This window comes from Streptomyces sp. NPDC029466 (assembly GCF_055574515.1).
In genome coordinates this window covers 1-56189 of the sequence record NZ_JBVHZH010000025.1, presented here as the reverse complement: position 1 = coordinate 56189, position 56189 = coordinate 1, and the positions used below count along the sequence as shown (strand labels likewise).

The following is a 56189-nucleotide window of genomic DNA, read 5'->3' as shown; positions in this document are numbered from 1 at the left end:
CCAGACCCGCCCGTTCTACGGCAAGAAGGCCTTCGACCGCGGCACCAACGTCTCGGTCGTGGTGCATGAGCTGGCCCACCAGTGGTACGGCGACAACGTCTCGCTGAAGGACTGGAAGGACATCTGGATCAACGAGGGCTTCGCCACCTACAGCCAGTGGCTGTGGTCGGAGAAGGAGGGCGAGGGCACCGCGCAGGAGCTGGCGGACTGGGTCTACTCGCAGCACCCCGCCGACGACCCGTTCTGGACGGTCAAGCCGGGCAACCCGGGCGCGGAGAACCAGTTCGACGGTGCCGTCTACGACCGCGGCGCGCTGACCCTCCAGGCGCTCCGCAACAAGGTCGGCGACAAGGCCTTCTTCGGCATTCTCAAGTCCTGGCAGACGGAGAACAAGTACGGCAACGCCTCGGTCGCCGACTTCGTGAAGTTCGCCGAGAAGAAGACCGGCAAGGAGCTGGCCGGCTTCTTCGACACCTGGCTCTTCCAGCCGTCCCGGCCCTCCGCGGGCGCGGCCAAGCGGGCTCTCGGTGCCCAACAGGCACCGGTCGCCGAGCCCAAGTCGTGGAAGCAGATCGCGGCCACGCACCACGCACACCGGCACTGAGCCGGTGGACGAGCGCTGAACGAGACGGAGCCGGGCCTCCCCCGGCTCCGTACGCGCACCGCGTCACTACCGGCGCGCCGCCTGCCTGGCCCGGCGCGCGATCGGCATGAACCGCAGCCGCTCCGGAAGCACCGGCACCACGGCGCGCACGACCCGGCCGAACCGGCGCAGTGTGCGCTCCTGGGCGTCCGTCCACTCCAGCCCGATGGCCTGCCGGGCGTCCGGCGGCATCAGCCCGATCGTGAGAAAGCGCCGGCAGCGGGCGAACCGCGGGCGCAGCCATGGCCAGGACAGCCGCAGGAGCAGCCGCAGCCAGCGCGGGCCGCGGTCGGGTACCGGCAGCCGCGGATCTGTCGCCAGCAACTCCTTGACCACGACGGTCTCTTCGAGTTCATTGTCGAGGACCTTCTGGTAATACGGCCAGAACTCCTCGATCGTCTGCGGCATATCGCGGTCATGGATCCCCAGGATCCGGCCGACCTGAAGCCACTCCGCGTACAGCGCCCGCTCCTGCGCCTCGGTGAAGGGGCGGCCCAGATACTGCTGCGCGTGCCGGAAGACGGGGTAGCCGGTGGCGTGCACCCAGGCGTAGTAGGCGGGGGTGAGCGCGTGGTAGACGCGGCCGTGTGCGTCGGTCCCCTGGATGGTCTTGTGCAGCGCCCGCAGCCGCCGCCCCTCCGCGGCCGCCGCCTCCCCTCCGTACACCCACAGCTGTACCGAGGTCAGGGACCGCTCGCCGCGCCCCCAGGGGTCCGTACGGAACACGGAGTGGTCGTCCACACCGGCGCCGACCGCCGGGTGGGCGACCTGCATGGCCAGCGCGGCCGGCAGCGTCAGCAGCATGCGGATGTCCCCGGCCAGCGACCAGAGCACACCTCCGACCGGCGGGGGATTCGGGTCATTTTTTACCGCAATCATGGTATTAATCATCATACGGTGACTCTCCGCGATCGGCGGACGCGGGGCCCCTCCACGCCACCACAGGCGCGACCCCTCCGGACGCGCCCTCACGGCGATCCGACACACCACGGCGCCCGGACGAGCGGCTCGTCAACACCGACACCATGACCCCACTCGGCCCGGAGGATACCGAACGCGGGCGTGCGGAAACGCGAGTTGAACGCGAGCGGGTACAGGGCGGAATCCGGCCGCACGAGCGGCCAGCGAAGCCGGCCCCTCTACCACCCCACGCGCCCCTTGAGGCGGCTCCCCGAACCCCGCCCCGCCGAGAGGGCGGCGGAGTGTACGCCGCCACTCGACACCCGGCCGTACGCCATCGCCCCACCCAAACCACCGGGACCCCGTGGTCGAAATTCACCTCCACGAGTGGTTTTTTCGCCACGTAAACCTCTGAGCTGGGACGGCCAAAATCACCACTTACCCCAATAGACACAGATAGTGACATCGAGGATACGGAACGCGACACTCGCACTGTTCATCCGAACCACCCGAAAGGAGCAACTCATGTCCTGTCCCCCGCCCTGTCCGCCACCGGTCGATGCCCGTAAGGCACTCGACTTTCTGCGGACCAGCGGACTCGTCGACCTCACCGTTCCGCTACAGCGAGTCGTCGACCAGGTCAGCCAGCTCGACGATGTGGCCGGCTACGTACTCGCCTGGGAGCGGTACGTGCTCGTAGTCGCCAACCAGGTCGCGGAAGACGACTCCGCCGCGGGCAGCTGAGCCATTGATCACGCCGATCGCCGGGAGGCATTGAGTGAACACGACGCAGCCCGGTGACGGTTCGTCACAAAGGCGCGCGGTGGAGACCCAGGCGGTCGCCTGGCTCGCTGCGCGCCGCACTCTGATCGATCCGGCCGAAGCCGCCACGGACCGGGTGCTGTTCGCCCGCAAGGCCCTCATCGAGACGGCGTTCCTGGTGGGGCTGCGGGCCCGCCTCGACCCCGAACCCCTCGACGGCGACTACGCGGCCCTCCTCGACCAGGTCGAGGAGATCGCGGCCCGCCCCTCCTACCGGGAACTGATCGCCCGGGACGAGGCCGCCCTCCTGCTGTACGCGGGAACCTATGCGGCCCTCCGGCTCTGCGGACGTGAGGACCCGGAGTTCCGGCGGCTGATCACCCAGGCCGCGGAAGGCGGCTATGCGGCGGTCTTCGAGCGGATTCCCTACCGGCAGCTCGATCTGCTGCACACCCTGGAGCTGTGCGGTGTGGCGCATGCCCTGCCCGCCATCGACGAGGTCCTGCCGTTCACCCTGCTCTGCAACCGTCCGAACGTCCTCAAGCTCACCGATCGCGACATCTACGCGATCACCCACACGCTCTTCTACGCCACGGACTTCGGCCTCCGCGAGCCCCGCTGGCCGCGGGACTTCGATCCGGCCGCGGCAGTGGAACTGCTCGAAGCGCTCCTCGTCCTCACCCTCGGCCAGGAGAACGCCGACCTGGTCGGGGAGCTGCTGTGCTGCCTTCTCTGCCTGGGCATCCGGGACTCCGAGGAAGCCCGCCGGGCCTGGGAGTTCCTCATGGCGGTACAAGAGGCCGACGGGCGGGTCAACGGGCCGCCGGGGGTGGTCCACCCCGGACTCGCCGACGGCGACGACGCGTACCGGCACTGGGCCACCGGCTACCACACCACCATCGTCGCGGCCCTGGCCGCGCTCCTGGACCGCAGTCCCCGGGTGGTGCGGCGGCCTCGGCCGTCCGTGCCGACGCCCCGCCCGGCCGTGGAGCAGCCGCTCCGGCGGGCCGTGGGGTGGCTGGCGGACACGGTCCGGCGCCACGATCCGGCCGGCTGTCTGCCCGCCGCGGCGGCCGTCGCGCATGCCGCCGAGGCCCTGGGCGAACCCGAGCTCGGCCGCCCCCTGCTGCTCGACTTCTCCGCGCGTCTCGCGGACGCGGACGCGGAGGTCTGGCAGCGGCACGGTATGGAGGTCGTCGGTGCCTTCGCGTCCGGCCTGCGGGCACACGGGATCCCCTGCGCCTCGCTCGACCTGTTCCTCAAGTCCACCGTCGCCGCCGTCGAACTCCTGGACCGGGTGCCGCCGCAGGCGGTGCGCAACATCCAACGCCTGGTAAGTCTCGGGCTGTTGGCCCCGCAGCGCGCGGCCGCACTGACCGGTGGGGCCGACGCGCCGCACCCGGCCCCGGAGACGACCGTCACCGACTTGCCCCGCGCTTGGAAGGACTATCACCTGGGGCAGATCGCCGGCTTCATCCGGGACTCGGCCCGCACCGGACAGGCACAGCACCGCATCACCCGCGACGCCGTCTCCTTCCTCCTCGCCCAGCAGAGCCCGTGCGGCGCGTTCGGCAGCCCGGCCTGCGACGAACCGGCAAGCCGGGAACGGGCGTTGCTGTCCTGGACCCGGAGCGCCGTCACCGCGCTGGCCGCCGTACACACGGCCTGCGGCGCGGCGCCCACGAGTCCGCGGCCCTGCCCCTGACCCGGAACACCGGCCTCATCGGCAAGAGCTTCGGTCTGTCCATCTCGTGCCCACCAGACGGTGAACTCCGTCGCGAAGTACCGCTACCCGGACGACCCCCGCGAGGACCTGGACCACCTCCTGTTCCGCAACGGCCACGCCCGTCCCGCCGGATGGCGGAACACCGTGGTCAAGGAGGAGTCGGCGCCCTGGACCGTCTCCAGCTGGGGCAAGGACTACACGTACACCAATCTCTCGGATCACTACCCGGTCGTGGGTACCGTCGGCTAGTTAGCTTGCGGTGGCGCGGGCGGGTCAGCGCTTGAGATAGGCCAGGACGGCCAGCACCCTGCGGTTGTCGTCCGCCGACGGGCTGATCCGGAGCTTGGTGAAAATGCTCGCGGTGTGCTTGGCGACGGCGCTCTCGCTGATGTGCAGGCCGGCGGCGATGGCGGCGTTGGACCTGCCTTCGGCCATCAGCTCCAGGACGTCCCGCTCGCGCTGCGTCAGGCTGCCGATCGTGCCACGGGCATCACTGCGCAACAGCAGTCTGGAGATCACCTGAGGGTCCATCACGGTGCCTCCGGCGGCCACGCGGCGGACCGCGTCGATGAACTGCTCGGTGTGGGTCACCCGGTCCTTGAGCAGATATCCGACGGCGCCCTCGCCCCCGGCCAGCAGCTCGTTCGCGTACAGCTGCTCGACGTACTGGGAGAGGATGAGGACGGGAAGTCCGGGCCGCCGGCGACGCGCTTCGAGTGCTGCTTGCAGGCCCTCGTCGGTGAAGGTCGGCGGCAGCCGCACATCGACCACGGCGACATCCGGTGCCGCGTCCCCGTCATCGAGCAGCGCGCGCAGCAGGGACGGGCCGTTGTCCACCGCGATGACCTCGCAACCGTGTTCCTGAAGGGTGCGTACCAGCCCGTCTCTCAGGAGGAAGAGGTCTTCGGCGAGGACAACGCGCACGGAATCTCCATCGTCACGGTGGTCGGCCCGCCCTGCGGACTGTGCAGGTCGAGAGTGCCATCGAAGGTATCCAATCGCTGTCGCACGCCGGCCAGCCCGGTGCCCCGTGCGGGGTCGGCGCCGCCGTGACCGTCGTCGGTGACGGTGGCGCGCAGCAGGCCGTCCTCGTAGGTCAGGGCGATGCCGACCTCACGTGCCCCGGAGTGCTTCGCCGCGTTCGCCAGCGCCTCGCTCACCGCGAAGTAGGTGGCGGACTCGACCGGCGCCGGGGGCCGGCCCGGCAGCCGGGTCTCGACGTGGACATCGAGGAAGCTGTCGAGCGCCAGCGACCGGACGGCGTCGCCCAGGCCCCGGTCGGCGAGGACCGGTGGGTGGATGCCGTGCACCAGGTCGCGCAGGTCCTGCAAGGCCCCCTCGGACGTCCGGCGGACGTCCAGCAGGAGCTCGCGTGCCGCCGCCGGGTCCGTCTCCAGCAGGCGCGTGGCCCGGTCCAGCGTCATACCCAGGGCGACCAGCCGGGCCTGCGCCCCGTCGTGCAAGTCCCGCTCTATGCGCCGCAGTTCGGCGGCCTGAGTGTCCAGGGCCCTGGTACGGGTGTCGGTGAGCCGCTCGACCCGCCGGGCGAGCCGGCTGCTGCGCGGTGCGGACAGCAGCGGCCGGCGCATCCGGGTGTGCAGCCGGAGCGTGGCGGGCGCGGCCAGCAGTCCGACGGCCAGGAAAACGAGGCCCAGCACCAGCGCGGCACACATGGTCGCGGTGCTGTGCACGGGGACGAACGCGTACCAGTTGCCGTCGTCGAGGAGCCGCCAGATGAACGGCTGCACCAGCGCACCGAACACCCCGTACTCGACCAGGGCGAGGGGCACGGCGACGAGGAGCCCGCCGGCCACCGGCTCCAGCCAGGCCCACGCCAGGTCGCGCCAGAAGCCCTCGTCAGCGATGATCGCGCCCGACCGCTTGCGGGCGTTGAGGGCACGGTCCAAGGGCAGCGGTTCCGGTGGACCGATAGGGACGCCCGTCCACCGGTCGGCGCGGGCACGGGAACGATCGGACAGTGCACGCAGGGCCCGCGCGGTGGGCGGCAGCAGCAGGAAGCCCACGCCCACGGGCACCAGCAGCAGGGCGAGGACCACCAGTGCGCCCACCGCCGACACCGCGAGGGCGTGCAGGCTCGCCAGCTGGCACCGGCCGAGGGCGACACCGGCGCGGGCGGCGACCGCACGTGGCTTATCGAACATCGTCCATGATCGGAGGGATCCTAGCCGGTGCCGCCCCCGCCCTCCGCGGCCTGCCGACGCTCGTCCACGTCCACGTCCAGAGGCCGGCCGCTGCCAGGCACGAGGCGCCGAACATCACCATGGGAAGCACCGCGCCGGACTCCTCATCCATGAACAGCAGCATGCCGAGGTTGATCAGGGCGTGAAAGCCCGCCGCGAGCGGCAGCCTGGCAGCCCGCACCCCGTCCAGGGCCCACCCCATCACGACCGACATGGACACCGCCGCCATCATGAACGCCCCCGCGTACACGGGGTGTTGGGCGAAGACCTGGACGTGCCAGACGCCCCACGTCACGCCCACCGCCACCGATGCCGCAAGCGGGCCGAAGCGGGTGCGCAGCAGCGGCTGGAGGAAGCAGCGCCATCCGATCTCCTCGCCGCACGCGCCGATCAACTGCGCCACGGCGATCAACAGAATCGGCGCACCCGGCCGCGTGGCACCCACGTCCCCGGTGAACACCGCGTACGCCCCGACGCTCACCGCGATGATCAGCGGCGCCGTGACGAGCAGCAGCACGCCCTGACCGCTGCGGCCCGGCACGGGGCCGGCGAGCACTTCCCGCACCCGCCCCGGCCACAGCACCGCGGCAAGCCCCACCCCGAGCGCGGGCCCGAACTGTGTCAGCTGAATGACCTCACCGGGTATCCCGGTCACGGGCTGAAGCGCGCCCAGCGCCCCGGCCGCCAGAAACGCAACGGCGAGGAACAGGGCCATCGCCCTGACGTCGACAGGCTTGCTCGGCACGGCGTCTTTGCTCGGCATGGCGTCTTTGCTCGGCACGGCGTCTTTGCTCGGCACGGCATCTTTGCTTGGCATGACAACGACGATGCCGTCCGACGGGCCCGCCGCCATTGCGTCTGGGTGCCGGGCGGGGGTGTACCCAGGTACACCTGTGGCCCTTCCGGCGGGGCCGTCCGCTCACTATTCGCTGACCGGCGGCTGAGTGGCGGGCCGGGCACCCGGCCACCGCCTCATGCCCCGGAAGCGCCAAGGCGAAAGGGCGGTCGCGGAGGCATTCCGGCCTCCGCGACCGCCCTTGATGACGCAGGCGTCCGCTGGTGCGTGACTACTTCGAGAGCTCGCGCTCCGCGGCGATCCGGGCGACCCGGCCGCGTACCGCGAACCAGCCGCCGACCAGCGCGATGGCGAGGACCGGGATCAGCATCACGGTCTGCCGGCCGACGCCGTCGTCGAACCACATCAGGACGATGACGCCGAGCAGGAAGGCGATGGTGGCGATATCGGTGACCGGCGTGCCGGGGAGCCGGAAGCGCGGCCGCTCGACCAGGCCCTCCTTCGACCGGCGCACGAACACCATGTGGCAGACCATGATCGTGCACCAGGTGCTGATGATGCCCAGCGCCGCGATGTTCAGCACGATCTCGAACGCCTCGCCCGGCATGACGTAGTTGAGGCCGACACCCAGCACACACACCGCGGAGGTGAGCATGATGCCGCCGTACGGCACCTGGTTGCGGTTCATCAGGCCGGCGAACTTGGGCGCCGAGCCCGCCATCGACATGGAGCGCAGGATGCGGCCGGTCGAGTAGAGCCCGGAGTTCAGGCTGGACATGGCCGCGGTCAGCACCACGAGGTTCATCACATCGCCGGCCGCCGGCACACCGACGTTGGACAGCACCGTCACAAAGGGGCTCTCGCCGCCGACGTACTTGTTCCACGGCAGCAGCATCGCGAGCAGGATCACCGAGCCGACGTAGAAGACGCCCACCCGCCACATGATGGAGTTGACGGCCTTCGGCACGACCTTCTCCGGCTCACCGGTCTCACCGGCGGTCACACCGACCAGCTCCACCGCGGAGTAGGCGAAGACCACGCCCTGGAGCACGATCACCACGGGCAGCAGACCGGTCGGGAAGATCCCACCGTGGTCGGTGAGCAGGTCCAGCCCTGGTGTGTGCCCGCCGACCGGGTGCTGGGTGGCCAGCAGGAAGATGCCGATGAACATGAAGACGACCAGCGCCGCGACCTTGATGATCGCGAACCAGAACTCCAGCTCACCGAAGATCTTCACCGAGATCAGGTTCACGGTCAGCACGACCGCGAGCGCGATGAGCGCCATGACCCACTGCGGGATGTCGGTGAACAGGCTCCAGTAGTGGGTATAGAGCGCGATCGCGGTGATGTCGGCGATACCGGTCGTCGACCAGTTCACCACGTACATCCAGCCGGCGACGTAGGCGCCCTTCTCGCCGAGGAACTCACGGGCGTACGAGACGAAGGAACCGGACGACGGGCGGTGCAGCACCAGCTCGCCCAGGGCCCGTACGACGAAGAAGGCGAAGAGGCCGCAGACCGCGTAGGCGATGGCCAGCGCCGGGCCGGCGGAATGCAGTCGACCACCGGCACCCAGGAAGAGGCCGGTACCGATCGCCCCACCGATGGCGATCATGTTGACATGCCGGCCCTTGAGGCCCTTGCTGTAGCCCGCGTCGCCCGCATCCTGCTGCGCGCCGCTCCCCCCGTCAGGTGACCTGTGGGCTGTCTCGGTGACGGTTTCTGTGCTCACTGCTGGTGTATCTCGCTTTCGGGCAGGCGCTGAAGCCATGGCCTAGAAGTCCCGCAGATCGCGTGGACGGCCGACGGCACACCTTCCCTGAAGAGCCCCTCTCCGTCTGTGGGCAAGATCACAGCGTGTATAGGCCATGCAAGATTTGTCCGTATTTGAAGTGAATTTCCCGGCGCATCAATTTCAAGAGGGGCATCAGTTCACCCGATTCCGGACTCCACTTCCCGCCCGGCAAGGAGGATTTCTTGACCTGTTCGGATTGATGGAGACGTGCATTTTGCTTTCGTGACAAGTCACGCCGCCTCGGCCCGTCCGATGACCGCCGGCCGTACCGGTCCACTCCGGCCCGGTCCGCGCGGAAGGTTTCATCACAGCGGGCGGAAGGTTTCACAGGAGTGGTGAGACAGCAATACTGTTCAACATGATGGAGCCCGCCACCGACCTGACGGTCGACGAACTGGCCGCCCGCGCCGGCGTCACGGTCCGTACGATCCGCTTCTACAGCACGCGCGGTCTGCTGCCACCGCCGGAGATCGGCCCCCGCCGGGTCGGCCGCTACGGTCCGGACCACCTCTCCCGGCTCGCCCTGATCGAGGAGCTCCAGCACCAGGGCCTGACGCTGTCCGCGATCGAACGCTATCTGGAGCAGCTGCCGCCCGATCTGAGCGCCCAGGATCTGGCCATCCACCGGGCGCTGGTGGCGAGTTGGATTCCGGACAAGGCCGAGGACGCCACCCGGGAGCAGCTGGAGCGGCGGGTCGGCCGGGCGCTGACCGAGGAGGATCTGGACCGGCTGGCGGCCATGAGTGTGCTCGTACGGACCGACGATCCCCGGGTCTTCCGCGTCGACCCGGGGCTGCTGCACCTGGGCACCCGGCTGCTGGACGTCCCGATCTCCCTGGAGACCATCCTCACGGCGCGCAGCGTGGTCATCGAGCACACCCGCACGGCGGCCCGGGAGCTCAGCCGGCTCTTCAAGGACGAGGTGTGGGAGCCGAACCGGGGCGGCGGGCCGGACGAGGACGAGATGGCGCGGATGAAGTCGCTCTCGGCCCATATGCAGCCGATGGTGGTGCAGGCACTGGTGACCGCCTTCCAGCGGTCGATGAAGCAGGAGCTGCGGGAGTCGTTCGGCATGGAGGGCGACCGGAACCAGGGCGGCCACACTCCCGAGGGGTGACGGGGGCGGGCCGCCGGGGCCCGCCCCCATGACCGGTCAGTCGCTGAACTTCTCGCCCTTCCCGGCCTTCTCCACCAGCAGCGCGGACGGCGCGAACCGGTCTCCGTAGGCTTCCTGGAGCTCGCGGGCGCGGGCCACGAATCCCGGCAGGCCGACCTGTTCCTCCCGCCCCGGACCGCCCTGGTAGCCGTTGATGTACTGGATCACACCGCCGGTCCAGCCCGGGAAGCCGATGCCGAGGATGGAGCCGATGTTGGCGTCCGCGACGGAGGTGAGCACGCCCTCCTCGAAGCAGCGGACGGTGTCCAGAGCCTCGGAGAAGAGCATCCGCTCCTGCATGTCGATGAACGGAATGCCGGCGTCCTTCTTGGTGAAGTGCTCGCGCAGCCCCGGCCACAGTCCGGTGCGCTTGCCGTCCTCGCCGTATTCGTAGAAGCCCCCGCCACCACTGCGGCCGGGCCGGCCGAACTCGTCGACCATCCGGTCGATGACCGCGTCGGCCGGATGCGGCTGCCAGCTGCCGCCGGACTCCACGACCGCCCGCTTGGTCTCCTCGCGGATCTTGCGCGGCAGGGTGAGGGTCAGCTCGTCCATCAGGGACAGCACCTTGGCCGGGTAGCCGGCCTGGGCGGCGGCCTGCTCGACGGAGACCGGGTCGAGGCCCTCGCCGATCATCGCCACGCCTTCGTTGATGAAGTGGCCGATGACACGGGAGGTGAAGAAGCCGCGCGAGTCATTGACGACGATCGGGGTCTTCTTGATCTGGCGGACCAGGTCGAATGCGCGGGCCAGTGCCTCGTCGCCGGTCCGCTCGCCCTTGATGATCTCCACCAGCGGCATCTTGTCGACCGGCGAGAAGAAGTGCAGCCCGATGAAGTCCTGGTCGCGCTCGACGCCCTCGGACAGCAGCGTGATGGGCAGCGTGGAGGTGTTGGAGCACAGCAGCGCGTCGGGGGCGACGATGTGCTGGATCTCCTTGAAGACCTTGTGCTTGAGGCCCACGTCCTCGAAGACCGCCTCGATGACGGCGTCGCAGCCCGCGAGGTCCGCCGGCTCGGCCGTGGGCGTGATGCGGGCCAGCAGCTCGTCGCGCTTCGCCTCGGTCGTACGGCCCCGGGAGAGCGCCTTGGCGAGCAGCCCCTCCGAATACGCCTTGCCCTTCTGCGCCGCCTCCAGGGAGACGTCCTTCAGGACGACCTGCATCCCGGCCCTGGCGCAGGAGTAGGCGATGCCCGCGCCCATCATGCCGGCGCCGAGGACCGCGACCTTCTCGACCTTGCGGGGCGCGATGTCCTTGGGCCGGTTGGCGCCCGAGTTGACGGCCTGGAGGTCGAAGAAGAAGGCCTGGATCATGTTCTTGGAGATCTGGCCGGTCACCAGCTCGACGAAGTAGCGCGCCTCGATGGTCTGCGCGGTCTCGAAGTCGACCTGCGAGCCCTCGACGGCCGCGGCGAGGATGTTGCGGGGGGCCGGGTAGGGCGCGCCGTTGAGCTGCTTCTTGAGGTTGGCGGGGAACGCCGGGAGGTTGGCCGCGAACTTCGGCTGGGCCGGGGTGCCGCCGGGGATGCGGTAGCCCTTGACGTCCCAGGGCTGCTGGGACTCGGGGTGCTCCTCGATGAAGGCGCGGGCCTTGTCGAGCAGCTCCTCGGGAGTGGCCGCGACCTCGTGGATCAGCCCGGCCTCCTGGGCGCGGGTGGCGTTGTACTGGGTGCCCTGGAGCAGCACCTTCAGCAGCGCGTCGGCGATGCCGAGCAGCCGTACCGTACGGGTCACTCCGCCGCCGGCGGGCAGCAGGCCGAGGGTGACCTCGGGCAGGCCGATCTTCGTGCCGGGGGTGTCGAGGGCGATGCGGTGGTGGCAGGCCAGCGCGATCTCGTAACCGCCGCCCAGCGCCGCGCCGTTGATCGCGGCGACGACGGGCTTGCCGAGGGTCTCGATGCGGCGCAGATCGCGCTTGATGCCGTTGCCCGCCTCGAAGGCCTGCTCGGCCTTCTCGGGGGTGACGGCGATCAGGTCGCGCAGGTCGCCGCCGGCGAAGAAGGTCTTCTTGGCGGAGGTGAAGATGATGCCGCGGATGCTGTCCTTCTCGGCCTCCAGGCGGTCGGCGACCGCGGTCAGGGATGCCTTGAAGGCGTTGTTCATGGTGTTGGCGGACTGGTCGGGGTCGTCCAGGACCAGGGTGACGATGCCGGTCTCGTCCTGTTCCCAGCGGATGGTCGACGACGCAGGGGACTCACTCACTGTGGCTTCTCCGTAAGGGGGATGGGACGGGCGGTCAGAGGCGCTCGATGACGGTGGCGATGCCCATACCGCCGCCGACGCAGAGGGTGGCCAGGCCGTAGCGCTTGTCCTGCCGCTCCAGCTCGTCGATCAGGGTGCCGAGGATCATCGCGCCGGTGGCGCCGAGGGGGTGGCCCAGCGCGATGGCGCCGCCGTTGACATTGACCTTGTCCAGGCTCAGGCCCATGTCCTTGACGAAGCGCAGCACGACGGCGGCGAAGGCTTCGTTGATCTCGACGAGGTCGATGTCGTCGATGGTCAGTCCGGCCTTGGCCAGGGCCTTGCGGCTGGCGGGCGCGGGGCCGGTGAGCATGATCGTGGGCTCGGAGCCGGAGACCGCGGCGGAGAGGATGCGGGCCCGCGGGGTCAGGCCGTAGCGCTCACCGACCTCCTGGGAGCCGATGGCGACGAGGGCCGCGCCGTCCACGATGCCGGAGGAGTTGCCGGCGTGGTGGACGTGGTCGATCTTCTCGACCCAGTGGTACTTCTGCAGGGCGACCGCGTCAAAGCCGCCCGCGTCGCCGATGGTGGCGAAGGACGGCTTGAGGCCGGCTAGGGAGTCGGCGGTGGTGCCCGGGCGCATGTGCTCGTCGTGGTCGAGGACCACGAGGCCGTTGCGGTCCCGTACCGGGACGACGGAGCGGTCGAAGCGGCCGTCCTTCCACGCCTCGGCGGCGCGCTCCTGGGAGAGCGCGGCGAACTCGTCGACATCGCGCCGGGTGTAGCCCCCGAGGGTGGCGATCAGGTCGGCGCCGATGCCCTGCGGGACGAAATTGGTGTCGAAGTTGGTCATCGGGTCGGCGAACCAGGCGCCGCCGTCCGAGGCCATCGGAACCCGCGACATGGATTCCACGCCGCCCGCCAGGACCAGGTCCTCCCAGCCCGAACGCACCTTGGCGGCGGCCATGTTGACGGCCTCCAGGCCCGAGGCACAGAAGCGGTTCTCCTGTACGCCGGCGACGGTGTCGGGCAGCCCGGCGGCGATCGCCGCGATCCGGGCGATGTCGGAGCCCTGGTCGCCGACCGGGCCGACGACGCCGAGCACGATGTCGTCGACGGCCGCCGGGTCGAGGCCGGGGAAGCGGCGGCGTACTTCGTGGATCAGGCCGACGACCAGGTCGATCGGCTTGGTGCCGTGCAGTGCGCCATTGGCCTTGCCGCGGCCGCGCGGGGTGCGGATCGCGTCATATACGTACGCTTCGGTACTCAAGTCAACAAGCCTTTCGCATGAGGGTGGAGGCAGGAGCGGCGGGTGGGACCGGGGGCGGTCCGGCTTCAGTCGAGCAGGGAGCGTCCGATGATCTCCTTCATGATCTCGGTGGTCCCTCCGTAGATCGTCTGGATACGGCCATCGGTAAAGGCCCTGGCCACGCGGTACTCCGCCATATAGCCGTAGCCGCCGTGGAGTTGCAGACAGCGGTCGGCGACCCGCTTGTGCAGCTCGGTGGCCCACCACTTGGCCATCGAGGCGTGCACCGCGTCCAGTACGCCGGCGGAGTGGTCGGCGATACAGCGGTCGAGGAAGGCGCGGGTGACGGCGCATTCGGTGGCCATCTCGGCTATCTCGAAGCGGATGTGCTGGAGCTTGGCCAGCGGCCGTCCGAACGCCTCGCGCTCCTTGACGTACTGGCTGGTGATCTCCAGCAGGTGTTCGGCGCCGGCGATACCGGCGACCGCGATGCCCATCCGCTCCTGGGCGAGGTGGGTCATCAGATGGCCGAAGGCGCCGTTCAGCTCGCCGAGCAGGTTCTCCTTGGGGACCCGGACGTCGTGGAAGAACAGCTCGGCGGTGTCCTGGGACTTCTGGCCGATCTTGTCGAGGTTGCGGCCCCGCTCGAAGCCCGCCATACCCCGCTCGACGACCAGCAGGCTCAGCCCGTGCGCCCCGCCCTCCGGCGTCGTCCTGGCCACGACGATGACCAGGTCGGCGAGGATGCCGTTGGAGATGAAGGTCTTGGAACCGTTGAGGACCCAGTGGTCGCCGGCGTCCTCGGCGTGGGTGCGGATGCCCTGGAGGTCGGAGCCGGCACCGGGCTCGGTCATGGCGATGGCGGTGATGATCTCGCCGCTGCAGAAGCCGGGCAGCCAGCGGCGCTTCTGCTCCTCGGTGCCGAGGGTGGTCAGATAGGGGCCGATGATGTCGTTGTGCAGGCCCACGGCGAGACCGGCGGCCCCGGCCCGGGTGAACTCCTCGGCCAGCACCGCGCTGTAACGGAAGTCGTGCTGCCCGCCGCCGCCGTACCCCTCCGGCACCGCCAGCCCCAGCAGCCCCTGTTTGCCGGCCGCCCGCCAGGCGTCCCGGCTGACGATGCCGTCCTTCTCCCACTGCTCGTAATACGGCGTCACTTCCTTGGCGAGGAAGGTCCGCACCATCTCGCGGAAGGCCTCGTGGTCCTCGGTGAAGATCTGGCGCTTCATCTGCGCGGTCATCTCTGCGGGCCCTCCCATGAGCCAGTTCTTGACGGTCTCGGTCAACTCTGCGGGCCGCGGCTCTACGGGACGGGCACGGAACCTTGTCCCGCCCACGGCCCGGGATCCCCTGGTCCGGTCGCGGACGCAGCTTCGGCCCCCGGCTCGGCCTCGACCCCGCGGGGCGGCTTCCGCTCGCGGAACGCGTCCGGGCCGGTCACTACGGGCCCGCACGGCGTCGAGGCCGGCCGCTTCCCTGGCGGCGGCCTCGTCGGCGACCCGGCGCGGGCCGGCCGCGTACCGGAGCGTGCGGGCGGGTGCCATCAGCCGGCGGCGTCCTTCTGGGCGGTGCGGCCCGGGCCCGCGGGGGTGGCAGGCGACGGGGCGAGGAGGCCGGGGGCCTGCCAGTCGCGGGCGATCTCCTCGGTGTCCGCACCGGGCCGCGCGGGTGGTCTGCGTACCGCGCCGGGGGTGTGCGAGAAGCGCGGCGCGGGCGCGGGCTGGGTCATCCCACCGTGCTCGACGAAGGTGCCGCGGGCGGCGAGATGCGGATGCCGCGGGGCCTCGCGCAGGGAGAGCACAGGCGCCACACAGGCGTCGGACTTCTCAAAGACGGCCGTCCACTCCTCGCGGGTACGGGTCCTGAAGCGGGCGGCGATGGCGGTACGCAGCTCGCCCCATGCGGCGAGGTCGTCGCGGCCGGGGGCCTGCTCCTCGATGCCCAGCAGGCGGACGAATTCGCCGTAGAACCGCTTCTCCAGTGCGCCGACCGCCATATAGCCGCCGTCGGCGGTCTCGTACGTCCCGTAGAACGGCGTCCCGCCGTCGAGCAGGTTGGCGCCGCGCCGGTCCTGCCAGCCGCCGGCTGCCAGCATGCCGTGGATCATCGCCGTCAGATGTGCCGTGCCGTCGACGATGGCGGCATCCACGACCTGGCCCTTTCCGCCGTCGGCGCGGGCGTGCTGGAGGGCGGCGAGGACGCCGATGACGAGGTAGAGGGAGCCGCCGGCGTAGTCACCGAGGAGGTTGGCGGGAATGGCGGGCGGGCCGTCGGGCGGGCCGATCATGCCGAGCGCGCCCGTGATGGCGATATAGCCGATGTCGTGTCCGGCGGTGTCGGCGAGCGGGCCCTGCTGCCCCCAGCCGGTCATCCGCCCATAGACCAGCCGGGGGTTGCGTGCGAGGCACTCCTCGGGGCCCACCCCCAGCCGCTCGGCCACACCGGGGCGGTACCCCTCCACCAGCACATCGGCGCGCTCGACCAGTTCGAGCACCTGCGCCACGCCGTCGGGGCTTTTGAGATCCACCAGTACGGAGCGCTTGTTGCGGTTGGTGACGTCGCAGGCCGGATCGATGCCCAGTCCCGCGCCACCGGGCCGGTCCACCCGGACGACATCGGCGCCGAGGTCGGCCAGGAGCATGGCCGCGAACGGGCCGGGACCGATGCCCGCGAGTTCGACCACCCGCACCCCGCTCAGTGGGCCGTTGCCTGGCTCTGCCATCGCGCCCCATGCCTTTCCGCACTGTGACACTTCTGATGTAACACTCGCGATGTTAAGAACGTGTTCCACTTTCCACAAGACCCCCTGCCAACTGGCGACCACGGAAAAGGCCCGCGCCGACGAGGCTGCATCGCCATCGCCGTCACGGGCCGTTGCGCCAGCCGCCGCTGCGCCTCTACACCCCGTCGAGCTCGGCGATGAGCTTCTTGGGGGCTATGACGCGATAGGACTCCTCCGCCCAGTCGCAGAGCAACTCGGCGGGCGGAGCGTCCGGCTCCTCCAGGGGGACCTGCACCCATCCGGACTTGCCCAGGCCGTAGCCCGCGGGCCTGGCGCCGGGCGAGGTCAGCGCATGGGCATGGGCCTCCGGATCCGTGAGTTTCAGCGTGACCCCGAGCGGATGGCTGCCGTCGTCGACGCCGAGGAAGACGAAGACCTTCTTGTTGACCTTGATGACGCTCTCGCCCCAGGGGAACTCCTCCACCGCCCCGGGAAGCGCGAGCGCGAACGCACGCACCCGCTCCCGCACCACCGCCGGCCCGGCCGCCTTCGCCATGCACTCCTCCATGTCCGTTCCCCCCCGCGGCACCGCCTGCGATACCGCTGAGCCGCACGCGCGTCCCGCGCGGGCCGACCCACGCATTCCACGCTAACGGCGACCACTGACAACGGCCCGCGGAGCGCCGGACGGCGGGCCGGCCGGGGGACATCTGACGCCGCGTCCGCCGCTACGCCGAGTCGGGCGAGACCTCCCCGGGGCCGGAAGCGGAGGTGGAGATGGAGGTGGAGTCGGAGGTCGCGGGCAGGGCTCCCACTCCCCCGGCCGCCGGGACCAGATGATCGTCGGGCGCCTGACGGTCCACCAGTCGTGCCAGCCGCTGGGGGACGTTGCCGCCCACCAGAAGGATGACGACGAGCGTCAGCCCGAAGGTGAGCACGGCCAGGGCCCGCCCCAGGGGCATTCCTTCGGCCAGATGGGCGCCCAGGACGGGCGCCGCTGCCCCGCCCAGGGCCCCGACGTTGTAGACGAAGCCCACCGAGGCGGCCCGGGTGGCGACCGGGAAGTGGCCGGCGAGGTACTTCGGCAGAATGCCGGAGATGCCCTGGCTGAGCGCGAGCAGCACGAAGACCAGCACGCCGAGCGCCGGCAAGCTGTCCCGCGCCGCGAAGACCGGGAAGACGAAGACGAGCGAGGCGAGCAGCGTGTACGCGTAGGCCCGCCGGGTGCCGAGCCGGTCGCCCACGAAGCCCGCCAGCCAACAGCCCGCCATGGTGCCGAAGCCCGCGTAGAACATCACGTCGGTGACCTGCTCAGGGGAGTATCCGAGGCCGGTCTTCAGGTAGGTGGGCAACAGGGCCTGGATCGGCCAGCTGTAGAGGAACGCGCAGAACACCGTCGCCATCAGGGACACGTACAACAGCCATCCGCGGCGGCCACCGAGCTGGACCGCGAAGGCGGTCAGGCACAGCGCCGCGGCGGCGGACAGCCAGGGGACGTGGCCCGCGCCGAGGGGCGTGAAGACGCAGAACAGCGCCACCGAGGCGGCCACCGCCAGGACCGTGTTGCCCCCGGAGCGAAGCCGTCCCGTGAACAACGGCCGGAAAGGGTTCGGGCGCCCCTCTGCCGAACGGGTTGCGGCGACGCCGATCTCCTTCTGCCAGTCCCCGGCCTCCGGAAGCGCCCTGCGCACCCAGAGAGCTACCAGGACGGGCAGCACGCCGATCCAGAACATCCAGCGCCAGCCCCAGTGGGGTACCACCCACTTGTAGAGCTCGGCCGCGAGGACCGTACCGCCCGCGTAACCGGAGATCAGGAATCCGGAAGCCCGGTTGCGCCATCGGGTGGGCCAGCTCTCCAGCACATACGTCACGCTTGCGCTGTACTCCCCGGCCATGCCGAGGCCGATCACCAGCCGGGCGGCGAACAGGCTGGTGTAGTCCCAGGCGAATCCGCAGGCGAAGGTGCCGAGCGAGTAGAGCAGGATGCTGCTGATCATGGCGGCCTTGCGGCCGTAGCGGTCGCCCATCGCGCCCAGGACGGCGCCGCCCAACCATCGGGTGATGAAGGCGCCGGAGATCAGCGAGGCGGCGGTGGCGGTGCTCAGCCGGAAGTCCGCCGCGATTTCGGTCAGCACCAGCGTGATCAGGACGAAGTCGAAACCGTCGAGGAGGTAGCCGATCCAAGCGGCGAACATCGCCTTCCACTGGGACGGGGCGACCTCCTGCCACCCTCGCCGCCCCCGGTCAGGGGTGTCCGTGGGGAACGTTGTCACAGCAGCCGGGCCTCCTCCAGCAGTCGGCGCACCGGACATTGGACGTCCTACGTCATCCGTGAATCTGGCCCCGCCGCGACACCCTGTCAAGGCGTCATGCCAGACTCCGTACCACCCACAGGGCGGTCAAGAGGGCCGCCAGGAGCGGACCTTGACGGGGCGACGCCGACTGCCAGGGCCCGGACTCCACGGCCGGTGGGCGGTCGAGAGGATGCGCGATGCCACGGCAGGACACCTCCGGACGGACCTATGACCTCGTCCTCTACGGCGCGACCGGTTTCACCGGCGCCCTCACTGCCGCCTACCTGTCCGCACACGTCCCCAAGGGCTGCCGCTGGGCACTGGCCGGGCGCAGCACCGCCAAACTGGAGCAGCTGCGCGACCGGTTGGCGAAGTCCGACCCGGCCTGCGCCGACCTGCCGCTGCTGCGGGCCGACAGCAGCGATCCCGGCTCACTGCGCGACCTCGCGGCCGGCACCCGGGTGCTGGTGACGACCGTCGGTCCGTATCTGATCCATGGCGAGCCGCTGGTGGCGGCCTGCGCCGCGGCCGGCACCGACTATGTCGATCTGTGCGGGGAGTCGGAATTCATCGACCGGATGTACGTGCGGCACGACGCGACGGCCCGCGCGTCCGGCGCGCGCCTCGTACACGCCAGCGGGTTCGACTCCGTCCCGTACGACCTGGGGGTCCACTACACCGTGGGGCTCCTCCCCGAAGGTGTCCCCGTACGCATCGACGGCTTCGTACGGACCAACGGAACATTCTCCGGAGGCACGCTGAACTCGGCGCTGACCGCCGCCTCACGTCCGGTCGCCATGGCGCGGGCCGCCCGCGAACGTCAGCGGGTCGAAGCGCAGCCGGCCGGACGGACGGTACGCGCGCCCTTCGGCCCGCCTGTACGGAGCAGCGAAACGCGCACCTGGGGTGTGCCGTTGCCGACCCTCGATCCGCAGATCGTCGCCCGCTCGGCCGCCGCGCTGAACCGCTACGGGCCGGACTTCCGCTATCGCCACTACGCCGGGGTGCGGCGGCTGCCGATCGCCGTCGGCGGCGCCTTGGGAGCGGGAGCGCTGTGTGCCCTCGCCCAGGTGCCGCCCGCACGGCGCTGGCTGTCGGGGCGTCTGGAGCCGGGCGACGGCCCGAGCCCCGAGCGGCGGGCGCGCAGCTGGTTCAAGGTGCGCTTCGTCGCCGCCGCCGGCGGCACCCGTCTGATCACCGAGGTCTCGGGCGGCGACCCCGGCTACGAGGAGACCGCGAAGATGCTCGCCGAGTCGGCGCTCAGCCTGGCCTTCGACGACCTGCCGGAGACCGCGGGCCAAGTGACGGCGGCGGTGGCCATGGGAGACGCTTTGACGGCTCGGCTCCAGGAAGCGGGCATCAAGTTCGGCGTCGTCCAGGAGTAACCCGAGCCGTGACCCGGGCCCGCCGTTACGCGTCGGCGAGGGCCCTCCGGCACAGTGCGTCGGCGGCCCGGGTCGTCTCCGGAAGGCGGTAATCGGCCGCCAGGTGGAGGGTGTGCGCACAGGCCCGGTCGAGGTCGGTGCGGTGCCCCACGGAGACAAAGACCGGCTTGACGCCGTTTTGGGTACGCAGCGCACGTCCCACCTCCTCGGTTCCGTCCAGCAGCGGCGAGGTGGCGCCGCGCTCCGGGCCAGGAGGGGCGTACCGGAAGGTGAAGGGGTTCTTGGCGACGCCGATGGTGGGCAGTCCGGTCAGTACGCCCAGGTGGCTGGCGAGCCCGAAGCGGCGCGGGTGCGCCAGCCCGTAGCCGTCGCAGACCACCAGGTCGGGAGTGCGGGCGAGGCGGCCGAGTGCCTCGAGCACGGTGGGGATCTCACGGAAGGCGAGCAGGCCGGGGACGTACGGGAAGGAGACCTGCCCGACGGCGGTGGCCCGGTCGACGACGGCGCGGGTGCGGGCGTCCAGGGCGACGGCGGCGGCCGCGACTACGTCCCGTTCATCGTCGTAGGCGACATCCACCCCCACCACAGTGCCCTCGAACCCCGGTTCCGGTCCCGCTTCATCGAGGCGTACATGGGGCCGCAACCGGTCCTGGACCGCACGCGCCTGGGCTTCGTCGGCCGGCCAGTGCCGCAGTTCGTCGTCGCAGGAGATCATTCCGGGAGTGTCCATGATGACCGCAACGCTACCGAACCGGTGATCGGGCCCAGGGCCGGGCGGATCGGCTCACGGCTCAGAGCTGGGGCTTTCAGGACTCAGAGCTCAGGCCGCGGAGTTCCGGCCCTGGATTTCAGAGATCGGTGTCAGTGGTGCTCGGTACCGTGATGAGCATGCACCCGCCCGTGTCCGACGCGCTTCACGAGCTCGACGCCACCGACCTCGCCGGCCGGCTGCGCCGCCGCGAGCTCTCCGCCCGCGAGGTCGTCCAGGCCCATCTGGACCGCATCGAACGGGTCAATCCGGCCGTCAATGCGATCGTCACCCTCGACCCGGAGGGCGCCCTCGCCGCAGCCGCACGCGCCGATGAGCAACTCGTCCGGGACGCCGCCGTCCCGCCCCTGCACGGGCTGCCGATCGCCTTCAAGGACACCCGTCTCACCCGCGGTATGCGCACCACACACGGCTCACCGCTCTTCGCCGATCATGTCCCGGACGAGGACGATCTGCTGGTCGACCGGCTCCAGCAGGCGGGCGCCATCCGTCTCGGCAAGACCAACGTCCCCGAATTCGCCGCCGGTTCGCACACCTTCAACGCCGTCTTCGGCACCACCCGCAATCCGTACGACCTCACACGCTCGGCGGGCGGCAGCAGTGGGGGCGCCGCCGCGGCCCTGGCAGCCGGGCTTCAGCCCCTCGCCGACGGCAGTGACATGGGCGGCTCACTCCGCAACCCCGCCTCCTTCTGCAATGTGGTCGGTCTGCGGCCGACGCCGGGCCGCGTCCCTTCGCCTCCGGGCAGCGACCTCTGGGACACCCTGTCGGTCCCGGGCCCCATGGGGCGGACGGTCGCCGACACCGCGCTGCTGCTGTCAGCGATGGCCGGCCCGGATCCACGCTGCCCCCTCAGCCTGGAGGCCCCGGGGGCAGCGTTCCGTGTGCCGCTCGACCGCGACCTGCGCGGGCTGCGTCTCGCCTGGGCCCCCGACCTGGGCGGATACGCACCGGCCGACCCGGAGGTACTCGCCGTTCTGGAGCCCCAGTTGAGGGTCCTGGAGGAGCTGGGCTGCCGCGTCGACACCGCCTGCCCGGACCTCTCCGGCGCCGATGAGACCTTCCGTACGCTGCGGGCGCACAGCTTCGACCTCGCCCTCGGTGGACTGCTCGACTCCGCCCCGCAGGCCCTCAAACCCAGCATCGTCTGGAACATCGAACAGGGCCGCCGGCTGACCGTGGCCGACCTCCACACGGCCACCACGACCCACAGCCGCCTCTACCTCGGCACGCTGGAATTCTTCTCCCGGTACGACCTGCTCCTCGCCCCGGTCAGTCAAGTCACGCCGTTCGACGCGGAGCTGGAGTATCCGCGCGAGGTAGCGGGCCGTCCCACGCACAGCTACCTGGACTGGATGCGGTCCGCCTACCTCATCTCGGTCCTGGGCGTACCCGCCCTTTCGGTTCCCGCGGGCTTCACCCCGGCCGGTCTGCCCGTGGGGCTCCAGTTCATCGGTCCACCGCGCGCCGATCTCGCCGTCCTCCAGGCCGGTCATGCCTACGAGAGCGCGACGCAGCACGGGCGCCGCCGCCCGGACCTGCCGACGACCTGACCCTGACGCCTTCCCCATACCCGCCCTGGCCTGCACCTTCCCTGCACGGAGAGAGCGCGGAGCCGTGCCCGACACCTCCTCTATATTGCAGTCATGTTCGTATTGGAACTGACCTATACCGCGCCCCTCGAACGCGTCGACGCCGTCCTCGATCAGCATGTGGAGTGGCTTCGGAAGGAGTACGCCGCCGGGCGCTTCCTCGCCGCCGGCCGCAAGGTCCCACGGGACGGGGGCGTGATTCTCGCCGCCGGGATGGACCGTGCCACCGTCGAGCGGATCGTTTCCGAGGACCCGTTCACTCTCGCCGAGGTGTGTGAGTACCGGATCACGGAGTTCGTGGCGACGACGACCGCGCCGGCACTGGAGCACTACCGGGAGCAGCTGCCCTCCTGAAGCACGTCCCCGGAGGCTCGGACCGCCGGTGATCCGCCGGTCCGAGCACCGCGCTCAGCCCTGGTCGCGCCCTACCGCTCCCGACAGCCCGTAACTAAGAAGTCGTGGTCGGAGGCACCGCCGAATCACCGAGCGAGCGGGGGCTTGCGGTGGTGGACGCAGCCGGCTCGGGCCAACGCCCCCCATTACGCCAGTAGCCCTGGATCTCCTCCAACTGACGCCCCTTGGTCTCGGGTGCGGTGACGGAGGCGAAGACCAGGGCGGCAAGGGCAAGGACGCCGAGGCCCGCGAAGGTCCGGGCCGCGCCCGCCCAGGCCATCAGCGAGGGGAAGAACTGGGCGATCAGAAGATTGGCGACCAGGTCCGCGGTGAGCATCACCGAGGCTCCGGTCGAGCGCAGCTGGGCGGGGAATGCCTCGCTCGCATAGACCCAGATCAGCGAGCCGAAGCCAAAGTTGAAGGCCGCGGTGAACAGCAGGATGGCGGCGAACCCCACCCAGGTCGTCGCCCCCTGGAGCTCGCCGGTGCCGAAGACCACCGTCAGGACGGCGAGCATGACGGCCATCGTGCCGATGCCGGAGAGCAGCACCACCCGGCGGCCGAGCCGGTCGATGATGAGGATGGCGAGCACCGTCGCGGCCAGCGAGGCGAGTTGGACGAATGACGGCAGCAGAAAGTTCTGGCCGTTGCCGGTGAACCCCATCTCCTCGAAGATCTGCGGGCTGTAGTACGTCACGGCGTTGATGCCGGTGATCTGGCAGAAGAAGCCGAGGCCGACGACGAAGACCGCGGCGCGGGCGTAGGGCTTGCGCAGCAGCGAGCGCGCCGACCCACCGCTCTCCTCGGCGAGCGCGGCTTCCACGGCCGCGACCTCCGCATACGGATCGGCATCGGGGTCGGTCATGGCCATGACCTCGACGGCTCGTTCCGTCCGCCCCTTGAGGACGTACCAGCGCGGGGTGTCCGGCAGCCGGAGCAGAGGAATCAGGACAAGCGCGGCGGGGAGGGCGGAGAGGCCGAGCATCCAGCGCCAGTGGCCGCCACCGGACAGGCCCCAGTTGATGAAGTACGTGAGCACGATGCCCGCGACCGTGGCCACTTGGTAGGCGGCGACGGAGGCTCCGCGGATGCGTGCCGGGGTCGATTCGGCGACATAGAGCGGGGCGGCGACGATCGAGATTCCGATGGCGACACCGAGCAGGAAGCGGACGATGTCCAGCACGACCACATTGGGCGCGACCGCGGAGAGGGCGACGAAGACGGCGTAGGAGCCGGCCACGATCAGCATCGCGGCCTTGCGGCCCAGGGCGTCGGCGAGCTTGCCGCCGATCAGCGCGCCGACGATGGAGCCGAACACCAAAATGCTGTTGACCAGGCCCTTTTCGGTCTCGGTGAGATGAAAGTCCTTACTCAGGAACACCAGGGCGCCGGAGATGCTGCCGGTGTCGTAGCCATAGATGACGCCGACGACCGCGCCGGTGAGCGCGAACAGTCTGCCGGTGCGGTGGGTGGTCTTGGAGGACGGCGGCGGGGGCGTCGCCGAGAGCGTGGCAATGGACATGGGAAGTCCTCTGTGCGGCGGAGCGGGCCTTGCTGCATGCCGAATCGCGCATGACTGATCATGCGAGTATTCGGCGCCTTTCACGCAGCTGTCAACACTTCCTTGCACCCCTCCCTGTCATCCGCCCACCCCACACCGACCCCGCCGCCGCCTCTCCCGAGCAGCCCATCCATGCCCTCACTCCCGCGCTCCCCTCTGGTGCATGCACTCGTACGAGGGATGGATCGCGGTCGGATTTCTGCGTACAGTCGATTGCAACGAAGCCAAAGATTGCAGTTTCACGCAGACATTCTTCAGTCCATTGCCACATCACGGGAGGGTGGGCCATGAGCGAGACCTCGTACATGGAGCAGGAGCTGAGCAGCCAGCCGGAGACCTGGCGGCAGGCCGCGCGGATCGGAGCAGCGGCGGGCCCCCTGCCGAAAGCCGGCCGGCGGGTGGCCGTCGTCGGCTGCGGTACCTCGTGGTTCATGGCCCAGTCGTATGCGGCGCTCCGCGAGGCGGCCGGGCAGGGCGTTACGGATCCGTTCGCCGCCTCCGAGGCTTTCCTCGGCAGCGACCGCGGCTATGACGCGGTGGTGGCGATCACCCGCTCCGGCACCACGACCGAGGTGCTGCGGGTGCTCGACGCCGTCAAGGGGCGCATCCCGACGGTGACGATCATCGGTGATCCTGAGACGCCGGCGGTGGCGCTCTCCGACGCGACGGTCGCGCTGCCGTTCGCCGACGAGAAGTCGGTGGTGCAGACGCGTTTCGCGACGACGGCGCTGGCACTGCTGCGCGCGCACCTCGGCGAGGACATCTCCCGTGCGGTGACCGATGCGGAAGAGGCGCTGGCCGCGCCGGTGGACAAGGAGTGGGTGGACGCCGAGCAGTTCTCCTTCCTCGGCTCCGGTTGGACGTTCGGTCTGGCCAATGAGGCGGCGCTCAAGATGCGGGAGGCATCGCAGAGTTGGACGGAGTCGTACCCCGCGATGGAGTACCGCCACGGTCCGATCGCGATAGCCGCACCCGGCCGGGTGACCTGGCTGTTCGGGCAGGCACCGGAGGGGCTGGAGGCCGATGTGGCGCGGACGGGTGCGTGCTTCGTGCACCATGCGCGCGATCCGCTGGCGGATCTGGTGCTGGTCCAGCGGGTGGCGCTGGAGCGAGCCCGCGCCCGCGGCCTGGACCCCGACAACCCGCGCAGCCTGACCCGTTCGGTGATGCTCGAGACGCCGGCCGCCTCGTAACCGCCCACCTCACCCTCTCCACCAGCCCTGCCCGCAAGGGAGAAGGGAGCCGGCATCCCATGCCACTCGTCCCGACCTCATCGATCGTCGACGCCGCGCGTAAGGCGCAGGTCGGTGCCGCGGCCTTCAATGTCATCCATCTGGAGACCGCCGAGGCGCTCGTCACCGCCGCCGAGCGCACCGGTACCCCACTGATCCTTCAGATCAGCGAGAACTGCATCCGCTACCACGGCAGCCTGCTGCCCATCACCCGCGCCACGCTCGCCCTCGCCGAGGGCTCCACCGCCCGGATCGCGGTCCACCTCGACCACATCACCGATGCGGACCTCGTCCGTCAGGGCATCACCGCCGGGGTGGGGTCCGTCATGGTGGACGCCTCCGCTCTTCCGTACGAGGAGAACGTCGCCACCACCGCCGACCTCGCCGCCTGGTGCCATGAACGCGACGCCTACGTCGAGGCCGAACTCGGCGAGGTCGGCGGCAAGGACGGGGTCCATGCGCCCGGGGTGCGCACGGACCCGGACGAGGCCTTGGCCTTTGTGCGCGCGACGGGCGTGGATGCCCTCGCCGTGGCCGTCGGCTCCTCCCATGCGATGCACGAGCGCACGGCCGTACTGGACAAGGACCTCATCACGGCGCTGCACACCACTCTGCCGGTGCCGCTGGTCCTGCACGGCTCTTCGGGTGTGCCGGACGATGAGCTGCGCCGCGCCATCGCCGCCGGAATGACGAAGATCAATATCTCCACGCATCTCGTCTCGGTGTTCACCCAGTCGATACGGCGGACGCTGGGCGCCGATTCCTCGCTCGTCGACTCCCGCAAGTACGTCAAGCCGGCCCGGGAGGCGGTGGCAGAGGAAGCTGCGAGGCTGCTGGATGTGCTGGGCACTCCGGCGACGGTCCCGGGCCGGTACGCGACCCAGGCATCTGCTCGGGGTTGAACGGGTGGACTCGATGATCGCCCTGGTCGCATCGCGCGGCAAGCCCATAACGGGACCATGGCGACAGAACCCCCGCGGCGGACCCCGGCATGGTGTCCCGCCCGGCCCGCTGCCGCGGCATCTGCGGTGTCCGGCGGGGCCTCTGCGGTGTTCGACGGGAGCTCCACCGCGCGTCACCAGGGTGTGCCGAAACGAATTAGGCTCGCGCCATGAAGCGCCATGAACGGATGAACGCACTGCTTGAGCTGCTCGGAGACCGAGGCCGGGTGGACGTCGAGGAGGCGGCGACCGCGCTGGAGGTTTCGGCCGCCACGATGCGGCGCGACATGGACGCACTCGCCGAACAGCAACTGCTGACCCGCACCCGGGGCGGGGCGGTGCTCAGTTCGGTGGCGTACGACCTGCCGATCCGCTACAAGCACGCTCACCGGTCGGAGGAGAAGGAGGCGGTGGCGAAAGCCGCGGCGAAGCTGGTCGAGCGGGGTGACGTGGTCGGGCTGAGCGGCGGCACCACGACCACGGCGATCGCCCGGGTACTCGCCACCCGTCCGGACTTTGCGGAGGCCGGACCGCAACCGCACCTGACGATTGTCACCAACTCCCTCAACATCGCCAATGAGCTGGCCGTCCGACCGCAGATCAAGATCGTGCTCACCGGTGGGGTCGCGCACTCGCGGTCGTTCGAACTGGTCGGTCCGTTCAGTGAGTTGCTGCTTCAGCAGATCTCCATCGATATCGCGTTCATCGGGGCCAATGGCATGGACCCGATGATGGGGGCGACGGTGCACGACGAGGCGGAGGCCCGGGTCAACCGCCTCATGGCCGAGCGTGCCCGGCGCGCCGTGGTCGTCGCGGACTCATCGAAAATCGGCGAGCGCTGCTTCGCCCGGGTCGGCGACGCGGATGTCTTTGACACGTTCATCACGGACAACGGAGCGAAGGAGGTAACCCGTCGCGAATTCGCGGACCGGGGCCTGAAGGTGGTGACGGCCCGCCCGTCGGCCGGTGAGTGACACATCGGCCGGCCCCGGGGCGTCTTCCCCGGTTCGCTGCACGATGGGAGTCCCCAGCCCGCCGCGTGGCCGGGCTTCCCCGGGCTCGCCGCACCACGAAGCCCCTGGGTGCGTCGTGAGGACGGACTTCTCCGTCCGCCGCGTGGCCGGGCTTCGCCGGGTGCGCCGCTCGACGAAGCCATCCCGGGTGTGCCATGCGACGGGACTTCCTCCGTCTGCCGTGACCGGGCTTGTCCGGGTGCGCTGCGTAACCCGGGGGCATAGCCAGGGTTCCTGCGTTGCTCGTTACCAGATGTTGTCTCCCCGGAGGACGGCGTCGGCGCCGCCGTCGAGGAAGATGACCTGGCCGGTGACGTGGGTGTTCTCGGGGGAGGTCAGCCAGGCGAGCAGTGGGGCGACCTGTTCGGGGCGGGCGTGGCCGTGCAGGGGCATGGGGATGCCGGCGTCGATGGCCGCACGTGTTTCGGCGTCGGCGAGCATGGGCTCGGTCATGGGGGTCACGGTCGTGCCGGGGGCGACGGCGTTGAGGGGGATGCCGGCGGCGGCCCAGTCGTCGGAGATGGCCGTACGGCGGAGCCAGCGGGCGATCGCCTGCTTGGAAGCGCCGTAGATCGCATATCCCTCGCCCCGGTCGACGACGGCCTGGGCGGCGGCCACGGCTGCCTCCTCGTCGCCCGCGAGCGCCGCGTCGACGATGGTCTGGTCGGCCGGGTGGATCGAGGCGACGGACGAGAGGAGTACGGCGCGCGGGTCGGTACCGGCGGCGAGCAGCGGGCGCAGCCCTTCGAGGGTGGCGACGACGCCGAAGTAGTTGACCTGGATGGTGCGCGGGACGAAGTGGGCGAGGCCGGCGCAGGCGATCACGGCGTCGAGTCGGCCGTCGGTCAACTCGTGGGCGCGGTGCACCAGTTGGCTACGGCCGTCGGGGGTGGCGAGGTCCGCTGAGATGTCGGCGTCCTTGAGGTCGGCGCCGATCACGGTGTGGCCCTGTTCGCGGAGGTGGGCCACGGTGGCCTTGCCTATGCCGGAGGCGGATCCGGTGACGAGGTAGGTACGGGTACGGGGCATGGGCACCGGCGTGGGCATGGTCGGCTCCTTCGCTGACACGTTCTGGTTTGGCTCGGGTTTTGGCTCTGGGTGTGGCTCGGGTTTTGGCTCTGGATTCGGTTCGGGATCGGGATCCGGGTGCGGGATCCGGGTGCGGGATCGGTTCCGGTTCTGACCCGAGACGCAGGTCGAGCCGGGTCGAACCACCGTTGCGGGTCGGGTGGTTGGGCGTACTCGGCGGCCGTCATGGTTGGTGCGGAATGCCTCGTCGATGCAGAACGCATGGTGGGCGCGAACGCGTGTTCGGTGCGGACGCATGACCGGTGCGGACGCGATCGGTGCGGACGCATGGCCGGTTTGGACACGTTGCTGGCGTGGACGCGTGGTCGGTGTGTGGACGTATGGCCAGGGCGGACGCATGGCCGGTGCCGAGTGCAGGGGCATTCGTTGGGCGGATCGATGTGCCGGGCCGCGCGGCGGGCCGGTTCATGGGCTCCTGCCGGGCCGCGCGGCGGGCCGTTCTCGTCGGGCGTTCTCTTCAGGCCGTTCTCGTCGGGGCGTTGACGTTCGCCCGTCCATCGGGGGCGGTGAGTGCTGTGGGTACGCGGCGTTCGGGGGCGGCGTGGGCGGGGCGAAGCGGGGTCGGGGTCGGGGTGGGATCGGACATCGGTCGAGCACCGGACAGGGGTCGGTGGGCCGGTGGGCCGGGCGGTGACAACATACCGGGTTTTTGGCATGACGTGCCAGGAAGCTGGTCTGTGACAGAAAATGGTCCCTGATAGACATGACGGCCAGACGATCAGGAGAGGTGGATGACGGCAGCGCGAGGCAGACCATCGTTGACCGAGCGGCGACGGCAGGAGACCCGGCTGGAGATTGCCGAGACCGCGGCGGCGCTGTTTTCGGACCAGGGGTACGAGGCGACGACGGTCGAGGACATCGCATCGGCAGCCGGTATCTCGCTGCGCACCTTCTACCGCTACTGCGCGGCGAAGGAGGACGCACTGACCCCCGTCATGACGTCCAGCGTCGGTGTGCTCGTCGAGGAGCTGGCGAGGCGCCCCGTCGATGAACCACTGAGCAGCGCCGTGCAGGCGTCGTTCACCTCGTCGGCCGCGACCCGACAGCTCGCGGACCGCGAGCAGGCCCGCCGACTGGTGCGGGTCATGGGCACCGTCCCGGCCATTCGGATGCGGTGGCTCGCGGCGGGGCGGGAGATGCAGGACCAGCTGGTGCCGGTACTCGCGGCGCGCAAGGGCGCACCGGAGGACAGCATGGAGGTACGACTCCTGGCCTGCGCCTTGCTCGATGGCATCAGCGTCGCCATGGAGCACTGGGCCTGGCAGGACGAACCGGAGGACGTGGCGGAGCTGACCCGCCGCGCGCTGCACTATCTGCGCATCGACGAGTTGTAGCCCGGCAGCCCGCCCCCGTTCCGAAAGCGTTGCTGCTATGTAGCGCTTGTGTCCCTGTGTGGCCCCCGGGGCTGATTTCCATTGGGCGGGTATGGACAATGGGGAATGAACGTGCGAACACGGTAGGAGTTCGCGAGGGGTTCCAGGCTTTCAGCGGGGGAGATCACGTGCGGAAGATCATCGCCATAGCAGTGGCAACCGTGGTGTGCAGCGCCTCGCTGACCCTGGCCACCACCTCGGAAGCGTCCGCCGCGAGCCGGGCGCCGCAGTGCGTCAAGGTGCGGAAGTACTTCAACAAGGGCCACCAGCGCTATGTCCGCCTGTCGAATCTGTGCACCAAGCGGACCTCGTGCTTCACCATCGTCGTCCCGCATCACCGTGATCCCCACGGCCGGCTCCCCAAGGGCACGACCAAGGACATCCACTACGGCACGACCGGGACGCCGCGAGCCCTGTTCGTGAAGAACACCCCCTGCTGAGCGGCCACGACCGAGCGGCCGGGGTGCATCCGAAGGACCGGGTACAGCCGAGGGGCCGGGCGCAACAGAGGGGCCGCGCGCGGCGGCAGCCGGGACCGGGCAGGCAGCCAGGACCGCGGAGGCCGCCGGGCCCATGCTCGCCGCCAGGAGCGCATCCGGCCCCGTGACTTCGCCCGCCAGTAGAGCGCGTCAGGCGCGTACGGCGATGCCGTCCAGCACCATCGAGAGGTATTGGCGGGCGATCTCCTCGGGGCTGTGCTGCCCGCCCGGCCGGTACCAGCTCGCCGCCACCCAGACGGTGTCGCGGACGAAGCGGTAGGTGAGCCGGATGTCGAGGTCCGCGCGGAACGTCCCGGCGGCCACGCCGCGCTCCAGGGTGCCCAGCCAGGCCTTCTTGAATTTCTGCTGGGAGTCGGCGAGGTAGCCGAAGCGGGGCTGGGCGGCGAGGTGCTTGGACTCCTTCTGGTAGATGGCGACGGCCGCGCGATGCCGGTCGATCTCCCGGAAGGACTCGGTGACCAGGGCTTCGATGGTCTCCCTGGGGCCGAGCCCGGCGGCGAGTACGGCGTCGTAGCCGTCCCACAGTTCGGTCAGGAAGCTGGACAGGATCTCGTCCAGCATCGATTCCTTCGAGTCGAAGTGGTAGTAGAGGCTGCCCGCGAGCATGCCGGCTTCGTCCGCGATCCGGCGGACGGTGGTGGCGTTGTAGCCGTGTGCGGCGAAGACCTCCGCCGCGATGGTGAGCAGTTCGCGGCGACGCTCGGGCGAGGCGCTCGCGGTCGTCGACTTCTTCTTGGCGGCTGGCACCCGGCCATTGTCACCCTCCGCACCACCCCGCTTGTCGCCCACTCGTCGATCGCATTTCTCCCGCCCGCCGCTCGGGGCTCCCCCCGGCTGCTCGGGGCTCCCGCCGGCCGCTCGGGGCTCCCGGCGTACGCGCCTACCGGTCATCCACCGCTCGTCCACCGCTCGTCTACCGCTCATCGGATGCCCGCGCCTCCTGGCGGGTACCCGCCGCCCGCGGGCGCCGCCCGCCCCAGCTCCCACCCCCTCACCCCGACCTCGACCCCGGCCCAGCCCCGGCCCCGGCCACATGTATTTCACTAGTAAAACACCTGTTAACATCTCTCCCATGAGGAAGCACGCCAAGCCGTCCGGTAAGAGTGCGCACCACACCCCGGGGAGCCTGGTGCGTGCCCGTCCGCTGCCGGTCAGGAGCACGGTGCGGCTGCGCCGGCCCGTCGACATCTGGCACAAGCCGGCGCTCAGCGCGGTGGTGGCGCTGGCGATCCCCGACCTCACGCTGTACGCGCTGGGGCGGCTGGACCTGATCCTGTACACCTCGGCGGGGGCGATGTGCGCCCTGTACGCGCACGGTCTGCCGTATGCGGCGCGCGCCCGCACGCTGCCGTGGGTGGTGCTCGGCATGGTCGCCAGCCTCGGCGTCGCGCTGACCGCCGCATCGCTGATCACCTCGACCGCGCTGCTGGTCGTCTGCGCCTCGCTGGTCTGCGCGGTCCACAAGATGGTCTGTGACGCGACGCGGATCGGCCCGCCCGGCAACGTCATCCTGAGCTTTGTCACCGCCTCGGCGTTCTTCGTGCCGCAGCAGCTCGGGCAGGTACCCCTGCACCTGGCGGCGGCGCTCGCCACCGGGGTACTCGCCTGGCTGGTCTGTATGGCTCCGGCGCTGATACGGCCGCAGGGGCCCGAGCGGATCGTGGTCGCCCGCGCGCTGGAGGCCGCCGCGGGGCTGCTGCGTACGGAGGCGGGCACCGGCGGCGGGGAACCGGCCGGGGTGGCGCACGCCCGTCATGCCGCCGCTGCCGCGGTGAACGCCGCCTGGCACACGCTGTTCCTGGTCCCGGCACGCACCCCGGACACGGCCGCGGCGCGGGCCGGGCTCGAACGGCTGCTGGTGCGCGCCGAGTCGGCGTTGGGGGGTACGGGGCACGCCGGCGAGGTGGCCGCCGAGGCCGCGCCGTACGCAGCGGGGTGCGCGGGGGCCGAGGCCGACCGGCTCGGTGGCTGGGCGGATGAACTGCGCGGCGGGGGGCCGTTGCCCGAGGTGGCGCTCTCCGCGGCACAGGCCGAGGAGTTGGCGGGTGTCGCCGCGGAGGTGTGGGGGCCGCGGCGGCCCGGGCCCGGTCATCCGCGCGGGGTGCGGGCGGTGCTCGCCCGGTTGGCGCCCGGTTCACCGCTGCTGCCCATCGGCGCGCGGGTCGCCGTGGGGTGTGTACTGGCGGGCTGGGCGTCGATGGCCCTCGGGGTCGGGCATCCGTATTGGGCCGTGGTCACGGCGGCCTCCATCTACCAGGCCAACACCACGCTCTCCTGGCAGCGCGCACTTCAGCGCACCCTCGGCAATCTGCTCGGGCTGCTCCTCTACACCGCGCTGCTGCCGCTGCTGCACCTCGGACCGCTCGCGATGATCGCGCTCGCGCTGACCTGTCAGCTCGGCGCGGAGGCCACGATCACCCGCAACTACTGGCTCGGTTCGGTGTGCGTGACCCCGATGGCGCTGCTGCTGACCGAATTCGGCAGTCAGGTGCCGGCGACGACGCTGATCGCCGACCGCTGGCTCGACACCGTGGTGGGCGCGGCGGTGGGTCTGGCCTGCTGCGTCCTGGTCACCAATCGGCGGGCCGCGGGCCGTATCGAGGTCGCGCTGGGGCGGGTCGCGGCCGCGGAGGCCGTCGCGTCCCGGCTGCTCGCGGAGGGGCCCGCGACCGGCGTGGACACGGCCCGGGAAATCAGCTGGGCCCGCGACCGGCTGGCGGGATGTCTGATCGAGCTCCGGGAGGCGGCGGAGGTCGCGGCCGGTGAGTGGTGGCAGCGGGCCGTACCGGAGGAGCGGATCGCCCTCGCCGAACAGCGAGGTCACCGGGCGCTGGCCGGTCTCGTCCGGCGGCTCACGGCACCGGCACTTGCCGCCTGACCCGTGCGGCCGACCGGCACCGTACGGCAGGCACAATTGGGTGTTTACTGCACAGCCGAGAGGAGAGTACGGGTGACCGAGGACATCGTCGCGGGGGTGCTGCGCCAGTGGCAGCAGGTGCACCCGGGGCTGGACACCGGCCCGATGGCGGTGATCGGGCGGCTCAACCGCTGCTCCGCGCTGCTTCAGCAGGCGGCCGACGCGCCGCTGCGGAGGGCCGGGCTCACCCGGCCCGAGTTCGACATCCTCGGCACGTTGCGCCGGATGGACCGCGAGCTGACCCCCGGCCGGGTGGCCCGCGAGACCTTCGCCTCGGGTGCCGCGGTCACCAAACGGGTCCGGCAGTTGGAGGAGCGGGGGCTGATCGTCCGGCGCCCCGACGACCGGGACCGCCGCGTCAGCCATCTCTCGCTCTCCGAGGAGGGACGCGACACCATCGACCGGCTGCTGCCCGAACAGCTGCGGTACGAGGCAGCACTGCTCGACGGCATCGGCAACGAGCGGCAGGAGGAACTCTCCACGGCGCTGGGCGAGTTGCTGGTGGTGCTGGAGGGACGGCTCGGCAGCCTGCTGGACTGACGCCGACGGGTGGCAGCGGCGGCGGGCCGGGGCTGCCACCCGGGTGGGAGGGCAGCCCCGGCCGAAAACGGGCCGGAGTGCGCACGGCCGGAAGGGCGAACGCCGGAGCGACCAGTCTGCCAAGGGCAGCACGCCCTGGCAGAGCGCGCCTGTCACCCCACCCTCACCCTTCCAGTCGGGCGATCCTCCCCTTTTCGCCCGCGGCCCAGCAGCCCAGATCCGGGGCGCAGTCGACGGTGTCGTACGAGCCGGTGTCGAAGGTGTGCCAGGTGTGGCCGCCGTCGAGGGTCAGATCGCTGCCGGTCGGGCCGACCGCCAGGGCGAGGTGGCGGGAGTGCGGCAGCCAGGCGGCGCCGGAGCGGTACGCCTTCGGGGGTGCGGCGGCCGGTGTCCAGGTGGCGCCGGCGTCGTCGCTGACCGCGGCGGCGTGCGGTGAGGGCTGGTCGGGGCGGTAGTCGCCGCCGACCGCGAGGGCGTGGCCGCGGTCGCGGACGGCGAGGGCGAAGATGCCGCGCGCCGGGTCGCCCGCGGGCAGCGGGGTGTCGGTGACCGTCCAGGTACGGCCGCGGTCGGCGGTGTGCAGGACGCGGGCGGTGGCCGCGCCACCGGTCGCGATCCAGGCGTCACGGCTGCCGGAGGAGACCAGGCACTGGCCACTGGCGGCGAACGCGGCCTCGCCCTGCTGGGCCGGCGGCATGCCCTTCGACGGCAGTACCCGCCAACTGCGGCCGCCGTCCCCGGTGGACAGGATGCGGTACCTGCCGTCCACGGGGTCGCTGAGCGCGATGCCGTGCCGCCGGTCGAAGAAGGTCAGGCAGTCGTAGAAGGCGCGGGGGTCGGGGTTGCGGAAGCTTTCGGTCCAGGTGGCGCCGGCGTCATCGGTACGGAAGACACGCGAGGCCGCACCCTCGCCGATCGCGAGGACGACCGCGCGGCGCGCATCGAACGCCTCGATGTCGCGGAACTCCAGTCCCCCGGCACCGGGTGGGGAGATATTGCGCCAGTGTTTGCCGCCGTCCCGGGTGCGCAGCACGGTACCGCCCGTGCCGGCGGCCCAGGCGGTCGTACGGCTGACGGCGGCCAGGCCGCGGAAGCGGGCGGTGCTGCCGCTGTCCTTGAGCCGCCAGCCGGCGTGCCGGCCGGTGAGCGAGGCCGCCGTCAGCGGATCACGGGCCGGGGTGTGTGTCGCCGCGTAGGGGGCCGGGGAAGAGGTCGCGTCCATGGGGGCGTTCGCCGGTCGGGCCATGGCCATGGGGCCGGCCGCGAGGGTGGCGAGGGCCGCCGCACCGGCGGTGAGGGCCGCGCGGAGGCCGGCACCGCGTGGGCGCACCTCCCGCCCCTTTCTCTGGTCTGAGCCCAGACACAACAAACGTCCCGTGCGCCGCATTTCGCCCCACCCCGCTCTGGTTTTGGGCTGGAAGCTAGCCCAGCCCGACCGCCCCGTCCAGACCGCCGCCCGGCACCACCGGCGAGCTCCCCCGTCACTGCCCGCACCCGCAGGTGAGCCCTCGGTTGCCGTGGGGTCCTTGCCGAGGCACGCCCGTACGCCTGACGGCCCGTCACGTTGCGCCCCGGGAGGCCGGTCGCGGGCGTCGAGCCACCAACAAAGAGGGCAAATGCGTACATTCAAAGGCCCGTGACGCAGGTCACGTAGGAATCCAATGCACCTGGCGAGACGGCCCGTGCGTCTTAGTGGTCGAAGACTCAATTGAACCGCACCGAACACAAGGGAGCCGGCGATGTCCAGCGTCATCGACCAAGCCGTTCAGGCCCGTCTCATCGCGACTGCTCCCCGGTCGCAGGTGATCCCGGCGAGCCTGCGTTACGACCGCGCCGACCCCTTCGCGGTGCGGCTGGTCTTTCCGCCGGCCGCTTCGCTGGACGGGGCGGAGGTGACCTGGACGTTCGGGCGCGAACTGCTGGAGGAGGGCCTGTGCGGACCCGCCGGAGCGGGCGACGTACAGATCTGGCCGTACGACGCCGAAGCCGTGGTGATGGAGTTCCACGCCGCCGGCGGTATGGCGGTGGTGCAGTTCGAGGCGGAGGAGCTGAGAGCGTTTCTGACGCGGTCGTACGCGCTCGTCGCACAGGGCGACGAGGCGCGGCACCTGGACGTGGAGGCCGATCTCGCCGCCCTGTTGCGCGAGGCGTAAACCACCAAACTGTCGGCGCCGGAGCCCGACGGAGTTCCGGCACCCACTACATCGCCCCCTGCCCTCACCGCGCGCTCCCCCCGGCCTTCACCGGCTGTCCCGCCCCGGTTTCCGCCGTCCGCTCCGTGCCGAAGAGATTCGCCAGATGCAGGTCCAGCAGCCGTAGCGCGGTCTCGGGAGTGTGCACCTCCAGCAGGACGTAGGTGGCGAGCCCGTCGGCCGCGCTGATCAGCAGCATCGCCTCGTCCTCATTGGCGCGCTCCGGCGGCAGTTCACCGCGGTCCGCGGCCAGCCGCAGCTGGTCGGCGAAGAAGGCGCGGAGCCGGGGGATGCCCTCCTCGGCCTCGGCGCGCAGGACCTCGTCATGGACGGCGCGGGCGTAGTACGCGGCGCCGACCAGCAGCCCGATGCGGCTCCTGTCATCCAGCGGCAGCATGCCCGACAGACAGGCCCGCAGCACCTCACGGGGCGTCGGCTCCTCGGCCAGCGCCTCGATGCGCTCCCTGATCCGGTCCCCGGCAAGCCGGTTGATGTACCGGAGGGCGAAGAGCAGCATCTCGTCCCTGGTACGGAAGTAGTGCTGGAGCCGGCCCAGCGAAATGCCGGCCTCCGCGGCGACATCACGCAGACTCGCCCCGTCCAGGCCACGGGTGCCGGCGATCCGGCACAGCGCCTCGGAGATCTCCTGGCGTCTGGCTTCGTGGTCCACCTTCTTGGGCACGGATGACCTCCCTCGTACGGTGCGCGGTTCCTCGCGCGCGGGGTCGCTTCCGGGTACCGGGCCCGCTTTTACAAGTCGCTTGTACCGTTATAACGTACCGCTACTCAATACGCTTGACTTGGAAACCGGTGACCCTGATGCCCGAGCACGCCGCCCCGCTGCTTCGACCACCCCGCCACCGCGTCGATCCCCGGGCCCGCCGCTGGTGGACGCTCCAGGCACTGCTGACGCTCAGCGGCCCGATGCTGCTCACCGCGCTCACCATGGCAGTCCTCTCCCTGCTCTTCTTCCCGGGCGCGCTGCCCTGGCTCGGCCCGTTGTTGCTGGTCGTGCTGGTGCTGCCGGCCCTCGGCTATCTCCTGGTGATGCCGCGGTGGCGGTATGCGGTGCACGCCTGGGAGCTGGGCGGCCGGGCGGTCTACGCGGCGGGCGGCTGGTTCTGGCAGAAGCGGCGGATCGCGCCGCTGAGCCGGGTGCAGACGGTGGACACCGTGCGCGGGCCGCTCCAGCGGCGGTACGGGCTGGCGACGGTGACCGTCACGACCGCCTCGACCGCGGGCGACATCAAGATCGCCGGACTGTCCGACGCGGACGCCGAGGAGCTCTCCCAGCGGATCAGCGAGGCCGCGCAGGACGTGCCGGGTGATGCCGCATGAGCACGCCACGGGAGCCCGGCGCGCCCGGAGCAGGCCCCGGCGCGTCCGCCGGGTCCGGGCCCGCCGCCCCACCCGACGCCCCCTTCGAGGAGACGCCGTGGCGGCGGCTGGATCCGCGCACCCTTCTGGTGCACTGCGGCTGGATGGCGGCACCGTTCGGTTCGCTGGCGCTGACGGCGCTGGCCACCGGGGGCCGGATCAGCATCGAAGCCTGGATCACGCTCGCCGCCCTGACCGCCTCGTTCGCCGTCCTCACCACGCTCGGCCTGATCCGGTGGGCGCGTACGGACTTCCGTATCACCGTTCCCCGGGACGGCGAGGGGGCGGGCGGCGGCGCCTCCCCCACCTTCGATGTGCGCAGCGGGCTGCTGACCCGGCGGCTGCGCAGTGTGCCGCTGCACCGGATACGTACCGTCGATCTGACCGCGACACCGATCCACCGGGTGCTGGGCGTCACCGTGCTGCGGGCCGGTACGGCCGGCTCGGGGGACGGCAGCAACGAGCTGTCCCTGGAGGCGCTCGCGGTCCCCGAAGCGGAGCGGCTGCGCACGGAGCTGCTCGCCTACGCCGATGCCGAGGCGGTCGCGAACGACCCGGTGGTGGCCCGTATCAACTGGCGCTGGCTGCGCTATGCGCCGCTCACCTTCTGGGTCATCGGCGGCGTCTTCGTGGTGGCCGGAGGGGCCTACCGCGCCCTGGACGGCATCGGCATCGAGCCCTGGAAACTCGGTTTCGTCCAGCGGGCGTTCACCGAATTCGGTGCCAGTGCGCTCTGGCTGACGATCCCGGCGGCGCTGCTCGTCATCCTCGCCCTCGGTTCGGTCGGCGCGCTCGTCCTGTACGTCGAGAACTGGTGGAGCTACTGCCTGGAGTGGACCGACTCGCGCACGCTCCGGGTGCGCCGCGGGCTGCTCACCACCCGTGCGGTCACCATCGAACGCGCCCGGCTGCGCGGCGTGGTGCTGCGCGAACCGCTGCTGCTGCGGGCCGGCGGCGGCGCGCTGGTGCGCGCCGTGGCGGGCGGTCTGGGCAACCGCGAGGAGAACCGCAAGCGCAGCGGGCTGCTGCCGCCGGCGCCCCGCGCGGAGGCACTGCGGGTGGCGGGTGGCACCCTGCGCTCCCCCTTCCCGGGAAGCGCGGCGCCCGCGGCGCTGACACCGCACCCCCGGGTCGCGCTGCGCCGGCGGCGGGTGCGCGGTCTGCTGTTCGTGGCCCTGCCGGGCACCGCCGTGCTCGCCGGTCTCGGCGCGGCGTTCACTCCCGTCCTGCTGCACTGCGCCTGGATCTACGCACTGGTCACCACGGCGCTGTCGCTGTGGCTGGCCCGGGACGCGTACCGCAATCTGGGGCACGGTCTGGACGGCCGGTATCTGGTCGCCCGCTCGGGCACCTTCAGCCGCGACACCGTCGCCCTCCAGCGCGACGCCATCGCCGCCTGGACGTTCTCGACCTCGCCGTTCACCCGCCGGGCCGGGCTCGTCACGCTCACCGCGGCGGTCGCGGCGGGCGAGGACGGCTACCGCATCCCGGACCTCCCGGCCGCCGACGCCCCCGGCTTCGCCACGACGGCGGCCCCGGGAATCCTGGACGAGTTCCTGGTGCACCCCGGCCCGGCCCCCGTTCCGGGACAGCGAGGGCGGTAGCAAACCACCATCACCGCAACATGAGATACCTCACACCCATGTCGCGTGCACGGCGAGGCCGGGCACACCGTCCTACTGGACGAGCCTTTGCCCAGGATCCGACAGCCGTGAGGGAGCAGCGCGATGGACCCCGTCATCGACCAAGCCGTCCAGGTCCGCCTCATCGCCACCACCCCCGGCCCGCACGCGGTACCCGCGGTGCTGCACTATCAGCCCGCCGACCCGCTGGCCGTACGGATGTCCTTCCCGCCGGAGATCTCGCTGGACGGCTCGGCGGTGGACTGGGCGTTCGCCCGCGAACTGCTCGACGAGGGGCTGCGGGTGCCGGCCGGGCGGGGCGATGTGCGGGTGCGGCCGTCCGGTCCGGACCGCACGGTGATGGAGTTCCACGCGGACGAAGGCATCGCCATGGTCCAGCTGGAGACCACGGACGTTCGGCAGTTCCTCGCCCGCTCCTACGCGGCCGTGCCTGCCGGCACCGAGCCGGCCCACCTCGGTCTGGAGCGCGGCCTCGCGGAGTTGTTCGGCGCGGCATAGACCGACGCAAAAAGGGGGCGGCGGCACCGTCGCCCCCTTGGCGGGCGGCGGCGCCACTGCCCCAGACGTCAAACAGGGCGGCCCGAAGGCCGCCCTGATCCACCCGCCAGGCATCAGCGCTTGGGGAACCCGAACCCATAGCCCTGCTGCTTCATCCACGGCAGCAGCCGCTCCAGCGAGGCGACGGTCCGGGAGCGGTCGCCGCCGCCGTCGTGGAAGAGCACCGTCGGGCCGTTGGGGAGTTCGGCGCGCACCGTGGCGTCGATCATCTCGACGGTGCCGCCCTCGAAGTCCTTGCTGTCGACGTTCCAGCCCAGCGGTCGCATGCCGTGGTCCGCGGCCAGCTTGCGGCTGTAGGGCGTGAAGGCGCCGCCGGGGGCGCGGTAGTACTCGACCTGTGCGCCGCCCGCCGCGTTCTCGATCATCTGCTGGGCGTCGAGTATCTGCCGCGACTGGAAGCTCTCGGACTTGTGATTCATCCCGGTGTCGTGGTCGAGGGTGTGGTCGCAGAGCTTGTGGCCCGCGGCCACCACCTGCTTGACCAGGTCCGGGTGTGCCTTGGCCTGCGGGCCGATCATGCAGAAGACCGCTTTGACGTTCTGCCGCTTGAGGACCTCCAGCACCTTCGGGGTCCAGGTCGGGTCCGGGCCGTCGTCGATGGTGATGTTCAGGCTGCGGCCGGGACGGTCCGAGGCGTGCACGATCGAGGGGTCGACCGGTGCGGCACGGGACGTCTTCTTGGGTTGTTTGGCGGCGTCCGCCGCGCTGGAGTCCGTACCGGCTCCGGAGAAGACGAGCGTCCCCGCGGCCGCGAGTCCCACGACAGCCGCCGCGGCCACCCCGATGATGCCGCCCTCTTTACCGAAGCCCCGTGCCATCCCGATCCCGTCCCTCTTACCTGCGCGTGTGCGGTCCGACGGCGGTGGGTGCTGCATCCGCACCGCCCTGCACCACGGAAGATGCGGCAGAGATCGAGGAGGCTGCTCCTGTTACGGATCCATCATGAAACTTATTGATACTGGTCCCATGCCACGTGTACTTCTGATCGAGGACGACGCCGCCGTACGGGACGGGGTGACCCTCGCGCTACGGCGGCGCGGCCATGAAGTGGCCGCCGCGGCCAGCGGCGAGGAGGGCCTGGACGTCCTGCCGGGCTTCCGCCCGGACATCGTGCTGCTGGATCTGATGCTCCCCGGCAAGGACGGCTTCGAGGTCTGCCGGCTGATCCGCGCCGAGCGACAGCTGCCGATCATCATGCTCACCGCCCGTGGCGACGATCTCGATGTGGTGCTCGGACTGGAGGCCGGGGCCGACGACTACATCGTCAAGCCGGCCCGCGGTGAGGTCCTCGAAGCCCGCATCCGTGCGGTGCTGCGCCGTACCGCGCTGCCGGCCGAGGGCACCCCGGCCGCCGCCGAGCCGGGCCCGGCCCCGGTGGAGACCTACGGCGAACTGGCCATAGACCGCGCCGGCCTGGTGGTCGGCAAGGGCGGCCAGGACCTGGCGCTGGCCCCCTCGGAGATGAAGCTGCTGCTGTTCCTGTCCGCCACCCCGGGGCAGGTCTTCAGCCGCCAGCAGCTGCTGGAGCAGGTGTGGGAGCACAGCTACCACGGCGATGCGCGGCTGGTCGACGCCTGTGTCATGCGGCTGCGGACGAAGATAGAGGACACCCCGCGCAGCCCCCGTTACGTCCAGACCGTGCGCGGGTTCGGCTACCGCTTCGGACCCCTGTGAAGCGCCCCCGCCGCTGGGCGGACCTCCCCCGCCTCGGGCGCGGGAACCCCCAGCTGCTGCGTGGGCTGCGGGCCCGGCTCGTGGTGGGATTCCTGGTGGTGGCCGCCGTCAGTGCGCTGACCACCGCGCTGCTGACCTACCAGGAGGCGCGTAACGCGATCCTCCAGCGCTCCCAGGACATCGCCGTCAACGATCTGCGGGCGCAGGTCAATTCGCTGGCTCCCGAGCTCCCGGTGCCGCCGTCGCAGGCCGACCTGGACTCCTTCCGGGTCCAGCTGGAGCGTTCCGGAAAGTCCCGGGACTGGGACATTTCGGTGCACTACCGCGGTGTGCGGGACAGTGGCGACGGGAGTCTGCGCGGCGATGTCGTGATACCGGGCGGCCTCAACGAGTCGGTGGAGGAGCGCCATGTGCCGGCCTTCCAGCGGGTGGACCGCGGCGGGGACCCGTGGCTGCTGATCGGGATGCCGGTGCGGCAGACCGACGGCAAGGCCTCCGCGCTGTCCGTCTATGCCCAGCTTCCGCTGAGCGCCGAGGAGTCCAATGTCGAGGCGCTGGTGAGTGCCGCCCAGCGGGGTGCGCTGCCGGTGCTGGTGCTGACCGTGATCCCGGCGCTGCTCGCCGCGCGCGGGGTGCTCCGGCCCGTACGGGGGCTGCGGCAGGCCGCCGGGCGGATCGCCGAGGGCAAGCTGGACACCCGGCTGGAGGTCAAGGGCGCCGATGAACTCGCCGACCTGTCCCGGACGTTCAACGACATGGCGGCCCGGCTGGAGGAGAGCATGGCCGAGCTGCGCCGGCTGGAGTCCAACGCCCGGCGGTTCGCGGCCGATGTCTCGCACGAGCTGCGGACCCCGCTCGCGGCGATGACCGCGGTCACCGACGTGCTCGACGAGGACGCCGACTCCCTCGACCCCGACACCGCCTCCGCGGTCCGGCTGATCAGCCAGGAGACCGGGAAGCTGGCGCGGATGGTGGAGGATCTGATGGAGGTCTCGCGGTTCGACGCGGGGGCCGCGGCGCTCCATCTCGACGAGGTGGACGTCGCCGAGACCATCCGTAAGACCCTTCAGGCCAGGGCCTGGCAGAAGCGGGTGACGGCGGAGCTGCCGGCCGGCGTCCGGGCCCGGCTCGATCCGCGGCGGCTCGATGTGGTGGTCGCCAACCTGGTCGGCAATGCCCTGCACCACGGCGGCGAACCGGTCCGGGTGCGGCTGCACAGCCCGGAGCCGGGCGCGGACCGGCTGCTGATCGAGATCTCCGACAGCGGGCCCGGTATCGACCCCGAGGTCCTGCCGCATGTCTTCGAGCGCTTCTACAAGGCGGACTCCGCCCGCGCCCGTTCGGAGGGCAGCGGCCTGGGTCTGGCCATCGCGATGGAGAACGTACGGCTGCACGGCGGCGTCATGCGCGCGGCCAACTCCCCGGAGAGCGGCGCGGTGTTCACGGTGGATCTGCCGCTGCGCCATGCCGGGACGCACGACGCGGCGACCGAAGGGACGCAGGACGCGCCGGACGACCCATGGGAGGCCGGCGAGACACCGGACGGCGACCGGGGCGGCGCACACCCCGAGGCCGGGAAGCCCGGCAAGGAGAGCCACGTATGAGCGTCAGCAACGTCCGGAACACCCTGCGTGCGGTGCGGGCCCGGCGGCTCGTCCTGGGGGGTGCCGTCGCCGGGGCACTGGCCTGCGCTCTGTCCGGCGCGCTGACCGGCTGCGGGATCGCGCCCACCGATGTCATCGACGCCGGTGAACCCGCCAACGGCGTGCGGTCGCCGGGCCAGCCCGAGGCCGATGTCCAGCTGTTCTTCTACGGGCCGTCCGGGCTGCGCTCCGCGACCCGGCCGGCGAAGACCCCGGTCGACCCGGAAGAGGCCCTACAACTGCTCATGAAGGGCCCGAACCACGCGGAGCGGATGCGCGGCCTGACCAGTGTCCTGCCGAAGGCCCTCGGCGTGCCGCGCGCCGACACCCGCGAGGGCGCGGTGGTGATCACCCTGCCCGTGGTCGCCACCCGGCTGGACTCCGGGTCGCTGAACCAGCTGGTGTGCACGGCGGCCAATGCCCGGGTGCCGGGGAACAAGCCGTCCGGGGAGGTCGCCGTGACGCTGGTGAGCAAGGCCGACCGGATCGGCCCCATGGTGTGCGGCGGCAACAACGCCTTCCCCGTCGTCGAGCCGAGCCCGACCCCCACCTCGCCGTCCGGTACGGATCGGCCGGACACGGGTGAGCCCGGCACGGACGGGTCCGGCGAGTCCGGTCCGGAGCCGGGCCCGACCGGCTGAACCGCCGCGGCCGCCCGTATCGCCCCGGCTCCGCGTTACCGTGAAGGGAGGTACGGGCCCGCCCGGCACACCGTCCGGAGAAGCGGCCGACCGGGCCCCTGATCCCTCGGGAGACGCACGCGATGACCGAGCGCAAACCCCCCGGTGTCACCTTCGAGAGCTGGATCGACCGGCAGATCCGCGAGGCGACGGAGCGCGGCGAGTTCGCCGGCCTCCCGGGCGCCGGCAAGCCCCTCCCCCATCTCGATCAGCCGTATGACGAGATGTGGTGGATCAAGGACAAGATGAGCCGGGAGCACCTCTCCTACCTGCCGCCGAGCCTCGCCCTGCGCAAGGAGGCGGAGGACGCCCTGGCGGCCGCGACCACCGCTCCCACCGAGGCGGCCCTGCGCCGCATCCTGACACCGGTCAATGAGCGCATCCGCGCGGCGCTGCGCACCCCGCTCGAAGGCCCTCCGCTGAACCTCGTACCGTTCGACCTCGACGAGGTGGCCCGTAAGTGGCGTGAGCAGCACGGGAGTTGAAGGGACAGGCCCCCGGATCACGGCCCGACCGGGCCCAGCCGCACCCGCAGGAATCGCGGACGGTAGAGGTCCACATCGCCGTTGAGCCGGGAGTCGGCCGGGACACCGGGCGGGCCGAGCCAGTTGATGTCGTAGCTGAGCAGCAGTGCGCCGTCGGCGGTGAATTCCGGGTGCGCCTGCGGGTTGTAGACCGCGAGGTGCTGGGGGTCGGCAGCGGGTGGGCGGGGCGGGGTGAGCCGGCCGTTCGGCCCGCGCCAGGGGCCGTGGGGTGAGCAGGACCAGTAGCTGGTGAGGGACCGCATCCCGGCCGCGCCGCCGCCCCCGGTGTCCATGGTGATCAGCACCCAGGCGGGCCCGTCGCGGACGACGGTGAAGGCGGTGCCGACGCCGCGCGGGCCGCCGTCCCGCAGCACCGGCCGGGCCCGCCCGGCCCGCCGCTGCCAGTGGGCGCCGTCCCAGAACCGCCAGCTTCCGCGGTCCCCGAGCCGCCCGGCCGGGACCCGTGCGAGATAGGCGCTGGAGGCGGGTGCCGACGGCGGGTCGTCGCTGCCGAAGACATAGGTCCAGCCGCCGTCGCGGACCGCCGCCGCGCCGTAGAGGACACGCCGGCCCGGGTCCGCGGAGGTCGGGCCGGCGGCCCGGGTGATGCCTTCCAGGCGCAGGCCGGGGAGGGAGAGCGTGGCGACCTCGGTGCTGTGCGGCATGCCGAAGATCCACGGTCCGGTGCCGGGGGCGCGGTTCCACAGCAGGACACGGACCACTTTCCGGTCCGATCCCGGCCCGCGGGGCTCCACGCGCGCGCGGACCGGCCAGCGCCAGCCACCGCCGGGCGGGTCGGGGAAGAACGGTCCGGGGGCGGCCGCGGTGCCGCCGGTCAGGGTGCGCTCCAGCCGGCCCGAACGGGACATCACCACGGCGGAGTTGTGCCGCAGGAACGGGGAGCCGCCGGTGTCGGCGGTGCGCCAACGGCGGTGTTCCCCTTGCGGATTGGGTGGTTCCTGGATCCGGTCGAGGAAGGTGTCGGAGAAGAGCCAGAGCGTCCGGCCGTCGGGGAGGCGCACCGAGTGGGTGCCGTCGCCGCCGGTCCAGTCGTCGACCCGGGTGTTGTCATTGCCGTAACGGGCGAATTCCCCGGTATGCCGGGAATCAGGGGCCCAGGAGGCGATCCGGCGTCCGGCGCAGTCCGCGGCGTGGCCGGGGCCGGCGGTCCGCGGCAGCGCCCACAGAAGCGCGGCGACGGCCAGCAGCAACGTGGCGACGGTCACGGTGCGGGTCAACGGCGCCTTGGGCATCGCGCTCCTCTGGGGGTCCCCCCTGCTCCTCAAGAATTTGGGGGAGGGTGCCGCGCCCACCGTACTGAACCTGCGCCGACGCCCCGGGGCGGACACGTCCCGTAGGTCACCGGAGGACTTCGCGCGAGAGGGGCGACCCGTCCCACCTGCCCCATCCGGCCCATGGATATCAACATTTCTGCACGGTCAACGAGTGCAACGTCACAGCTGGAGCCCCTGCTCCAGCTAACGGTCGTTCGCCTAGCCTGCTGCCATGACCGCCGAGTCCCCCGAACTCCCCCTGGCCGCAGCCTTCCCGGATGCCGACCGCGCACAGTGGCAGCGCCTCGTCGAAGGTGTGCTGCGCAAATCGGGCGTCGCAGAAGCAACGGGCCCCGCCGCCGAGGACGCGCTCGCCACCGATCTCCAGGACGGCATCCGCGTCCGCCCGCTCTATACCGCCGAGGACGGTACGGCCGCCCTGGGCCACCCGGGCTTTCCGCCCTTCGTACGGGCCGGCCGGCCCGAGGGCACGACCGTCGCCGGGTGGGACGTACGCCAGCGCCATGTCCACACCGATCCCCAGCAGGCCAATGAGTCGGTGCTGGCCGATCTGGAGAACGGCGTCACCTCGGTCTGGCTGACCGTCGGTGACGGCGGGGTGCCGGTGTCCGGTCTGGAGCAGGCGCTGCGGGGGGTCTATCTGGACCTGGCCGCGGTGGTGCTGGACGCGGGGGCCGATTTCGCGGCGGCCGCCGAGGAGTTGCTGCGGCTGTACACCGCTTCCGGTGCGCCGCTGCGTGAGGCGGCCGGCTGCCTGGGCGCCGACCCGCTCGGCCTGCTGGCCCGTACGGGCGATGACGCCAAGCTGCGCCTCCAGTTGGAGTCGGCCGCCCGGATGGCCGCGCGCTGCGCCGCCGAGGCGCCCGGTGTGCGCGCGCTGGCGGTCGACGCGCTGCCGTACCACGAGGCGGGCGGCTCGGCCGCCGAGGAACTGGGCACCTCGCTGGCCACCGGTGTCGCCTATCTGCGGCAGCTGACGGGCTCCGGCCTCGATATCGACGACGCCTGCCGCCAGCTGGAGTTCCGCTATGCCGCCACCGCGGACCAGTTCCTGACGATCGCCAAGCTGCGGGCGGCCCGCCGGCTGTGGGCGCGGGTCGCCGAGGTGTGCGGGGCCTCCCCCGCCGCGTCCGCGCAGCGCCAGCACGCCGTCACCTCCACGGTGATGATGACCCGTCGGGACCCGTGGGTGAACATGCTGCGCACCACGGTCGCCGGACTGTCCGCGGGAGTGGGGGGCGCCGACGCGGTGACGGTGCTGCCGTTCGACGCCGCGCTGGGCCTGCCCGACGCGTTCGCGCGGCGGATCGCCCGCAACACCCAGTCCGTGCTGCTGGAGGAGTCGCATCTGTCGAAGGTGATCGACCCGGCGGGCGGCTCCTGGTACGTGGAGAACCTCACCGATGAGCTGGCCCGTGCGGCCTGGGCGTGGTTCCAGGAGATCGAGGGGGCCGGCGGCCAGGCCGCGGCCCTGCGCTCCGGGATGATCGCCGGCCGACTGGCCGACACCTGGGAGCGCCGTACCGAGGACCTCGCCCACCGGCGCGAACCGGTCACCGGTGTCAGCGAGTTCCCGCATCTGGCCGAGCCGCCGGTGCACCGCGAGCCGGCGCCCGCGCCGATCGGCGGAGGGCTGCCGCGAGTGCGCAGGGACGATGCGTTCGAGCGGCTGCGGGCGCGGTCCGATGCGCAGCTGGCCGCGAGCGGCGCCCGTCCCAAGGTCTTTCTGGCCGCGCTGGGCCCGGTCGCGACACACACCGCGCGGGTGGCCTTCGCCGCCAATCTTTTCCAGGCGGGCGGCATCGAGACGGTGGCCGAGCCCGCGCCGGTGGATGCCGAGTCGGTGGCCGAGGCGTTCGCCCGCAGTGGCGCGCGGATCGCCTGTCTGTGCGCGAGCGACACGGTGTACGGCGAGCAGGCGGCGGCCGTGGCGGCCGCGCTGAAGTCGGCGGGTGCGCTGCGGGTGCATCTGGCGGGCAAGCCGGGCGAGCGGCGGGACGAATTCGCAGCGGCCGGTGTGGACTCCTTCGTCTTCACGGGCTGCGACGCGGTCGAGGTGCTGTCCTCGGCCCTGGATGTCATGGAGGTGGCGTGATGGAGGAGACGACGCAGCAGACAGGCGCAGTCGGCGAAGCGCCGCACGGTTCCCCGGTGCCCGCGGGCGCCATCCCGGACTTCAGCACGGTCGAGCTCGGCGGCCCGGTCAGCGCGGACGCCGGCGAGGCCGGGGAGTGGGCCGCGGCCGTCCAGCAGGCCACCGGCAAGGGCGTGGCGGATCTGACGTGGGAGACGCCGGAGGGCATCGACGTCAAGCCGCTGTACACCGAGGCGGACCTCGACGGGCTGGACTTCCTGGGGACCTACCCGGGCATCACGCCGTATCTGCGCGGCCCGTACCCGACGATGTACGTCAACCAGCCCTGGACGATCCGGCAGTACGCCGGTTTCTCCACCGCCGAGGAGTCCAACGCCTTCTACCGCCGCAACCTCGCGGCCGGCCAAAAGGGTTTGTCGGTCGCCTTCGACCTGCCCACGCACCGCGGCTACGACAGCGACCACCCCCGGGTGACCGGCGATGTCGGGATGGCGGGCGTCGCGATCGACTCGATCTATGACATGCGGCAGCTCTTCGAGGGCATCCCGCTGGACAAGATGACCGTGTCGATGACGATGAACGGCGCGGTGCTGCCCGTTCTCGCCCTCTACATCGTGGCCGCCGAGGAACAGGGCGTACCGCCCGAGAAGCTGGCCGGGACCATTCAGAACGACATCCTCAAGGAGTTCATGGTCCGCAACACCTACATCTATCCGCCGCAGCCCTCGATGCGGATCATCTCCGACATCTTCGCGTACACCTCGCAGAAGATGCCGCGCTACAACTCCATCTCGATCTCCGGCTATCACATCCAGGAGGCCGGTGCGACGGCCGACCTGGAGCTGGCGTACACCCTGGCCGACGGGGTGGAGTACCTGCGCGCGGGCATCGAGGCGGGCATGGATGTGGACTCCTTCGCCCCGCGCCTCTCCTTCTTCTGGGCGATCGGCATGAACTTCTTCATGGAGATCGCCAAGCTGCGCGCGGCCCGGCTGCTGTGGGCGCGTCTGGTCCAGCGCTTCGACCCCAAGAACCCCAAGTCCCTTTCGCTGCGCACCCATTCGCAGACCTCGGGCTGGTCGCTGACCGCGCAGGACGTGTTCAACAACGTCACGCGTACGTGTGTGGAGGCGATGGCCGCCACCCAGGGGCACACCCAGTCCCTGCACACCAACGCCCTCGACGAGGCCCTGGCGCTGCCCACCGACTTCTCCGCCCGTATCGCCCGCAACACCCAGCTGTTCCTCCAGCAGGAGTCGGGCACCTGCCGGGTCATCGACCCGTGGGGCGGCAGTGCGTACGTCGAGAAGCTCACCCACGATCTGGCGCACCGGGCCTGGCAGCACATAGAGGAGGTCGAGGCGGCCGGCGGGATGGCCAAGGCCATCGACGCGGGCATCCCCAAGCTGCGCGTCGAGGAGGCCGCGGCCCGGACGCAGGCCCGGATCGACTCGGGGCGGCAGGCGCTGATCGGCGTCAACAAGTACCGGGTGGAGACCGACGAGGAGATCGAGGTCCTCAAGGTCGACAACTCCTCGGTGCGCGCCCAGCAGATCGAGAAGCTCAAGCGGCTGCGTGCCGAGCGCGACGAGGAGTCCTGCCAGAAGGCGCTGCGCGCGCTGACCGCGGCGGCCGAGTCCGGTCCCGGCGAGGGGCTGGAGGGCAATCTGCTGGCGCTGGCGGTGGACGCGGCCCGTGCGATGGCCACGGTCGGTGAGATCTCGGACGCACTGGAGTCGGTCTACGGACGCCACTCCGGCCAGATCCGTACGATCTCCGGTGTGTACCGAGACGAAGCAGGCCCCTCCTCCGGGGTGGAGCGCACCCGGTCGCTGGTGGCCGAGTTCGAGCGCGCCGAGGGCCGCCGGCCGCGCATCCTGGTGGCCAAGATGGGCCAGGACGGCCATGACCGCGGCCAGAAGGTGATCGCCACGGCCTTTGCCGACCTGGGCTTCGACGTCGATGTCGGCCCGCTGTTCCAGACGCCGGCCGAGGTGGCCCGCCAGGCGGTGGAGGCGGACGTCCATATCGTCGGGGTGTCGTCGCTGGCGGCCGGCCATCTGACGCTGGTGCCCGCGCTCAAGGAGGCGCTGGCGGCGGAGGAGCGCGAGGACATCACGATCGTGGTGGGCGGGGTGATCCCGCCGGCGGACGTACAGCCGCTGCGGGACATGGGCGCCGCCGCGGTGTTCCTGCCCGGCACGGTGATCCCCGAGGCCGCGCACGACCTGGTGCGGGACCTGGCGTCGGCCCTCGGCCACGAGCTCTGAGCGGGGGGTCATGCCTGCGACGATCGATGTCGAACGGTACGCCGAGGGTGTCCGGGCGGGTTCCCGGGCCTGGATCGCCCGCGCCGTCACCCTGGTCGAGTCGACCCGCCCGGACCACCGGGCGGTGGCCCAGCGGCTGCTGATCGAGCTGCTGCCGTACTCCGGTTCGGCCCGCAGAGTGGGCATCAGCGGGGTGCCCGGTGTCGGCAAGTCGACCTTCATCGACGCGCTCGGCACCCTGCTGACCGGGATGGGGCACCGGGTGGCGGTGCTCGCCGTCGACCCGTCCTCCAGCCGTACCGGCGGCTCCATCCTGGGCGACAAGACCAGGATGGAGCGGCTGGCGACCGACCCGGCGGCGTTCGTCCGGCCCTCCCCGACGTCCGGCACCCTGGGCGGGGTGGCCCGGGCCACCCGGGAATCCATCGTGGTGATGGAGGCGGCGGGCTATGACGTGATCCTGGTGGAGACGGTCGGCGTCGGCCAGTCCGAGACCACCGTCGCCAACATGGTCGACACCTTTCTGCTGCTGACCCTGGCGCGGACCGGTGACCAGCTCCAGGGCATCAAGAAGGGTGTGCTGGAGCTGGCGGACCTGGTCTCCGTCAACAAGGCCGATGGTCCGCACGAGCGCGACGCCCGGTCCGCGGCCCGTGAACTGTCCGGTGCGCTGCGGCTGTTGCAGCCGCCGGACGCGGCCTGGACGCCGCCCGTGCTGACCTGTAGCGCCCGCGAGGGCACCGGTCTGAAGGGCGTCTGGGAGCGGGTCGAGCAGCATCGCACCCTGCTGGAGTCCACCGGGGCGCTGGCCGAGCGGCGCCGGGTCCAGCAGGTCGACTGGACCTGGTCGATGGTGCGCGAGCGGCTGATCGACCGCCTCCAGGAACACCCCGAGGTACGCCGCTTGGGCCCGGAGGTCGAACGCGCGGTGCGCGACGGCGAACTCACCGCGACACTGGCCGCCGAACGCCTGCTGGCCGCCTTCGGCCTGGGGGACGGCGCGCCGGGCGAAGCCTAAAGGGCGGGGCATGTGCGCGAAGTCGGACACGCGGCGCATGCACGAGGCATCCGTCAGCGGGTCACACGGAGGCGTACGCACCACGGCACATCCCGGCTGCGGCTCGTGCCACACACCGGGATGTGCCGTGACCGGACCGGTCAGTCGCCTCGGGACCGGACCGGTCAGTCGACGAGGGCGAGCTCCCGCTCGTCCGAGGGCTTCTCCGGCTTCACGGCCGACTTCTCCGCCGGCTCTTCCACCGACGCGGCCGCCGGCTGCTCGGCCTTGCGCCGTCCGAACACTCCCGACACTCCGATGAGCAGGCCGATCGCCGAGAGGACGGTGATCGTGAGCAGCGCCGGGGTGAAGCCGGCGAGCAGGGCGTCGGGGCCGGTCCTGCCTTCGCCTCCGGCGGTGAGGACCGCGGTGACGATGGCGAGTCCGATCGCGCCGCCGACCTGCGTCGAGGTGTTCAACAGGCCGCCGGCCAGGCCCTGTTCGTGGTCCGGGATACCGGCGGTGGCCTGGATGTTGAAGGACGCGAAGGCCAGGGTGAACCCGATACCCAGCAGGATCATGCTGGGCAGCACACCGACGGCGTACGGGGCGTCCCGGTCGATGACGAGGAAGAGCACGTAGCCGACGAGGTGGGCGATGACGCCGCCGGCGATGGTGCGCGCGGTGCCGACCCGTTCGATCAGGGGGTCCATCCGCGGCGAGCCGAAGGCGACGATCACCGCGGCCGGAAGGAAGCCCAGCGCGGTCTGGAGCGCCGACCACTGCAGCACCGACTGGAAGTAGAGCATGACCACGAACTGGAAGCCGATGTAGCCGCCGAAGAACACGGAGATGCCCAGGTTGGCCCGCGCCAGCGAGCCCGAGCGGAGGATGCCGAGCCGGACCAGCGGATGCGCACTGCGGCGCTCGATCACGAGGAAGGCGGCCAGCAGCACCGCGGCGATCGCGAACTGGATCAGCGTCTTCGGCGCGGCCCAGCCGGCCTCCGGCGCCTCCACGACGGTGTAGACGAGCAGCAGCATCGCGCCGACCGAGGTGATCGCCCCGGGGATGTCATAGCCGCCGGAGGCGCGGGGACCGTCCTTGGGGAGCAGGCGGTTGGCCGCTATCCACGCGATCACCGCGACCGGGACCGGCAGGAAGAACGTCCACCGCCAGCCCACCTGGGTCAGCAGGCCGGAGAGCACCAGGCCGGCCGAGTAGCCGCTGGCCCCGAAGACGGAGAAGACGCCCAGCGCCTTGTTGCGCGCCGGCCCTTCGGCGAACGTGGTCGTAATGATCGACAGCGCGGCGGGCGCGGTGAACGCCGCCGCCATGCCCTTGAGTATGCGGGTGGCGATGAGCAGGGCTCCGTCGTCGACCAGACCACCGAGCACGGAGGCCGCGGCGAACACGGCCACCGCGGTCAGGAACACCCGGCGGCGGCCGAGCAGGTCGGCGGCGCGGCCACCGAGCAGCAGCAGCCCGCCGTAGCTGAGGACATAGCCGCTGACGATCCACTGAAGCGCGCTGGTCGACAGACCCAGGTCCGCCTGGATGGAGGGGAGCGCGACGCCCACCATCGAGACGTCGAGCGCGTCGAGGCCGATGACCAGGGAGACCGTGAGCAGAACTCCCCAGAGTTTGGCGTCCCACGTGGGGGTGGAGACGGACAGGGGTGCGGAGGAAGTCATGCGATGAGCCTTGCATGCACGCACATCGAATGCAAGCGCATTTAATCTTCGTGCATCAAATGTCGGCGCATGTTAACCTGGCCCCATGAAGGGTCGCTCGGAGCAGGAACTGGTCAAGGAGTGGCACGGGCTTCTCGCCCGCCATGCCACCGTGCACAGCGCCCTGGAGCAGGAGTTGCAGGCGCAGCACGGCCTCAGCGTCAGCGAGTTCGAGGCGCTCGAACTCCTCGCCTCCTCCGACCACGGCAAGTGCCGCGGCCAGGACCTCACCAATGTGGTGCACCTGAGCCAGAGCGCCGCCTCCCGGCTGGTCGCCAGGCTGGAGCGAGGTGGCCTCGTCGAGCGTGTCATGTGCGATCTCGACCGCCGCGGCATCTTCGTCGTCATCACCGACGAAGGCCACAAGCGCTACGGCGACGCCAAACCGACCCACCGCTCAGTTCTGGCGCGCACCCTCCACGGAGAAGACTGACCCGCTCCCGCCGACAGTCGCTGACGAGTCACGGTCGATGACGAGTCACGGTCAGAGGTCTTCCTGCGCGACGCCCACCGGCCCCTCGGACTGCCGCGGCTCCTGTGCCGGTGCGCCATATTGCGGCCGGCCGGTGAAATGGGCGACGGCCAGGTCCCGGAAGCGTGCCGCGGCCAGGGTGAGATAACTGTCCTCGCGCCGGACCAGGCTCAGGGTCCGTACGCAGTCGGGGGTGTCGAGATGCAGCCAGGCGAGCGGCACGGACGCGAGGTCGGCGCGGGCCAGCGAGGGCATCAGGCCGATACCGAGACCGGCCGCGACCAGGAAGTGGGTGGCGCCCGGTTCGTCGCCCTCGCAGGAGATCACCGGGCGGCGGCCGATCGCGGCGAACAGCCGCTCCAGCAGCGCCCGTTGCCAGTGGCCCGGCCGGGTGGTGATGAAGGGTTCCTCGGCGAGCGCGGCGACCGTGACCCGTTCGCGGCCGGCCAGCGGATGCGCGGCCGGGACCACGAGCAGCACCTCTTCGTGCAACAGCCGCACCGCCCCCAGACCGGGCCCGGACAGCGGCTGCGAGGCGATGCAGAAGTCCACCTCCCGGGCCCGCAGCTGCTCCCGCATCACGTGGGGGGTGGACTGGAAGCAGCGGACGGTGACCCCGGGGTAGGCGGCGCGGTATCCCGCCAGCAGCTCGGTGAGCGGCAGCAGCGTCTCGGCGGCGACGGCCACCCCGCCGTCATCGAGTCCGGCCGCATCGGCCATCTCCCGGCGGGCGTCGTCGAGTTCGTCCAGCGCCCGCTCGACCCGGGTCAGGAACGCGGCGCCGTAGCGGTTGAGCCGGATGGCGCGGCCGTGCCGGTCGAAGAGCGGCACGCCCAGTTCGGCCTCCAGCCGGGCGATCGTCCGGCTCACGGAGGGCTGCGCCACCCGTAGTTCCTCGGCGGCCCGGCTGATGTGCTCCCGGCGCGCGACCGCACGGAAGTAGCGCAGGGACAGCAGATCCATCGGCTTCTGGGGCCTTCCGCTCGGGTGACGGCGACCCGGGAATCGTCACACACGGCAGACCATGGCCCGCTTCGCGCGCGGGCCGCCGCGAGGTCCCGTACGAGCGGTCTCAGCCGCGTACCGACATCGCCGCCCAGACCGTCTTCCCCGACCGGTCGGGGGGCGTCCAGCCCCAGGACTCGCTCAGCCGGTCGACGATATGGAGACCGCGCCCGGATTCCGCCAGGGCGTCCTGCTGCCTGATGACGGGAGCGCCGGGGCCGGCGTCCGATACCGCGCACAGCACGGTGGTCTCCTGCCGGGTCAGTGCCAGCCAGGCATTGCAGAAGGGGGTGGGAGCCGCCGCGTCCCCGCCCTCCGGCCCGGGGTCTCGGAAACCGTGCCGCAGGGCGTTGCTGACGAGTTCGGAGACGACCAGGACCGCGTCATCGGCGAGGCCCGCGCACACCTGCCAGCCTTCGAGCGTCGCCCGGGTGAAGCGGCGGGCTTCCGGCACGGTGCGTGCGGTGCCGCTGAGGGCGCAGGCGGCGAAGCCGTCGGGGGTGGGCATCCACCAGGCGTCCTCACACGGTTCCTCCCGAGGGGCGTGGTGCACGGTCTCTGCCGGATGTGTGGTCATCAACATCTCCGCGAAGGGGATTTCGGGGCTGGGCCGGACTGCCTCGGAGGGTTAATATCCTCGGCAGCCGTCACCCGGTGCAAGTGCATCTGCAATTACATCGGCAAGGACGGCGCCCCAGGGGCTCGTTCACGCCAAGGTGATCGAAGGCTCGGCATCGGTCGGAGGAATGACCTCCAGTAAGGGAGCAGCTGTGATGGAGCCGGTGAGCAACGGCATACAGGCGACCAGCATCGAAGGCGCCGTCTGGCGCAAGAGCCGCCGCAGCAACCCCAGTGGCAACTGTGTTGAACTGGCGGTTCTTTCGGACGGCGGGGTGGCGGTGCGTAACTCCCGGTTCACCTCGGGGCCGGCCCTCATCTACACCCGCGAGGAGATGGTGGCCTTCGTCCAGGGTGCCAAGGACGGCGACTTCGACGATCTCATCGCCTAGGACCGACGCGGACGCCGCCACGATTGGCGCATATGTCGACTGGATAGTCACCCCGGCTGTACGCATGCTGGGGGCGATGGGACACTGGGCATTCGCCCGACCACTCAGGGGAGTCAGCATGAGCGAGCGCCGGATGGGGGTTCACCCGGCCGGAGGTCGGCGGACCGTTGAAGGGTGCGCGCCGCGCGCAGGCGAGGCCGCGCGAAGTGAGGTTTCGGCATGAACGCCGCGCAGCCGAGCAGCAGTCCGTCCCTGCGCCGCTATCTCGACCACCCGCGGGGCGGTCCGACCGTTCTGCGCATCGTGCTGGGCACCCAGCTGCGCCGGCTGCGGGAAGCGGCGGGCATCACCCGGGAGGCCGCCGGGGACGCCATCCGCGGCTCACACGCCAAGATCAGCCGGCTGGAACTCGGCCGGGTGAGCTGCAAGGAGCGGGATGTCGCCGATCTGCTGACGCTCTACAACGTCACGGACGAGGCGGTCCGCGCCGACTTCCTCAATCTGGCCCGCCGGACCAGCAGCCCCGGTTGGTGGCACCAGTACGGCGATGTGCTGCCCGGCTGGTTCGAGACGCATATCGGCCTCGAAGAAGCCGCCTCGGTGATCCGAACCTACGAAGTCCAGTTCGTACCGGGCCTGTTGCAGACCGCCGACTATGCCCGTGCGGTGGCGCAGCTCGGTCATCCGCGGTCCTCACCCGAGGAGATCGAGCGCCGGGTGCAGCTGCGGGTCCAGCGTCAGGAACTGCTGACCGTCCCGGACGCGCCGCGGGTGTGGGCGGTGATCGACGAGGCGTCCCTGCGCCGCCCGCTCGGCGGGCCGGAGGTGATGGCCGACCAGCTCAGACATCTGCTGAAGATGACCGAGCTGCCGAATGTGACGCTACAGATCGCGCCGTTCAGCCTCGGTGGACTGGCGGCGGCCGGTGGTCCGATCACGATCCTGCGGTTCCTGGAGCCGGATCTGCCGGACATCGTCTATCTGGAACAGCTGACCAGCGCGCTCTATCTGGACAAGCGCGATGATGTGGACCACTACCTCGCGGTGATGGACCGGCTCAGCGCCCAGTCCGAGTCGCCGCGCGAATCCGTGGCGATCCTGGAGCGGCTGCTCAAGCAGGAGAGCTGATCCGCACGTCTCGGGTGAGCGGGGGGGGGGGGCCCCCCGGGGGGTCCCCCCCCCCTCCCCCTTTTTTGGGGCCCCCCCCCCCAGGTTTTGGGGGCGACCTCCTCCCCCACCCCCCCCCCCGTTTGGTGCTTTTGGGCGCCGCCCTCTGCTCGCTTCCCCCGTG

General features: G+C 71.1%; 50 protein-coding genes and 1 pseudogene (1 of these 51 running past the window's edge). 29 read left to right on the top strand and 22 right to left on the bottom strand.

Annotation, left to right across the window (positions count from 1 at the left end; genetic code table 11):
* On the top strand, nt 1-604 hold the 3' portion of the coding sequence (locus tag ACZ4XD_RS20105; RefSeq protein WP_468043829.1) for a M1 family metallopeptidase. 884 nt of this gene lie to the left of the window's left edge; only the last 604 of its 1488 coding nucleotides appear in the window; its start codon lies off the left edge, out of view; the stop codon is at nt 602-604.
* Nucleotides 605-670: 66 nt separating this feature from the next.
* Here the strand turns inward: ACZ4XD_RS20105 and ACZ4XD_RS20100 are convergent, their stop codons facing one another.
* Nucleotides 671-1522, bottom strand: a complete 852-nt coding sequence (locus ACZ4XD_RS20100) for an oxygenase MpaB family protein (protein WP_468043827.1) — start codon at nt 1520-1522, stop codon at nt 671-673.
* Nucleotides 1523-2068: 546 nt separating this feature from the next.
* Here ACZ4XD_RS20100 and ACZ4XD_RS20095 point away from each other — a divergent pair.
* The 3 genes and pseudogenes from ACZ4XD_RS20095 to ACZ4XD_RS20085 form a co-directional block, all read left to right on the top strand.
* Complete coding sequence (locus ACZ4XD_RS20095; RefSeq protein WP_085922571.1) at nt 2069-2287, top strand: hypothetical protein; 219 nt, start codon at nt 2069-2071, stop codon at nt 2285-2287.
* 34 nt (nt 2288-2321) lie between these two features.
* Nucleotides 2322-4010 (top strand): DUF6895 family protein, encoded by a 1689-nt coding sequence (locus ACZ4XD_RS20090; protein ID WP_468043825.1) that lies wholly within the window; start codon nt 2322-2324, stop codon nt 4008-4010.
* A gap of 63 nt (nt 4011-4073) precedes the next feature.
* Nucleotides 4074-4280, top strand: a pseudogene (locus tag ACZ4XD_RS20085) (sphingomyelin phosphodiesterase); the annotation flags it as partial.
* A 24-nt stretch (nt 4281-4304) separates the two neighbouring features.
* Here the strand turns inward: ACZ4XD_RS20085 and ACZ4XD_RS20080 are convergent.
* The 4 genes from ACZ4XD_RS20080 to ACZ4XD_RS20065 all read right to left on the bottom strand — a co-directional run bounded on the left by ACZ4XD_RS20080 (nt 4305) and on the right by ACZ4XD_RS20065 (nt 8760).
* Entirely contained in the window at nt 4305-4955 is a 651-nt protein-coding gene (locus ACZ4XD_RS20080; protein WP_042161059.1) for a response regulator transcription factor, read from the bottom strand.
* The gene (locus tag ACZ4XD_RS20075; RefSeq protein ID WP_468043823.1) at nt 4919-6193 is read right to left on the bottom strand and encodes a sensor histidine kinase; all 1275 of its coding nucleotides are present in this window, start codon (nt 6191-6193) and stop codon (nt 4919-4921) included. Before ACZ4XD_RS20075 ends, ACZ4XD_RS20080 begins: the two co-directional genes overlap by 37 nt.
* The gene (locus tag ACZ4XD_RS20070; protein ID WP_468043821.1) at nt 6183-7085 is read right to left on the bottom strand and encodes a lysostaphin resistance A-like protein; all 903 of its coding nucleotides are present in this window, start codon (nt 7083-7085) and stop codon (nt 6183-6185) included. The genes ACZ4XD_RS20075 and ACZ4XD_RS20070 overlap by 11 nt, the downstream gene beginning before the upstream one ends.
* Nucleotides 7086-7299: 214 nt before the next feature.
* The gene (locus ACZ4XD_RS20065; protein WP_468043819.1) at nt 7300-8760 is read right to left on the bottom strand and encodes an amino acid permease; all 1461 of its coding nucleotides are present in this window, start codon (nt 8758-8760) and stop codon (nt 7300-7302) included.
* 421 nt (nt 8761-9181) lie between these two features.
* On the opposite strand from ACZ4XD_RS20065, the gene ACZ4XD_RS20060 reads away from it, so the two are divergent.
* Complete coding sequence (locus ACZ4XD_RS20060) at nt 9182-9940, top strand: MerR family transcriptional regulator (RefSeq protein WP_468043817.1); 759 nt, start codon at nt 9182-9184, stop codon at nt 9938-9940.
* Between the two features lie 36 nt (nt 9941-9976).
* Here ACZ4XD_RS20060 and ACZ4XD_RS20055 read toward each other — a convergent pair whose 3' ends face one another.
* The 6 genes from ACZ4XD_RS20055 to ACZ4XD_RS20030 all read right to left on the bottom strand — a co-directional run bounded on the left by ACZ4XD_RS20055 (nt 9977) and on the right by ACZ4XD_RS20030 (nt 18326).
* Nucleotides 9977-12181 carry a 3-hydroxyacyl-CoA dehydrogenase NAD-binding domain-containing protein gene (locus ACZ4XD_RS20055; protein ID WP_468043815.1) on the bottom strand — a complete coding sequence of 735 codons (2205 nt, stop codon included), beginning with the start codon at nt 12179-12181 and terminating at the stop codon, nt 9977-9979.
* A 34-nt stretch (nt 12182-12215) separates the two neighbouring features.
* Entirely contained in the window at nt 12216-13430 is a 1215-nt protein-coding gene (locus tag ACZ4XD_RS20050; protein ID WP_398823883.1) for an acetyl-CoA C-acetyltransferase, read from the bottom strand.
* 65 nt (nt 13431-13495) lie between these two features.
* Nucleotides 13496-14638 carry an acyl-CoA dehydrogenase family protein gene (locus tag ACZ4XD_RS20045; RefSeq protein WP_468043919.1) on the bottom strand — a complete coding sequence of 381 codons (1143 nt, stop codon included), beginning with the start codon at nt 14636-14638 and terminating at the stop codon, nt 13496-13498.
* A 314-nt stretch (nt 14639-14952) separates the two neighbouring features.
* Nucleotides 14953-16131 carry a CaiB/BaiF CoA transferase family protein gene (locus ACZ4XD_RS20040; RefSeq protein ID WP_468043813.1) on the bottom strand — a complete coding sequence of 393 codons (1179 nt, stop codon included), beginning with the start codon at nt 16129-16131 and terminating at the stop codon, nt 14953-14955.
* A gap of 175 nt (nt 16132-16306) precedes the next feature.
* Nucleotides 16307-16687 carry an MmcQ/YjbR family DNA-binding protein gene (locus tag ACZ4XD_RS20035; RefSeq protein WP_468043811.1) on the bottom strand — a complete coding sequence of 127 codons (381 nt, stop codon included), beginning with the start codon at nt 16685-16687 and terminating at the stop codon, nt 16307-16309.
* Nucleotides 16688-16859: 172 nt separating this feature from the next.
* Nucleotides 16860-18326, bottom strand: coding sequence for a sialate:H+ symport family MFS transporter (locus ACZ4XD_RS20030; RefSeq protein ID WP_468043917.1), 1467 nt, complete (start codon nt 18324-18326; stop codon nt 16860-16862).
* A 296-nt stretch (nt 18327-18622) separates the two neighbouring features.
* On the opposite strand from ACZ4XD_RS20030, the gene ACZ4XD_RS20025 reads away from it, so the two are divergent.
* Nucleotides 18623-19810: a saccharopine dehydrogenase family protein gene (locus tag ACZ4XD_RS20025; RefSeq protein WP_468043809.1), complete on the top strand. Its 1188-nt coding sequence runs from the start codon at nt 18623-18625 to the stop codon at nt 19808-19810.
* Nucleotides 19811-19835: 25 nt separating this feature from the next.
* Here the strand turns inward: ACZ4XD_RS20025 and ACZ4XD_RS20020 are convergent, their stop codons facing one another.
* Nucleotides 19836-20540: an endonuclease V gene (locus tag ACZ4XD_RS20020; protein WP_468043807.1), complete on the bottom strand. Its 705-nt coding sequence runs from the start codon at nt 20538-20540 to the stop codon at nt 19836-19838.
* 158 nt (nt 20541-20698) lie between these two features.
* On the opposite strand from ACZ4XD_RS20020, the gene ACZ4XD_RS20015 reads away from it, so the two are divergent.
* On the top strand, nt 20699-22132 hold the full coding sequence (locus tag ACZ4XD_RS20015) for an amidase (protein ID WP_468043805.1): 1434 nt from the start codon (nt 20699-20701) through the stop codon (nt 22130-22132).
* A gap of 93 nt (nt 22133-22225) precedes the next feature.
* The gene (locus ACZ4XD_RS20010; protein WP_468043803.1) at nt 22226-22525 is read left to right on the top strand and encodes a YciI family protein; all 300 of its coding nucleotides are present in this window, start codon (nt 22226-22228) and stop codon (nt 22523-22525) included.
* Nucleotides 22526-22619: 94 nt separating this feature from the next.
* Here the strand turns inward: ACZ4XD_RS20010 and ACZ4XD_RS20005 are convergent, their stop codons facing one another.
* Nucleotides 22620-24086, bottom strand: a complete 1467-nt coding sequence (locus ACZ4XD_RS20005; RefSeq protein WP_468043801.1) for a sugar porter family MFS transporter — start codon at nt 24084-24086, stop codon at nt 22620-22622.
* A 326-nt stretch (nt 24087-24412) separates the two neighbouring features.
* Here ACZ4XD_RS20005 and ACZ4XD_RS20000 point away from each other — a divergent pair, with 326 nt between their 5' ends.
* The 3 genes from ACZ4XD_RS20000 to ACZ4XD_RS19990 all read left to right on the top strand — a co-directional run bounded on the left by ACZ4XD_RS20000 (nt 24413) and on the right by ACZ4XD_RS19990 (nt 27272).
* Nucleotides 24413-25318, top strand: a complete 906-nt coding sequence (locus ACZ4XD_RS20000) for an SIS domain-containing protein (protein ID WP_468043799.1) — start codon at nt 24413-24415, stop codon at nt 25316-25318.
* 59 nt (nt 25319-25377) lie between these two features.
* Nucleotides 25378-26259, top strand: a complete 882-nt coding sequence (locus ACZ4XD_RS19995; RefSeq protein WP_468043797.1) for a class II fructose-bisphosphate aldolase — start codon at nt 25378-25380, stop codon at nt 26257-26259.
* 209 nt (nt 26260-26468) lie between these two features.
* Nucleotides 26469-27272: a DeoR/GlpR family DNA-binding transcription regulator gene (locus ACZ4XD_RS19990; RefSeq protein WP_468043795.1), complete on the top strand. Its 804-nt coding sequence runs from the start codon at nt 26469-26471 to the stop codon at nt 27270-27272.
* 285 nt (nt 27273-27557) lie between these two features.
* On the opposite strand, the gene ACZ4XD_RS19985 is transcribed toward ACZ4XD_RS19990, so the two are convergent.
* Nucleotides 27558-28358 carry an SDR family oxidoreductase gene (locus ACZ4XD_RS19985; protein ID WP_468043793.1) on the bottom strand — a complete coding sequence of 267 codons (801 nt, stop codon included), beginning with the start codon at nt 28356-28358 and terminating at the stop codon, nt 27558-27560.
* Between the two features lie 773 nt (nt 28359-29131).
* On the opposite strand from ACZ4XD_RS19985, the gene ACZ4XD_RS19980 reads away from it, so the two are divergent.
* A complete protein-coding gene (locus ACZ4XD_RS19980; RefSeq protein WP_468043791.1) occupies nt 29132-29734 on the top strand; it encodes a TetR/AcrR family transcriptional regulator in 603 nt (200 codons plus the stop codon).
* A gap of 167 nt (nt 29735-29901) precedes the next feature.
* A complete protein-coding gene (locus ACZ4XD_RS19975) occupies nt 29902-30213 on the top strand; it encodes a hypothetical protein (RefSeq protein ID WP_468043789.1) in 312 nt (103 codons plus the stop codon).
* Nucleotides 30214-30402: 189 nt separating this feature from the next.
* On the opposite strand, the gene ACZ4XD_RS19970 is transcribed toward ACZ4XD_RS19975, so the two are convergent.
* Nucleotides 30403-31020, bottom strand: coding sequence for a TetR/AcrR family transcriptional regulator (locus tag ACZ4XD_RS19970; protein ID WP_468043787.1), 618 nt, complete (start codon nt 31018-31020; stop codon nt 30403-30405).
* A gap of 325 nt (nt 31021-31345) precedes the next feature.
* On the opposite strand from ACZ4XD_RS19970, the gene ACZ4XD_RS19965 reads away from it, so the two are divergent.
* Both ACZ4XD_RS19965 and ACZ4XD_RS19960 read left to right on the top strand, forming a co-directional pair.
* On the top strand, nt 31346-33151 hold the full coding sequence (locus ACZ4XD_RS19965) for an FUSC family protein (RefSeq protein ID WP_468043785.1): 1806 nt from the start codon (nt 31346-31348) through the stop codon (nt 33149-33151).
* 72 nt (nt 33152-33223) lie between these two features.
* A complete protein-coding gene (locus ACZ4XD_RS19960; RefSeq protein ID WP_468043783.1) occupies nt 33224-33730 on the top strand; it encodes a MarR family winged helix-turn-helix transcriptional regulator in 507 nt (168 codons plus the stop codon).
* 163 nt (nt 33731-33893) lie between these two features.
* Here ACZ4XD_RS19960 and ACZ4XD_RS19955 read toward each other — a convergent pair whose 3' ends face one another.
* Nucleotides 33894-34976: a WD40/YVTN/BNR-like repeat-containing protein gene (locus ACZ4XD_RS19955; RefSeq protein WP_468043915.1), complete on the bottom strand. Its 1083-nt coding sequence runs from the start codon at nt 34974-34976 to the stop codon at nt 33894-33896.
* 493 nt (nt 34977-35469) lie between these two features.
* Between ACZ4XD_RS19955 and ssgD (ACZ4XD_RS19950) the strand changes: the two genes are divergently transcribed.
* Nucleotides 35470-35883 (top strand): spore wall synthesis regulator SsgD, encoded by a 414-nt coding sequence (gene ssgD / locus ACZ4XD_RS19950; protein WP_468043781.1) that lies wholly within the window; start codon nt 35470-35472, stop codon nt 35881-35883.
* 64 nt (nt 35884-35947) lie between these two features.
* Here the strand turns inward: ssgD (ACZ4XD_RS19950) and ACZ4XD_RS19945 are convergent, their stop codons facing one another.
* On the bottom strand, nt 35948-36604 hold the full coding sequence (locus ACZ4XD_RS19945) for a TetR/AcrR family transcriptional regulator (protein ID WP_468043779.1): 657 nt from the start codon (nt 36602-36604) through the stop codon (nt 35948-35950).
* A gap of 137 nt (nt 36605-36741) precedes the next feature.
* Here ACZ4XD_RS19945 and ACZ4XD_RS19940 point away from each other — a divergent pair, with 137 nt between their 5' ends.
* The 3 genes from ACZ4XD_RS19940 (at nt 36742) to ssgD (ACZ4XD_RS19930) (ending at nt 39440) form a co-directional block, all read left to right on the top strand.
* Complete coding sequence (locus ACZ4XD_RS19940; RefSeq protein WP_042161449.1) at nt 36742-37260, top strand: PH domain-containing protein; 519 nt, start codon at nt 36742-36744, stop codon at nt 37258-37260.
* Nucleotides 37257-38903 carry a PH domain-containing protein gene (locus ACZ4XD_RS19935; protein WP_468043777.1) on the top strand — a complete coding sequence of 549 codons (1647 nt, stop codon included), beginning with the start codon at nt 37257-37259 and terminating at the stop codon, nt 38901-38903. Before ACZ4XD_RS19940 ends, ACZ4XD_RS19935 begins: the two co-directional genes overlap by 4 nt.
* Nucleotides 38904-39026: 123 nt before the next feature.
* On the top strand, nt 39027-39440 hold the full coding sequence (gene ssgD, locus ACZ4XD_RS19930; RefSeq protein WP_468043775.1) for a spore wall synthesis regulator SsgD: 414 nt from the start codon (nt 39027-39029) through the stop codon (nt 39438-39440).
* A gap of 113 nt (nt 39441-39553) precedes the next feature.
* Here ssgD (ACZ4XD_RS19930) and ACZ4XD_RS19925 read toward each other — a convergent pair whose 3' ends face one another.
* A complete protein-coding gene (locus ACZ4XD_RS19925) occupies nt 39554-40318 on the bottom strand; it encodes a polysaccharide deacetylase family protein (RefSeq protein WP_468043773.1) in 765 nt (254 codons plus the stop codon).
* Between the two features lie 148 nt (nt 40319-40466).
* Here ACZ4XD_RS19925 and ACZ4XD_RS19920 point away from each other — a divergent pair, with 148 nt between their 5' ends.
* The 4 genes from ACZ4XD_RS19920 to ACZ4XD_RS19905 all read left to right on the top strand — a co-directional run bounded on the left by ACZ4XD_RS19920 (nt 40467) and on the right by ACZ4XD_RS19905 (nt 43982).
* Nucleotides 40467-41174, top strand: a complete 708-nt coding sequence (locus ACZ4XD_RS19920) for a response regulator transcription factor (RefSeq protein WP_042161105.1) — start codon at nt 40467-40469, stop codon at nt 41172-41174.
* Nucleotides 41171-42778 carry an ATP-binding protein gene (locus tag ACZ4XD_RS19915; RefSeq protein ID WP_468043771.1) on the top strand — a complete coding sequence of 536 codons (1608 nt, stop codon included), beginning with the start codon at nt 41171-41173 and terminating at the stop codon, nt 42776-42778. The genes ACZ4XD_RS19920 and ACZ4XD_RS19915 overlap by 4 nt, the downstream gene beginning before the upstream one ends.
* The gene (locus tag ACZ4XD_RS19910) at nt 42775-43458 is read left to right on the top strand and encodes a hypothetical protein (RefSeq protein ID WP_468043769.1); all 684 of its coding nucleotides are present in this window, start codon (nt 42775-42777) and stop codon (nt 43456-43458) included. The genes ACZ4XD_RS19915 and ACZ4XD_RS19910 overlap by 4 nt, the downstream gene beginning before the upstream one ends.
* 122 nt (nt 43459-43580) lie before the next feature.
* A complete protein-coding gene (locus ACZ4XD_RS19905) occupies nt 43581-43982 on the top strand; it encodes a DnaJ family domain-containing protein (RefSeq protein WP_468043768.1) in 402 nt (133 codons plus the stop codon).
* A gap of 17 nt (nt 43983-43999) precedes the next feature.
* Here the strand turns inward: ACZ4XD_RS19905 and ACZ4XD_RS19900 are convergent, their stop codons facing one another.
* Entirely contained in the window at nt 44000-45274 is a 1275-nt protein-coding gene (locus tag ACZ4XD_RS19900; RefSeq protein ID WP_468043767.1) for a DUF4185 domain-containing protein, read from the bottom strand.
* A 253-nt stretch (nt 45275-45527) separates the two neighbouring features.
* Between ACZ4XD_RS19900 and ACZ4XD_RS19895 the strand changes: the two genes are divergently transcribed.
* Genes ACZ4XD_RS19895 through meaB form a run of 3 tightly spaced genes read left to right on the top strand, consistent with a single transcriptional unit; the run spans nt 45528 to nt 50699 of the window.
* Nucleotides 45528-47411 (top strand): methylmalonyl-CoA mutase family protein, encoded by a 1884-nt coding sequence (locus tag ACZ4XD_RS19895; RefSeq protein WP_468043766.1) that lies wholly within the window; start codon nt 45528-45530, stop codon nt 47409-47411.
* On the top strand, nt 47411-49681 hold the full coding sequence (gene scpA, locus ACZ4XD_RS19890) for a methylmalonyl-CoA mutase (protein WP_468043765.1): 2271 nt from the start codon (nt 47411-47413) through the stop codon (nt 49679-49681). The genes ACZ4XD_RS19895 and scpA overlap by 1 nt, the downstream gene beginning before the upstream one ends.
* Before the next feature lie 10 nt (nt 49682-49691).
* Nucleotides 49692-50699 (top strand): methylmalonyl Co-A mutase-associated GTPase MeaB, encoded by a 1008-nt coding sequence (gene meaB, locus ACZ4XD_RS19885; protein WP_468043764.1) that lies wholly within the window; start codon nt 49692-49694, stop codon nt 50697-50699.
* Between the two features lie 164 nt (nt 50700-50863).
* On the opposite strand, the gene ACZ4XD_RS19880 is transcribed toward meaB, so the two are convergent.
* Nucleotides 50864-52372, bottom strand: coding sequence for an MFS transporter (locus tag ACZ4XD_RS19880; RefSeq protein WP_468043763.1), 1509 nt, complete (start codon nt 52370-52372; stop codon nt 50864-50866).
* Nucleotides 52373-52457: 85 nt separating this feature from the next.
* Here ACZ4XD_RS19880 and ACZ4XD_RS19875 point away from each other — a divergent pair, with 85 nt between their 5' ends.
* On the top strand, nt 52458-52844 hold the full coding sequence (locus ACZ4XD_RS19875; RefSeq protein ID WP_468043762.1) for a MarR family winged helix-turn-helix transcriptional regulator: 387 nt from the start codon (nt 52458-52460) through the stop codon (nt 52842-52844).
* A 51-nt stretch (nt 52845-52895) separates the two neighbouring features.
* On the opposite strand, the gene ACZ4XD_RS19870 is transcribed toward ACZ4XD_RS19875, so the two are convergent.
* Together ACZ4XD_RS19870 and ACZ4XD_RS19865 are read right to left on the bottom strand one after the other, a co-directional pair.
* On the bottom strand, nt 52896-53846 hold the full coding sequence (locus ACZ4XD_RS19870) for a LysR family transcriptional regulator (protein ID WP_468043760.1): 951 nt from the start codon (nt 53844-53846) through the stop codon (nt 52896-52898).
* Between the two features lie 109 nt (nt 53847-53955).
* Complete coding sequence (locus ACZ4XD_RS19865) at nt 53956-54465, bottom strand: ATP-binding protein (protein ID WP_468043758.1); 510 nt, start codon at nt 54463-54465, stop codon at nt 53956-53958.
* Nucleotides 54466-54661: 196 nt separating this feature from the next.
* Between ACZ4XD_RS19865 and ACZ4XD_RS19860 the strand changes: the two genes are divergently transcribed.
* A complete protein-coding gene (locus ACZ4XD_RS19860) occupies nt 54662-54898 on the top strand; it encodes a DUF397 domain-containing protein (RefSeq protein WP_468043913.1) in 237 nt (78 codons plus the stop codon).
* Nucleotides 54899-55117: 219 nt separating this feature from the next.
* Nucleotides 55118-56026, top strand: a complete 909-nt coding sequence (locus ACZ4XD_RS19855; protein WP_468043756.1) for a helix-turn-helix domain-containing protein — start codon at nt 55118-55120, stop codon at nt 56024-56026.
* Nucleotides 56027-56189 lie beyond the last annotated feature (163 nt).

Coding starts and splice junctions, on each gene's coding strand:
- ACZ4XD_RS20040 (WP_468043813.1), bottom strand. CDS start 16,131: ATGGCAGAGCCAGGCAACGGCCCACTGAGCGGGGTGCGGGTGGTCGAA.
- ACZ4XD_RS19925 (WP_468043773.1), bottom strand. CDS start 40,318: ATGGCACGGGGCTTCGGTAAAGAGGGCGGCATCATCGGGGTGGCCGCG.
- ACZ4XD_RS19940 (WP_042161449.1), top strand. CDS start 36,742: ATGCCCGAGCACGCCGCCCCGCTGCTTCGACCACCCCGCCACCGCGTC.
- ACZ4XD_RS20035 (WP_468043811.1), bottom strand. CDS start 16,687: ATGGCGAAGGCGGCCGGGCCGGCGGTGGTGCGGGAGCGGGTGCGTGCG.
- ACZ4XD_RS20010 (WP_468043803.1), top strand. CDS start 22,226: ATGTTCGTATTGGAACTGACCTATACCGCGCCCCTCGAACGCGTCGAC.
- ACZ4XD_RS19865 (WP_468043758.1), bottom strand. CDS start 54,465: ATGACCACACATCCGGCAGAGACCGTGCACCACGCCCCTCGGGAGGAA.
- ACZ4XD_RS20030 (WP_468043917.1), bottom strand. CDS start 18,326: ATGTTCGCCGCTTGGATCGGCTACCTCCTCGACGGTTTCGACTTCGTC.
- ACZ4XD_RS20020 (WP_468043807.1), bottom strand. CDS start 20,540: ATGGACACTCCCGGAATGATCTCCTGCGACGACGAACTGCGGCACTGG.
- ACZ4XD_RS19920 (WP_042161105.1), top strand. CDS start 40,467: ATGCCACGTGTACTTCTGATCGAGGACGACGCCGCCGTACGGGACGGG.
- ACZ4XD_RS19985 (WP_468043793.1), bottom strand. CDS start 28,358: ATGCCCACGCCGGTGCCCATGCCCCGTACCCGTACCTACCTCGTCACC.
- ACZ4XD_RS19875 (WP_468043762.1), top strand. CDS start 52,458: ATGAAGGGTCGCTCGGAGCAGGAACTGGTCAAGGAGTGGCACGGGCTT.
- ACZ4XD_RS20015 (WP_468043805.1), top strand. CDS start 20,699: ATGCACCCGCCCGTGTCCGACGCGCTTCACGAGCTCGACGCCACCGAC.
- ACZ4XD_RS20045 (WP_468043919.1), bottom strand. CDS start 14,638: ATGAAGCGCCAGATCTTCACCGAGGACCACGAGGCCTTCCGCGAGATG.
- ACZ4XD_RS19980 (WP_468043791.1), top strand. CDS start 29,132: ATGACGGCAGCGCGAGGCAGACCATCGTTGACCGAGCGGCGACGGCAG.
- ACZ4XD_RS19900 (WP_468043767.1), bottom strand. CDS start 45,274: ATGCCCAAGGCGCCGTTGACCCGCACCGTGACCGTCGCCACGTTGCTG.
- ACZ4XD_RS19905 (WP_468043768.1), top strand. CDS start 43,581: ATGACCGAGCGCAAACCCCCCGGTGTCACCTTCGAGAGCTGGATCGAC.
- ACZ4XD_RS20005 (WP_468043801.1), bottom strand. CDS start 24,086: ATGTCCATTGCCACGCTCTCGGCGACGCCCCCGCCGCCGTCCTCCAAG.
- ACZ4XD_RS19895 (WP_468043766.1), top strand. CDS start 45,528: ATGACCGCCGAGTCCCCCGAACTCCCCCTGGCCGCAGCCTTCCCGGAT.
- ACZ4XD_RS19870 (WP_468043760.1), bottom strand. CDS start 53,846: ATGGATCTGCTGTCCCTGCGCTACTTCCGTGCGGTCGCGCGCCGGGAG.
- meaB (WP_468043764.1), top strand. CDS start 49,692: ATGCCTGCGACGATCGATGTCGAACGGTACGCCGAGGGTGTCCGGGCG.
- ACZ4XD_RS20060 (WP_468043817.1), top strand. CDS start 9,182: ATGATGGAGCCCGCCACCGACCTGACGGTCGACGAACTGGCCGCCCGC.
- ACZ4XD_RS20000 (WP_468043799.1), top strand. CDS start 24,413: ATGAGCGAGACCTCGTACATGGAGCAGGAGCTGAGCAGCCAGCCGGAG.
- ACZ4XD_RS20075 (WP_468043823.1), bottom strand. CDS start 6,193: ATGTTCGATAAGCCACGTGCGGTCGCCGCCCGCGCCGGTGTCGCCCTC.
- ACZ4XD_RS19855 (WP_468043756.1), top strand. CDS start 55,118: ATGAACGCCGCGCAGCCGAGCAGCAGTCCGTCCCTGCGCCGCTATCTC.
- ACZ4XD_RS20025 (WP_468043809.1), top strand. CDS start 18,623: ATGCCACGGCAGGACACCTCCGGACGGACCTATGACCTCGTCCTCTAC.
- ACZ4XD_RS19995 (WP_468043797.1), top strand. CDS start 25,378: ATGCCACTCGTCCCGACCTCATCGATCGTCGACGCCGCGCGTAAGGCG.
- ssgD (WP_468043775.1), top strand. CDS start 39,027: ATGGACCCCGTCATCGACCAAGCCGTCCAGGTCCGCCTCATCGCCACC.
- ACZ4XD_RS19955 (WP_468043915.1), bottom strand. CDS start 34,976: ATGGCCCGACCGGCGAACGCCCCCATGGACGCGACCTCTTCCCCGGCC.
- ACZ4XD_RS20070 (WP_468043821.1), bottom strand. CDS start 7,085: ATGGCGGCGGGCCCGTCGGACGGCATCGTCGTTGTCATGCCAAGCAAA.
- scpA (WP_468043765.1), top strand. CDS start 47,411: ATGGAGGAGACGACGCAGCAGACAGGCGCAGTCGGCGAAGCGCCGCAC.
- ACZ4XD_RS19880 (WP_468043763.1), bottom strand. CDS start 52,372: ATGACTTCCTCCGCACCCCTGTCCGTCTCCACCCCCACGTGGGACGCC.
- ACZ4XD_RS19910 (WP_468043769.1), top strand. CDS start 42,775: ATGAGCGTCAGCAACGTCCGGAACACCCTGCGTGCGGTGCGGGCCCGG.
- ssgD (WP_468043781.1), top strand. CDS start 35,470: ATGTCCAGCGTCATCGACCAAGCCGTTCAGGCCCGTCTCATCGCGACT.
- ACZ4XD_RS20095 (WP_085922571.1), top strand. CDS start 2,069: ATGTCCTGTCCCCCGCCCTGTCCGCCACCGGTCGATGCCCGTAAGGCA.
- ACZ4XD_RS19860 (WP_468043913.1), top strand. CDS start 54,662: ATGGAGCCGGTGAGCAACGGCATACAGGCGACCAGCATCGAAGGCGCC.
- ACZ4XD_RS20100 (WP_468043827.1), bottom strand. CDS start 1,522: ATGATTGCGGTAAAAAATGACCCGAATCCCCCGCCGGTCGGAGGTGTG.
- ACZ4XD_RS19990 (WP_468043795.1), top strand. CDS start 26,469: ATGAAGCGCCATGAACGGATGAACGCACTGCTTGAGCTGCTCGGAGAC.
- ACZ4XD_RS19935 (WP_468043777.1), top strand. CDS start 37,257: ATGAGCACGCCACGGGAGCCCGGCGCGCCCGGAGCAGGCCCCGGCGCG.
- ACZ4XD_RS19965 (WP_468043785.1), top strand. CDS start 31,346: ATGAGGAAGCACGCCAAGCCGTCCGGTAAGAGTGCGCACCACACCCCG.